Consider the following 41919-nt stretch of genomic DNA (forward strand, 5'->3'; position numbering starts at 1 on the left):
GAGGGTGTGGGAGAGTAGGACACCGCCGGACAATCTTTAGTTGAGGCCGACCCTTCGGGGTCGGCCTCAACTGTTTTCACGCCCCGAACACGCCAAGCCACACCGTCAAACAGTGGGCCTCAGGTATGAGGTGCCGGGCGTGGGTGTCGGCGTTTATCCGGGGGCTGACACATTGCGGTATCCAACCGGTCGGATACCGCTACCTGCGTCAGCCCCGGGTCTGGATGGCGTCGCGGAGTTGGCGGAACAGGCCGGCCGACTCGTCGACCGGACGATTGGCGAACATGCCCATCGCCACACTGCCGTGGTCCGCCCACCCGCAGATCGCGAAGTCCCCACCGTCGCCACTGGTGCGACCGCACTTCATCACGCCGCCGTACTTTCCGGCGGGCACCTCACGGACGTCGGTGACCCGGCCGGTCTCGTCGGCCATCAGCCGGAAGAGGCTGTCCAGGTCACGTTCCGGCTGCCAGAGCAGGGTGGTGCCGCCGAAGAACAGCACCGCCCGCTTCTCGTCGGCCGGGTCGCGGTAGACCGTACCGATGCTGCGGTCCAGGTCGATGTCGGCGGCGAATCCGCTGCGCAGGTAGTCGGCGGTGCTGCGGGCCCGGTCCGAGTCGTCGCGGGTCAGACCCGCCACCTGGTCGGGGGTGCCGAGACGGGCATCCTTCTCCTGGGCGATCCGCCAGCCGGCGGTGCCCAACGCGGCGGCACCGGCCAGGCCGACGACCAGGGCGACGGTCAGCGCGATCCGCCGGCGGCGGGACACCCGGCCCAGCTCCCGGGGGCTCTGCTCCGGGTCGTGGTTGCTCAACCGGATCGGCTCGTCGGTCAGCTCGACCGGTTCGGGACCCTCGATGAGCTGACGCTCGGTGAGATGTGCGTCGGACATGTTCGCCACCGTACGCGAATGACCGGTGGCGCACGTCGGGTCCGCCGAAGCGCTCCGTAGACTTTCGCAGGTGACCGAGAGACTGGATGCCCGACGCCCCGACGCCCCGACCCTTGCCGGCCAGTACCAGCCCGGCGAGGTAGAGCAGCGACGGTACGAGCAGTGGGTAGCCGCCGGCCACTTCCGGGCGTCGGCGCAGAGCGACAAGCCCCCCTTCACCATCGTCATCCCGCCACCGAACGTCACCGGTGTGCTGCACATGGGCCACGCCCTGGACCACACCGTCCAGGATTCCCTGGTGCGTCGCAAGCGGATGCAGGGGTACGAGGCGCTCTGGCTGCCCGGCATGGACCACGCCGGCATCGCCACCCAGAACGTGGTGGAGCGGCAACTCGCCGGCCAGGGGCTGTCCCGGCACGACCTGGGCCGGGAACAGTTCGTCGAGCGGGTCTGGCAGTGGAAGGCCGAGTCCGGGGGGGCGATCCTCGGCCAGATGCGCCGGCTCGGCGACTCGGTCGACTGGGACCGTGAGCGTTTCACCATGGACGAGGGCCTGTCCCGGGCCGTGCAGACCATGTTCAAGAAGCTCTACGACGACGGGCTGATCTACCGGGCCAACCGGATCATCAACTGGTGCCCGCGCTGCCTGACCGCGCTGTCCGACATCGAGGTGGAGCACACCGACGACGAGGGTGAGCTGGTCTCGATCCGGTACAGCGACGAGGTGGTGGTCGCCACCACCCGGGCCGAGACGATGCTCGGCGACACCGCCGTGGCCGTGCACCCCGACGACGAGCGCTACCGGCACCTGATCGGCACCACGGTGGAGGTGCCGTTGACCGGCCGGCACATCCCGATCGTCGCCGACGAGCACGTCGACCCGGCGTTCGGCACCGGCATGGTCAAGGTGACCCCGGCGCACGACCCCAACGACTTCGAGATCGGCCAGCGGCACGACCTGCCCGCCCTGACGATCATGGACGAGCGGGGCGTCATCACCGCCCCCGGCCCGTTCCAGGGCCTGGACCGGTACGAGGCCCGCCCGGCGATCGTCGCCGCGCTGCGCGAGCAGGGCCGGGTCGTGGCCGAGAAGCGGCCGTACGTGCACGCGGTGGGACACTGCTCCCGGTGTCGTACCACCGTCGAGCCCCGGCTGTCGTTGCAGTGGTTCGTCAACACCGCCCCGCTGGCCAAGGCGGCCGGCGACGCGGTACGCGACGGGCGGGTGAAGATCGAGCCGGCCGAGCTGGCCAAGCGCTACTTCGCCTGGGTCGACAACATGCACGACTGGTGCATCTCCCGGCAGCTCTGGTGGGGCCACCGCATCCCGGTCTGGTACGGCCCGGCCGGCGAGATCGTCTGCGTCGGCCCCGACGACACGCCCCCCACTGGCGAGGGCTGGCGGCAGGACGAGGACGTCCTGGACACCTGGTTCTCCAGCGGCCTGTGGCCGTTCTCCACCCTCGGCTGGCCGGAGCACACCCCGGACCTGGCGAAGTTCTACCCGACGAACGTGCTGGTCACCGGCTACGACATCCTCTTCTTCTGGGTCGCCCGGATGATGATGTTCGGCCTGTACGCGATGGACGGCCGGCAGCCGTTCGACACGGTCGCCCTGCACGGCATGGTCCGCGACCAGCACGGCAAGAAGATGTCGAAGTCGTTCGGCAACGTGGTCGACCCGCTGGACTGGGTCGACCGGTACGGCGCCGACGCGACCCGCTTCACCCTGGCCCGGGGGGCGAACCCCGGCGGGGACGTGCCGGTCAGCGAGGAGTGGTGCCAGGGCTCCCGCAACTTCTGCAACAAGCTGTGGAACGCCACCCGGTTCGCGCTGCTCAACGGGGCGCACACCAGCGGTCCGCTGCCGGCCGTCGATCAGCTCTCCACCGTCGACCGGTGGATCCTGTCCCGGCTGGCGCACGTCACCGCCGAGGTCGACGAGCAGTTCGAGGCGTACGAGTTCGCGAAGGTGTGCGACCTGCTCTACCACTTCGCCTGGGACGACGTCTGCGACTGGTACGTGGAGCTGGGCAAGCCGGTGCTCGCCGAGGGTGGGCCGGCCGCCGACACCACCCGCCGGGTGCTCGGGCACGTGCTGGACCAGCTGCTGCGGCTGCTGCACCCGGTGATCCCGTTCGTCACCGAGGAGTTGTGGACGGCGCTGACCGGGGGCGAGACGGTCATGACGGCGGCCTGGCCGACCGCCGACCGTACGCTGATGGACGACGCCGCGGAGCGCGAGGTCGGCACCGTCCAGCGGGTGGTGACCGAGATCCGGCGGTTCCGGTCCGACCAGGGGCTGCGGCCGACCCAGCGGGTGGCCGCCCGGCTGGACGGGCTCGGCGGGGCGGGGATCGCCGCGCACGAGCCGCTGATCCGTTCGCTGGCCCGGCTGGACGCCCCGGCCGACGACTTCCAGGCCAGCGCCACCCTCGCCATGCCCGGTGAGGTCAGCGTGGCGCTGGACACCCGGGGGTCGATCGACGTGGCCGCCGAGCGGGCCCGGCTCACCAAGGACCGTGCGGCGGCCGAGAAGGAGGTCGCGCAGGCCCGCGCGAAGCTCGACAACCCGGCGTTCGTCGGGAAGGCCCCCGAGCCGGTGGTCGCGAAGATCCGCGACCGGTTGGCGGTGGCCGAGGCCGACCTGATCCGCATCGACGCCGCTCTGGAGGCGCTTTCCTCGTGACCGACCGCACCGATCAGACCAGCCGGCCCGGGGCCGGGCGCGGCGAGTTCGCCGCCGTCGACGCCGAGCTGGCCGCGCGCGGGTTCACCCGGATGCATTTCGAGCTGGACCGCATCGAGATGCTGCTCGACCTGCTGGGCAGCCCGCAGCGGGCGTACCCGTCGATCCACCTCACCGGGACCAACGGCAAGACGTCCACGGCCCGGATGATCGACTCGTTGCTGCGGGCCTTCGGCCTGCACACCGGCCGCTACACCAGCCCGCACCTGGAGACGGTCCGGGAACGGATCAGCCTGGACGGGGAACCGGTCGACGAGGAGCGCTTCGTCGCCACGTACCGCGAGGTGAAGCCGCTGGCCGACCTGGTCGACCAGCGGTCGGCCGAGCCGCTCACCTACTTCGACCTGACCACCGCGTTGGCCTTCGCCACGTTCGCCGACGCGCCGGTCGACGTGGCGGTGGTGGAGGTGGGGCTGGGCGGCGCCGAGGACGCCACCAACGTGCTCCAGGCCGGGGTGGCGGTGCTCACCCCGATCGGGCTCGACCACACCGAGTGGCTGGGCGACACGCTGGAGGACATCGCCCTGCACAAGGCGGGCATCATCCACTCCGCCGCGACGGTCATCGCCGCCGCGCAGGAGGAGGAGGCGGCCCGGCCCATCCTGGAACGGTGCGCCGAGGTCGGTGCCACGGTCGCCCGGGAGGGCGCGGAGTTCGGGGTGCTGCGCCGGGCGGTCGCCGTCGGCGGCCAGGTGCTGACCATCCAGGGCCTCGGCGGGGTGTACGACGAGGTGTTCCTCCCGCTGCACGGGGCGCACCAGGCGCAGAACGCGGCGGTGGCGCTGGCCGCCGTCGAGGCGTTCCTCGGGGCCGGGGCGAAGCGGCAGCTGGACATCGAGGCCGTCCGGGAGGGTTTCGCCGCCACCAGCTCCCCGGGCCGACTGGAGAAGGTGCGCAACGCCCCGACGGTGCTGCTGGACGGGGCGCACAACCCGCACGGGATGGCCGCCACGGTCACCGCGCTGCAGGAGGAGTTCGCGTTCAGCAAGCTGGTCGGGGTGCTCGCCGTGCTCGGTGACAAGGATGCCGCCGGGCTGCTGGAGCTGCTGGAACCGGTGCTCGACTCGCTCGTCGTGACCCGCAACAGCTCGCCCCGGGCGATGCCCGCCGAGGAGTTGGCCGAGCTGGCCACGGAGGTCTTCGGCCCGGACCGGGTGCAGGTGGCCGACGAGATGCCGGACGCCATCGAGGCGGCCGTCGCCGAGGCCGAGTACGACGTCCCCGGCGAGTTGTCCGGGGTGGGGGTGCTGGTCACCGGTTCGGTGGTGACGGTGGCCGACGCCCGACGGCTGCTCAAGCGATGACCGGGCCGACCCCGGACCGCCCGGGTCCGGTCAGCCCCGCCGACCGCCCGGACCCGACCCACGCCGGCCCGTCCGGGAGCGCCGGACCGTCGAAGGACGCCGGACCGGCCGGGAGCGCCGGGCCAGCGCAGGAGGCCGGATCGGCGGGGGCGACCGGGCGGCGTTCCGGGCTGCGCAACCCCGAGGCGGCGGTACGGGGCCTCGGGGCCGGGACGCTCGGCCTGGAGGCGTTGGTCCTGCTGCTGGCGATCCAGCCGATCCGGGTGGTCGGCGGGCACTTCGGTGGGGCGGCGATCGCGGCCACCGTGGCGCTGGCCGTCGCGGCGGTGCTGCTGGCCGGCCTGATGCGCCGCCGGTGGGCCTGGTCGGCGGGCACCGTGCTCCAGGGGCTGCTGCTGCTGGCCGGCCTGCTGCACTGGTCGCTGTTCGGGCTCGGGGTCATCTTCGCCCTGGTGTGGGCGTACGCGTTGCACGTGCGCCGGGTCATCCTCGGCTGACCGGGGTCAGGCGTCGGCGCGTTCCCGCCACTGGGTCAGCGCGATGCCGTGCCCGTCGGGGTCGCGGAACGCCGCTGCCCACACCTCCACCCGGGAGCCACGGTTGACCACCCGGGGGGCGTAGGTGAACCGCAGGCCGGAGTCCTTGAGCCGCCGGTAGGCCGCTTCGATGTCGTCGACCTCCAGGTTGACGTGGACCAGCCGACGGCTCATCGGGGCCGCCCCGGTCACCTCACGCAACACCAGGCGGGTCGCCCCGGAGGCGAGGACGGCGTTGCCGGAGCCCCGGTCGAACTCCTCGAACCCGAGCACGTCGCGGTAGAACTCCAACGACCGGGACAGGTCGGTGACCAGCAGGGTCAACCCGACGCCACTGATCGGGGCGGCCAGTTCCTCGGGCTCGGCGGGTGCGGCCGTCGGGTCGTACCCGAAGATCGCCTCGTCGAGTTCCGGGTCGAGCCGCCCCTCGGTGGCGGCGGGGGCGTCCAGCGGCACGTCGACCGGGTCGAGGATCGGCTCGTCGAACCGCTCCTCGGCGGGCGGGCGGGGGGCGGGGGCGGCCGTCGCCGTGGCCCGCCGGGGCAGTGGGCCCGTCGTCGACTGCTCGACCACGGTGCCCTCCAGCACCACCGGGCGGCCGGGCCGCTGGTGCACCACCACCGGCTCCCGCTCGTCGGTGAGCACCTCGACGTCGTCGCGCAGCGGCTCGGCCCGGGCCGGCTCCTGGTGGGGCGACGTCGACCGCGGCGGGTCGTCCGGCGACGCGTCGTCGGGCAGGGGGCCGACGGACGGGGGGTCGCGCAGGTCGTCACGGAACTCGTCGCGGAAGTCGTCGTCGGCCGTACGGCCGGCCCACGGTGGGGCCTCCTGCTGGATCAGCAGGTCGTCGAGCGGCTCGGCCCCGGCGTATTCCGGGGGGAGGTCGGCCATGGTCATGGTCGACTCGGTGTGGGTCGGCACCTCGTCCCAGAGGACCCGGATGTGCCGCTGGTCGTCCAGGGCCACCCGGATCGGCAGGGTCTGCCCCAACGACGGCCACTTCGCCACCGGCACCCGGGGCTCGATGATCTTCTTGGACCGGGGCGGCATACCCGGGGCGTCGATCACCAGCTGGAGTTCGCACCGGCCGAAGGCGTACTGGGTCGGTGGTTCGGAGGCGCTGTGCACGTGGCCGACGCCGACCACCCAGGTGCGTCCGCCCCCGCGCACGGTGCCCAGGGCCACGGCGAGCACCACCAGGGCCACGCCCAGCGCGACGATGGCCCAGCTGGTCATGCCCAGCCCGAACAGGACGACGAAGGTGGCCACGGTGCCGAGCACCGCGGCGATCAGCTTGCGTACCGGCGCGATGGTGCGGTTCCCGCCATTCGCCACAGTGGACCTCCCAGGGGTCAGAGCCAGGCTAGGCCCGACGGCGACCGAGGGAAAGAGCAGCCGCCGCGCCGGTACCGCAACCGGGTCGCTAGGCTGACCGTACCCAGCCGAACCGCCTTGTGCGCACAGGAGGAACCCAGCGTGTCCAGCAGCAGCGCGGATGAGCGCACCCTCGTACTGATCAAGCCCGACGCGGTGCGCCGTGGCCTGGTCGGCGAGATCATCTCCCGCTTCGAGCGCAAGGGCCTGCGGATCGACGCGCTGGAGACCCGGACCCTGGACGGCGGATTCGCCGACCAGCACTACGCCGAGCACGTGGACAAGCCGTTCTACCCGCCGCTGAAGACGTTCATGACCAGCGGTCCGCTGGTGTCGCTGGTGCTCTCCGGTGACCAGGTGATCGAGGTGGTCCGCGCGATGATCGGTAGCACCGACGGTCGCAAGGCCGCCGCCGGCACGATCCGGGGTGACCTGTCGCTGTCCAACCGGGAGAACCTCGTGCACGCCTCGGACTCCACCGACAGCGCCAAGCGCGAGATCGCCCTGTGGTTCCCCACCCTCGGCTGATCCTGCGCTGACGGCGGGTCACCCGTAGGGTTGCCCGGCCACCCCCGGCGGGCAGAACGGGCCGTGGGCCGGGGACGGCAGCTCCGGGTGGGCCCACCGCCCCACCCCCCGCTAGGGCGTGGGGCGGTCGCGGAACGGGCGGCCCCGGCCGAGGGCGTCGGCGTAGCCCCAGCGGCCCCTGATGTCGAGCAGTTCGATCTGGCCCAGCTCCTCCGGCATCGCGGCGTCGACGGCGAGATGGTCCTCGTACGGTTCGAGCCCGAGCAGTGTGCGCAGCAGCAACAGGGGCGCCCCGGCCGAGGGGGCGTACGGGCTGTCGGTGAAGCCGTGCGGGACGGGAACGTGGGTGGTGGCCCGGTCGTAGCCGGTTAGGTAGGCCGGCAGTCGACCCTGGAAGTGCCGGGCGGCGTCGAGCAGCCCGGTGGCGATCCGGGCGGCCTCGGCCCGGAACCCGGCCCGGCGCAGCCCCCAGGCGATCAGCGAGTTCTCCCAGGGCCAGACCGCGCCGGTGTGGTGGCCGAGCGGGTTGTAGTCGGCTGCCGTGCTGGCCAGGGTGCGGATGCCCCAACCGGAGTAGAGCGCCGGGGAGAACAGGTGCGCCACCATCTGCTCGGCTCGGTGGGCCGCGACGATGCCGGTGCAGAGCAGCTGCCCCATGTTGGAGGTGAGCGAGTCCAGCGGGGTGCCGTCGAGTTGCACCGCCACCGCGTAGTGGCCACGCTCGGGTAGCCAGAAGTCCCGGTCGAACCGCTCCCGCAGCCGGGCGGCGTCGCGTTTCCGCTGGTCGGCCCAGCCCGGGTCGCCCCAGAAGCGGCGGGCCATCCGGGCGGCCCGGCGGCGGGCCTCGTAGGCGTACCCCTGGATCTCGCAGATCGCCAGGGGGTAGGTGGGCGGGCGGCCGTCGTGGAAGCAGATCGCGTCGGCGGAGTTGCGCCAGCTCTCGTTCTGCGGACCGGTACGGGTCGGGCGGCGGGTGGACCAGACGTAGCCGCTGCCGGTCGGGTCCGCGTCGGAGTCGAGCCACCCGATGGCGGCCCGGACCTCGAACTCGAACCGGCGGACCAGTTCCGCGTCGCCGGTCCAGCGTTCGTACTCGTCGAGCAGGATGACGAAGGCGGCGGTGGTGTCGACCGCGCTGAAGCTGGCGGCCTCCGGGGTGTCGTTGAACGCGCCGGAGTCGCCGTACCGGCTCTCCTGGACGATCTTGCCGGGTTGTTCGCCCCGGAACGGGTCCTGCCGCACACCCTGGCTCAGCGCCAGGATGCGCAGCGTGTTGACGGCCCGTTCGGGCATGAAGGGCAGCGCCTGGAAGCTGCTGATCAGGCTCTCCCGGCCGAGCAGCGCCATCGACCAGGGCAGCCCGGTGGCGGGCAGCGCGGTCTGGAAGTTCAGCCCCGGGTAGTGCAGCGCGGCGAGGTCCCGGATGCCGTACTCGTACGCCTGCTGCAACGGCTTGTGGTCGGCGCGCAGCCGGGGCACCCCGGCGGTGCGGGCGGCGATGTCCCGGCCCCGCTGGTGTTCGCTGCGGCCGACCGAGCTGGTCAGTCGTTCCCGCAGGTCGCGGCGGTGCAGGTCGCGCAGGAGGGCCAGCACCCGTAGCCGGGTGGACCAGGTGCCGTGCGGCGCGACGGTGATCGTCCAGGTCAGGCCGTGGTCGTCGAGCTCGGCCGGCGTGCTGGAGGTGATCACGGTCTCCCGGTGCAGGCTGCCCCGCCGGTAGTGCAGCCGCAGCGCGTCGTCGGCGATGGTCGCCGTCACCGGCCGGGCCCGGCGGAAGCCGTCGCGGACCTCCAGCACCTCGGTGAAGTCCGCGCCCGCGTCGAGCCGGACGACGTACCGCACCGGTTCCGGTGCGTAGTTGAACAGCACGATCTCCTCTTCGAACTCCGGGCCCACCCAGCGGTGGCGCAGCACGGAGGTGGTGGCGTTGACGTAGTGGGTGGGTTCCCCGGGGACCAGCCCGAACTTGGCCTCGTAGGTGGCGACGTCGTCGACGGAGAGCACCGAGAGGGTCTCCGCGTTGACCGTCAGCCGCCAGGTCGACAGGAACCGGGTGTCGAAGGAGAACAACCCGAGCGGGGTGTTCGGGGCGCTGAGCACGTCACCGTTGCGGGCGCTGATCATGAAGATGTTGCCGGCGAAGACGCTGCTGACCTCGTGCAGCCCGATGAGGCTGGGGGTGGTGTGCCGGACCAGTTCGGCGGCCGGCCCCGTGCCGGTGCTGTCGGCGTCGACCGGCAGCAGCCGCCGGAAGGTGAACAGCAGCGCCAGGTCGCCGGCGACCGAGACGTCACCGCGCAGCAGCATCGCCACCAGGTTGTCCCGGCCGGCCAGCAACCGGGTGAACGCCTCCGGCCGGACCTCCACCGTGCAGTCGGGGTCGTCCCCGTGCCGGGTCACCCGGGTGTGCCCGTCGTCGAGCCGGACGAACCAGGCGGCGGTCCCGCCGTCCTCGGCGACGATCTCGAAGCGGAGCAGCCCGGTGGGGGCGGCGGGCAACCGTCCCCGGCCGTTCGCGGCCAGGTCGGCGAAGAACTCCTCGATCCGCCCGTCCACCGCCCGCTCCCGTCCCACGCCGGCACACCGGCGAAAAGGTCCAGGTGTGCCAAAAGGAACAATACGCCGCGTCGGATGCGGCCGGGCGCGCTTAAGTGGAAGAACGCCACTAGCTGCGCAAACTCCGGGGAGGACTCGATGACGGACAGGCAGACGGCCGCCGGGATGCGGTACCGGACGTACGGGCACGGCGGGCGCGGCACCTTCCTGCTGGTGCACGGCTGGTGCTGCGACCACGACTTCATGACGCCCCTGGCCCGGCACCTGGCCGACCGGCAGGCCCGGGTGATCGCCGTCGACATGCCCGGCCACGGGGCCAGTCCACCCCCGACCGACGGTTACGGTGTCCCCGAGCTGGCCGGCCACCTGCGGGCCTTCGCCCGAGCGTTGGACCTGCGCCGGGTCTTCGTGATCGGGCACAGCCTGGGCGGCGTCTGGTCGCTGGTGGCCGCCGCCGGTGACCGGGACCGGTTCACCGGGCTGGGGCTGCTCGACTCGGCGGTGGCCGGGCCACCCGGGGCCGCCGCCGCGATCGCCCAGGTGGCGGCCTCGCTGCGGGACGACACCTCCGGCGCGGTCCGGGAGTCGATCGTCAGGTCGTACTTCCCGCCGTACTCCGACCCGCGTCTGGTGGAGCGGGTGGTGGCGGCCACGGCCCGACCCTCGACCGAGGTCGCGTACGCGCCGATCGCCGGACTGGCCGACTGGATCGCCACCGACGGGGACGTGGCCGCCCTGCACCGGTGGGACCGCCCGCTGCTCTTCGTGGGCAGCAACGCCCCGTTCGCCGACTACGCCCGGCTGGCCCAGCTCGCGCCGCAGGCGTTCATCGGGCAGACGGTGGGCTCCGGACACTTCGTCCAGCTCCAGGTGCCGGCCCAGGTCGACGCGATGCTCGACCGCTACCTGGAGGTCACCGGCTGAGCACGGCCCGGGCCGGCGGGGTGGCGGTCGCGCCCGCCCCGCCGACCGCCCGCGCGGTGGGGCCGGCCCGGGCGGGTGGCCGGCCCGGACGGTTGGCCGGCCCGGACGGTTGGCCGGCCCGGACGGTTGGCCGGCCCGGGCTCAGAGGGTGTCGAGCGAGGCGCGACGACGGGACTCCGCCTCGAACACCCGCAGCAGCCCGGCCGCCAGCACGGCGTAGCCGACCCCGACGGCCAGCTCCGCACCGATCGCCGGCAGGACGTCGACCAGCGGGACGCCGCCGGCCAGCCGTCGGGCCGCGTCGGCGGCATGGGTGATCGGCAGCACCGCACCGACCGCGCGGATGCCCGCCGGCAGGTCCTCGGCCGGCACGTTCACCCCGGTGAACAGCAGCAGCAACGCCACCGCCACGTTGGAGATCAGGAAGACGTCCCGGAAACGCAAGCCCAACGCCCCCAGGGTCAGCCCGAAGAAACCACACGCCAGCGAGGCCGTCGCCAGGGCCAGCAGCAGACCGGGCAGGGCGGTGGGCGGGATCCGCAGGCCGAGCAGGAGCGCGGCCACGGTGAGCGTGCTCGCCGCGATCAGCAGGCCGTTGCCGGCGTACGGCAGCACCCGGCCGAGGAAGATGGCGGTGCGGCTGCGCGGGGAGAGCAGCACGTGCCCGAGGGTGCCGAAGCGCCGCTCGTTGGCCACCGCCATGGTGCCGCCGAAGACACAGGCCAGTGCGGCGGTGAGCACCGCGTTGCCGACGATGTAGAACCGGTCGTCGGCGACCCCGAACTCACGCCCCAGGTAGGCGAAGAAGAAGAGCTGGAACAGCGGGCCCACCAGCAGGGTGCCCACGAAGATCGACGGGGTGGTCCAGTTGAACAGGGCCCGGTAGGCGATCACCCCACCGACGCCGACGAGCCGGAACAGCGCGCTCACCGGGGACCTCCGTCGGCCGGTCGGGACGGGACTGGCACCGGTGCCTCCTCAGGACAGGGCCAGGGTCGCGGTGACCCGGGCCCGGCGCTCGACATACGTCATCAACACCCAGCCGGCGGCCAGGCAGGCCAGGCTGATCGCCAGGCAGACGGCCAGCGCCGGCCAGACCGGCCCGCCGGACGCGGCCTCGTGCACGGCGCGGGCGCCCCAGGTGGTCGGGAGCACCGCGGCGACCGGCCCGGTCCAGCCGGGCAGCGCGGTGACCGGCACGAGCATCCCGGAGACCAGCCAGATCGGGTACTCCAGCGTGTTGGCCAGCGCGTTGGCGTGCCGCAGCAGCACGAAGCTGGACGCCAGCAGCAGCCCGAACATGCCCAGCCCGGCTATGCAACCGGCCACCGCCACCGGGAAGGCCACCGGGTGGGCGAAGTCGAGCGGGATGCCGTAGAGCAACCGGCCCCAGGCCAGCGTGGCGAGCATCGCGTACGTGCCGGTGATGCCGGTGGCCAGGGTGACCGGCAGCAGCACCAGCGCGGGCGACCGGGGCGCCAGCATGATCATTTCCAGGGTGCCCTGCCAGCGCTGGTTCTGGACCGCCCCGCCGGAGCCGAACAGCACCGTCGACCAGACCCCCATCAGCCCCGCGCCGACCGCCGCCTCCAGCAGCCGGTCCGGCTCACCGCCGGCCCGGAACAGGTAGACCGCCAGGGTCGCCTGCACCACCGGGACGAACAACGCGATGGCGATCTCGAACGGGGAACGGCTGAGCTGCTTGACGTGCAGCAGCGCACCGACCGCGATCATCCGCGGGGTGCTCACGCCGGCACCGGCCCGGCCACCGGCGTCGGCTCCGCCGCCCGGTTGACGATCGCCACGTACGCGTCCTCCAGGGTGGGCTGCCGGGCGGTCACCCGGCCCAGCCGCACCCCGTCCAGCTCCCGCAGCACGTCGGCCTGCACGTCCACCCCCGCGTCGGACTGCACCCCGAGGACCTGCGCCGCCCCGTGCACCGCCAGGCTCACCTCGCGTACGCCCGGCCGGGCCCGGATGGCGGCCAACTGCCCGTCGGTCACCCCGTACGCCTGCACCTCCAGCACCCGCCGGCCGTCGGCGTGGTGGCGCAGCTCGGCGGGGGTGCCCAGGGCCTGGATCCGGCCGCCCGCGATCACCGCGATCCGACCGCACAACTCGTCGGCCTCGGCCATGTAGTGCGTGGTCAGCAGCACGGTGGTGCCGGTGGCGGCCAGGTCGGCGACGGTCTGCCGCAGCTCCCGGGCGGCCACTGGGTCGACCCCGATCGACGGCTCGTCGAGGAACAGCACCCGGGGCCGGTGCAGCAGCCCCCGGGCGATGTGCAGCCGCTGGCGCATCCCCCGGGAGTAGCCCTCGACCCGGTCGTCCTCCCGGCCGGTCAACCGGACCAGCTCGAACAGTTCGGCGATCCGACGCTTCTGCTCCCGGCCCGGTACGCCGTACAGCTCGGCGAAGTAGCGCAGGTTGTCCCGGGCGGAGAGCCGGTCGTAGAGCCCCCGGTCGCCACCGAAGACGTACCCGATGCGGCGGCGCACCTCCCGGGTCTGCCGGACCACGTCGAAGCCGCAGATCCTCCCCTCGCCGCCGGTCGGGATGAGCAGGGTGTTGAGCAGCTTGATGGTGGTGGTCTTGCCGGCGCCGTTCGGGCCGAGCAGGCCGAACAGTTCACCGTGGCCCACCGTGAGGTCGACCCCGGCGACGGCGTGCACCTCCCGACGCTGCGGTCGTAGCCATCCGGTCCGGCTGCGGTAGCTGCGGTGCAGCCCCACCGCCTCGATCGCGTGCTCACCCATGGCCGCGAATCTATGGGTCGGGCCGGCGACCCGCACACCCATTACTCGGCGGCGGCGACCCGGACAGGTCGAGTATCCTTACCGGCACAGGCGACGACCCGGCCATCACCGGTGAGCCTCCGGAAGAAAGGGCCCGACGGGCCCGACTAGAACCGGACGGGGCGGCCCGTCACAGCCGGCCAACGAGCGGGCGGTCGATCCTGACCGTCAAGCGGGGTGGTACCGCGGGCCCGGCCCGGGGCGTCGACCACGGCGTACCTGACCAGGCTCGTCCTCGCAGACCACGACTGAGTGAGCTGCCAGAGGAGAGCGACCCCCGATGGGCTATCCGCTGCACGACCCGACCGCCGCCGGCGTCCCGGCGAGCCCGGACCTGCCCGCGGTCGAACGCCGCGTCCTGGAGCACTGGACCGCCGACCACACCTTCGAGGCGTCGGTGACGGCCCGGCCGGCCGGCGACGACGGCAAGAACGAGTACGTCTTCTACGACGGCCCACCGTTCGCCAACGGCCTGCCGCACTACGGCCACCTGTTCACCGGGTACGTCAAGGACGTGGTGCCGCGCTACCAGACGATGCGCGGCCGGCACGTCGAGCGGCGCTTCGGCTGGGACTGCCACGGCCTGCCCGCCGAGGTGGTGGCCGAGAAGCAGCTCGGCATCACCAGCAAGGCGGAGATCCTCGACCTCGGGGTGGCCCGGTTCAACGACGCGTGCCGCTCCTCGGTGCTGGAGTTCACCCAGGACTGGGAGCGGTACATCAACCGGCAGGCCCGCTGGGTCGACTTCACCAACGACTACAAGACCCTCGACCTGGACTACATGGAAAGCGTCATGTGGGCCTTCCGGACCCTGCACGACAAGGGCCTGATCTACGAGGGCTTCCGGGTGCTGGCGTACTGCTGGCGGTGCGAGACGCCGCTGTCGAACACCGAGACCCGGATGGACGACGTCTACCGGGACCGGCACGACCCGACGCTGACCGTGTGGTTCGGGCTGACCCCTGACGAGCGGGCCCCGGAGCTGGTGCGCGGGCCGGTGAAGCTGGGCGTCTGGACCACCACCCCGTGGACCCTGCCGTCGAACCTCGCGCTGGCCGTCGGCCCCGACATCCGGTACGCGGTGCTCGACCGCGACGGGGAACGGTTCGTGGTCGGGGAGTCCCGGCTCGGGGCGTACGCCAAGGAGCTGGAGGGGTACGAGCAGGTCGGCTGGGTGACCGGCAAGGCTCTGGTCGGACGGCGCTACACCCCGCTCTACGACTTCCTCGTCGAGCAGGCCGGGGAGCACGCCTACCAGGTGCTCGGGGCGGAGTTCGTCACCACCGAGGACGGCACCGGGATCGTGCACCTCGCCCCGGCGTTCGGCGAGGACGACCAGAACGTCTGCAACGCCGCCGGCATCCCCACCGTCGTCACCGTCGACGACCACACCCGGTTCACCGCGCTGGTCCCGCCCTACCAGGGCGAGCAGGTCTTCGACGTCAACAAGCCGGTGATCCGGGAGCTGAAGGAGCGGGGGGTGGTGCTGCGGCAGGACACCTACACCCACTCGTACCCGCACTGCTGGCGCTGCGACACCCCGCTGGTCTACAAGGCGGTGTCGTCGTGGTTCGTCGCGGTGACGCAGTTCCGGGACCGGATGGTGGAGCTGAACCAGCAGATCAACTGGACGCCCGGCCACATCAAGGACGGCTCGTTCGGCAAGTGGCTGGCCAACGCCCGGGACTGGTCGATCAGCCGCAACCGGTTCTGGGGCTCGCCGATCCCGGTGTGGAAGTCCGACGACCCGACCTACCCCCGGGTCGACGTCTACGGTTCGCTGGCCGACATCGAACGGGACTTCGGGGTACGCCTGACCGACCTGCACCGGCCGGCCGTCGACGACCTGACCCGGCCCAACCCGGACGACCCGACGGGCCGCTCGACGATGCGTCGGGTGCCGGAGGTGCTGGACTGCTGGTTCGAGTCCGGCTCGATGCCGTTCGCCCAGGTGCACTACCCGTTCGAGAACGCGGACTGGTTCGAGCACCACTACCCGGGCGACTTCATCGTCGAGTACATCGGGCAGACCCGGGGCTGGTTCTACACCATGCACGTGCTGGCCACCGCGCTGTTCGACCGGCCGGCGTTCCGCAACTGCCTCAGCCACGGCATCCTGCTCGGCTCCGACGGGCGCAAGATGTCCAAGAGCCTGCGCAACTACCCGGACGTCTACCACGTCTTCGACGCGTACGGCTCGGACGCGATGCGCTGGATGCTGATGTCCTCGCCGGTGCTACGCGGCGGCGACATGGCGGTCACCGAACCGGCGATCCGCGACGCCGTCCGGCAGGTGCTGCTGCCGCTGTGGAACGTCTGGTACTTCTTCTCGCTCTACGCCAACGCCGCCGGGCACACCGCCCGGCGTCGGACCGACTCGACGCACCTGCTCGACCGGTACGTGCTGGCCAAGACCCGGGAACTGGTCGAGACGACCGGCGCGCAGATGGACGCGTACGACATCTCCGGGGCGTGCGGCACCGTCCGGTCCTACCTCGACGCGCTGACCAACTGGTATGTGCGGCGATCCCGGGACCGGTTCTGGTCGGGTGACGCCGACGCGTTCGACACCCTGTGGACGGTGCTGGAGACGCTCTGCCGGGTGGTGGCGCCGCTGGCCCCGCTGACCGCCGAGGAGATCTGGCGCGGGCTGACCGGCGAGCGGTCGGTGCACCTGACCGACTGGCCGTCGGCGCAGGACCTACCCGCCGACCACGACCTGGTCGCGGCGATGGACGCCACCCGGGACGTCTGCTCGGCGGCGCTGTCGCTGCGCAAGGCCAAGGGGCTGCGGGTCCGGCTGCCGCTGCCGAAGCTGACCGTGGCCTCCCCGGTCGCCGACCAGCTCCGGCCGTTCGCCGACCTGGTCGCCGACGAGGTCAACGTCAAGGAGGTGGCGTTCTCGGCGGAGGTCGCCAGCTACTGCCAGCAGGTGCTGACGGTGGTGCCCCGGGCGCTCGGCCCCCGCGTCGGCAAGCAGGTGCAGCAGGTGATCAGGGCGGTCAAGGCGGGGGAGTGGGAGCTGCACGACGGCGCCCCCGTCGCCGCCGGGGTCACCCTCGCCGAGGGTGAGTACGAGCTGCGCCTGGTCGCCGCCGACGCCGAGCACTCCGCGCCGCTGCCCGGTGGTGAGGGCGTGGTGGTGCTCGACACCGAGGTCACCCCGGAGTTGGCCGCCGAGGGGCTGGCCCGGGACGTGGTCCGGGTGGTGCAGCAGGCCCGCCGGGACGCCGACCTGGACATCTCCGACCGGATCGTGGTGTCGGTGTCGGCCTCCGAGCAGGTGCGGGCGGCGGTGTCGGCGTACACCGGGTTCGTGGCCCGGGAGGTGCTCGCCGACACGGTGGACTTCGCCGACGGCCTGGCCGGTTTCACCGGTGAGGTCGGCGACGGCGAGCGGGTGACGGTGACCGTCCGCCCGGTGTGAGGTCGTCGGTGGGTCCCGGCCCGACGGGCCGGGACCCACCCGACCACCCGCGCCATCCAGCAGGCGGACGCGCGTGCACCCGTTGGGTCGCGGGGGCGTCCGTCCGCTACCGTGACACCGCCTGTTCACCGTACGACCGCCGGAGGACCCGTGCCGCTGCTCTACACCATCGGCAAGCTCACCGTGGGACCCGCGATGCGGCTGGCCTTCCGCCCGGCCGTCGAGGGACTGGAGCACATTCCGGCGAGCGGTGGCGCGATCTTCGCGGGCAACCACCTCTCCGTCGCCGACGAGCTGCTGCTCGGCACCGTAGTCCCCCGGCACCTCGCCTTCTGGGCCAAGTCGGAGTACTTCACCGGCACCGGCCCGAAGGGCGCGCTGTCCAAGTTCGTGCTCACCGGCCTGGGGGCCATCCCGGTCGAGCGGGCCGGTGGCCGGGCCGCACTGTCCGCGTTCGACGCGGCCATCCCCGCGCTGCGCGGCGGTGACCTGGTCGCCGTCTATCCCGAGGGGACCCGGTCGCCCGACGGCCGGCTCTACCGGGGACGGACCGGCACCGCCCGGCTGGCCGTGGCGGCCGGGGTGCCGGTGATCCCGGTCGGGGTGACCGGCACCGACAAGGTCCAGCCGATCGGCACCCGCATCCCCCGCCCCGGCAAGGCGAAGATCGTCATCCGGTTCGGCAAGCCGCTGGACTTCACCGGCCGCGCCGACGACCGCACCTCGCTGCGGGAGATGACCGACGAGCTGATGGCCGAGATCCAGAAACTCACCGGTCAGGAGTACGTCCCCCGCTACGCCCCCCGCCGGGCCGAGCCCACCCCGGGCGAGACCCCGGCCTGACCGCCCCCGGTCTGCAAGGGTTCTGCGCACCCGACCCGAGCTGACCTCGCCGGGCCGGCGCGTGCTCAGCCCTGCTTGGGGGTGACGATCTGGGCGCGCATGGTGGCGAGCAGCCGGGCGCTGTCGTCCACCGAGAGCCGGGTGAAGACCCCGGTGGCGCTGCTGCCGTAGTCCACCGACGTGCAGACCACCACGGCGGTGCCGCTGGAGGAACCGGTCGCGCAGCGCTCGTACCGGCCCCGGACGCCGCTGTCCACCGGTTGGGGCGTGCCCAGCGTGAACGTGTCGGTCAGCCGCACCATCGTGTCGTCCGCCTCGGACTCCGGCCGGAACCGGAAACCGGTGTCGCCGAAGACGGTCACCCGCTTGCCGTCGGAGGTGCTGTACACCCCGGCGTAGACGTCCTCGGCCAGCAGGTTCGCCTTGCGTACCTCGGTCTTGAGCTTCTCGACCTCGCGGCCCGAATCCTCACGCAGGGTCAGGTCGGCCACCTGGGTCGGCAGGGCGGCGTCGGCCGGGTACTGCTGCCAGGCCGGCCTACCGAACCAGGCGGGGCAGCCACAGCAGCAGGCCAGGCTGAGCAGCAGCACCCAGGGCCAGCGCCGACGCTTGCGACGGACGTACCCCTTGGGAGGTCGGCCCGGGTTCGGCGGTGGGGCGGCCGGTTCCGGGCGGACCCGCCGCTGCTTCGGCGGCCGGGGTGGCGCGGGCGGCGGCGCAGGTGGCAGCGCCGGGCGGGCCGGCGGCGGGGACGCCGGCCGCGCGGCCGGCACCGGCGCGACCGGGTACGGCCGGGTCGGTGAGGGTGCGGCGGGGCCGGCCGACGACACCGACGGGTACGCCGGCGCCGGGGAGTTCGGCGGGGTCGGGGTGGGGGTGTGCTGGTGGGGCGGGGGCGGGGTCGGGGTGTGCTGGTGGGGCGGGGTCGGGTCGGCGGCCGGTGGGTAGGGGCGGGTCGGCGGCGACGGCGGGTAGGGCAGCGCGGCCAGCTCCGGGTGGTGCAGGTCCCAGCCGCCGGTGTCCACGCCCGCCCACGGGTCCACCGGGGCGCGGTGTTCGGGCAGCTCCGGCGGAAGGGGCGGCGGAGGCGGCGGCACCGGGGCGAACTCCACCGACTCACCCCAGCTGCGGCGGCGGGGCGGCGGCGCGGGTACGGCGGCGGAACCGCTCCAGCGGGGAGCCGCGGGCTGCTCCAGCGTCTGGTCGGGCCGCTGTTCGAGCCGGGTGGCGTCGGGCCGGTGCTCCACCCGGGTGGCGTCGGGGCGGGGAATGCCGGGGTGCTGCTCCACCCGGGTCGGGTCGGGTCGACCGGGCGGCGGCTCGGGTGTCGGCGGCTCGGGTGCCGTGCTCCGGGCCGGAACGGTGGCCGACCCGCGCGCCGGGGTGGTGGGGCCGGGTGCGACCCCCCGTGCCGGGCTTGCCGGCTCCACCGCCGTGCCGGGCACCGGCGGGCTGAACTGTCCGGCCGGGCCTGTCGGCTCCGGCGGGCTGGCCTGGTCGGTCGGGTCCGGCGCGGTGGCCGGCTCGTCCGGCTCGGGCGGGGTGGCCTGGCTGGCTGGCTCCGCCTGGTCGGTCGGCTCCGGCGGGGTGGCCGCGTCGGTCGGGTCCGGCGCGGTGGCCGGCTCGGCCGGGTCCGGCGCGGTGGCCGGCTCGGCCGGGTCTGGCGGGGTGGCCGGCTCGTCTGGGCCTGTCGGCGCGGCCGGGGTGGCCTGGCTGGCTGGCTCCGCCTGGTTGGTCGGCTCCGGCGGGGTGGAGTCGGCGGGCGGGGAAGACTCGCCGGCCGGGTGCGTGGGGTCGCCCTGCGTGACCTCAGCGGGCTCCTCGGCCGGCGCTGCGGTGTCGGCAGGGTCGCTGTCAGGCGGTACGGGGAGGTCGGCTGGCCCGGCGGAGACCACCGGATCCTGCTGCCGACCCGGGACCGGGTCGCCCCCCTCGGCCAGCCGGTCTGTTCCCGGCTGCGGCTGCGGCATCGCGGCAATCTCCTCTCGCACCGGTTGCGAGGTTAGTACCGGGGCGCCACCTCGACCAATCGGCGGTGCCGCGACCGTCCGCCCCGCGTCCGGGAATCCCCGGCCATGCCACCGGCCGTCCGTCCGCCCGCCGGGCACCGGACACCTGCGGGCCGTCGGGGCGGTGGGGGAGACCGGGGCGGTGGGGGAGACCGGCGGTGCGGCGTGCCGTCCGTGGGTGGACGCGTACCCTTGGGCTCCATGAGTGCTCCGTCCACGACCCCGCGCCCCGCCGCGGCCACGCCCGACGACGCGGCGGTCGCGTCGCCGCACCACGACACCACGCTGTCGGTGTGGCCCCGGCTGGAGGCGCTGCTGCCCCAGGTGACCAAGCCCATCCAGTACGTCGGTGGCGAGCTGGGCGCGGTGGTCAAGGACTGGGACGCGGCGACCGTCCGGTGGGCGCTGATGTATCCCGACGCGTACGAGGTGGGCCTGCCCAACCAGGGTGTGCAGATCCTCTACGAGGTGCTCAACGAGCTGCCCGACGTGCTGGCCGAGCGGACGTACGCGGTGTGGCCCGACCTGGAGGCGCTGATGCGCACCCACGGCGTGCCGCAGTTCACCGTCGACGCGCACCGCTCGGTGCGCCGCTTCGACGTGTTCGGGGTCTCGTTCTCCACCGAGCTGGGCTACACCAACCTGCTCACCGCGATCGACCTGGCCGGCATCCCGATGCTGGCGGCCGACCGCACCGGGGCCGACCCGGTGATCGTGGCCGGTGGGCACGCCGCGTTCAACCCGGAGCCGATCGCCGACTTCATCGACGCCGCCGTGCTCGGCGACGGCGAGGAGGCGGTCCTGGAGATCACCACGATCGTCCGGGAGTGGAAGGCGGAGGGTTCCCCGGGTGGCCGCGACGAGCTGCTGCTGCGGCTGGCCCGCACCGAGAGCGTCTACGTGCCGCGCTTCTACGACGTGGACTACCTGCCCGACGGTCGGATCCAGCGGGTGGTGCCCAACCGCCCGGACGTGCCGTTCCGGGTGCACAAGCGCACGACGATGGACCTGGACGCCTGGCCGTACCCGAAGAAGCCGCTCGTGCCGCTGGCCGAGACGGTGCACGAGCGGTACGCGGTGGAGATCTTCCGGGGCTGCACCCGGGGTTGCCGGTTCTGCCAGGCCGGCATGATCACCCGCCCGGTGCGGGAGCGGTCGATCACCACCGTGGGGCAGATGGTCCAGCAGGGGCTGGAGTTCTCCGGCTTCCACGAGGTGGGGCTGCTGTCGCTGTCGTCGGCCGACCACTCCGAGATCGGCGACATGTGCTCCGGCCTGGCCGAGCAGTACGCCGGCACCAACGTGTCGCTGTCCCTGCCGTCGACCCGGGTGGACGCGTTCAACATCGACCTGGCACAGGAGCTGTCCCGCAACGGCCGGCGGACCGGGCTGACCTTCGCCCCGGAGGGCGGGTCGGAGCGGATCCGCAAGGTCATCAACAAGATGGTGTCGAAGGACGACCTGATCCGCACGGTGGTCACCGCGTACACCAATGGTTGGCGGCAGGTGAAGCTCTACTTCATGTGCGGCCTGCCCACCGAGACCGACGCCGACGTCCTCGAGATCGCCGACATGGCGCACGAGGTGATCCGGGCCGGGCGGGCGGCCACCGGCTCCAAGGACATCCGCTGCACCGTCTCGATCGGCGGGTTCGTGCCCAAGCCGCACACCCCGTTCCAGTGGGCGTCGATGGAGCGGCCCGAGGTCATCGACGGCCGGCTCAAGCTGCTCAAGCAGGCCATCAACGCGGACCGGTCGCTCGGCCGGGCCATCGGTTTCCGCTACCACGACGGCGAGCCGTCGCTGATCGAGGGCCTGCTCAGCCGGGGTGACCGCCGGGTCGGTGCGGTGATCCACGAGGTGTGGCGCAACGGTGGCCGGTTCGACGGCTGGAGCGAGCACTTCTCGTACCGGCGTTGGGTGGACGCCGCCGCCGCGGTGCTCCCGGGCTTCGGCGTGGACCTGGACTGGTACACCACCCGGCAGCGCGACGAGCTGGAGGTGCTGCCCTGGGACCACCTCGACTCGGGCCTGGACAAGGACTGGCTGTGGCAGGACTGGCAGGACTCGCTGGGCGAGTACGAGCAGGACGACTGCCGGTGGACCCCGTGCTTCGACTGCGGCGTCTGCCCGTCGATGGACACCGAGATCCAGATCGGGCCCACCGGCCGTAAGCTCCTGCCGCTCACCCCGGTCACCGCGCTGAAGGTGCCCACCGGCGCCCAGCAGTGACCGCCGACGGGGCGGGGCCGGCGCGCTGTGGCGGGCCGCCCGTCCCGTTCCGACGATCGTGAAGCTATCGTCACCGGCAGTTCGCGCCCCGGGTCGACCCGGGGCGCGGCACCACCGGCCGGCGTCAGACCGAGGAGTACGACGATCAGCAGGAAACCACAGCCGGAGGGCGGGCAGGCGCCGGTCGTCCAGCGTGTCCGGATCCGGTACGCCAAGCGCGGGCCGTTGCGGTTCACCTCCCACCGGGACTTCGCCCGTGCCTTCGAGCGGGCCCTGCGCCGTGCCGCCGTGCCGGTGGCCTTCTCCCAGGGCTTCACCCCGCATCCGAAGATCTCCTACGCCAGCGCCGCCCCCACCGGCGTCGCCAGCGAGGCGGAGTACCTGGAGGTCGGCCTCCAGGCGACGGTCGACCCGGAGCAGCTGCGGCTGGCCCTCGACGCGGCGCTCTCACCGGGCCTCGACGTGCTGGAGGTGGTCGTCGCCGCCGGGGGGAGCCTGGCCGAGCGGATCGAGGCGTCGCACTGGCGCATCGAGCTGCCCGACGTCGACCCGGACGTGGCACGACGGGCGGTGGCCGCCTTCGTGGCCGCCGACGAGGTGCAGGTCGAGCGGATGACCAAGCAGGGCCGACGGACGTTCGACGCCCGTGGCGCGGTGACCCACATCGATGTGCTGCCGCCGGGGGAGACGCCTTCCGGGGCAGCGGACTCGTCATGTGCGATACTCGAACTGGTCGTACGGCAGGTCACCCCGTCCGTACGACCCGATGACGTCCTTTCCGGCCTCCGCGTGGTGGCCGCCCTGGAGCCGCCGGTCTCCCCGAGGGTGATCCGGCTGGCGCAGGGCGTGTTGACCGCGCAGGGTGCGATCGTGGATCCGTTGGACGCGGATCGCGACGGGGCAGCCATCGGAGAACACTGACCGTCGGTCAGCGTTCTGGCAGGCAGACTTCGGCGGTCGCGCACGTCGCGTGCCCGGCGGAAACACTTTTGCGGCGATCCTGCGTGGCAGCGCTCACCCGCGCCCGGGGCCGCCAGAACTGGAGAACGTCCATGCTCGAGAACGAGCCCGAGGGCGGCGAACGGACCGGTTCCCAGCCGGCCGGCGACACCGCCGACAGCACCGTCGACGGCGGCACGGGAGCCGCCGCCACGCCACCGGAGGGCGCTGCGGCGTCGCCGGACGGCGCGGCGGCCCCCCCGACCCGGCGGCGGACCACCCGACGGCGGGTCGCGCCGCTGAGCCAGCCGGAGTTGACCGGGGGAGCGCCCGCCGAGGCGTCCGCCACCGCCGCCTCGGCCACCGACGAGTCACAGCAGGCCGAGGTGATCGTCCCGGTCGCCGGTGAGTTGGACTCCGCGCCGAAGACCACCCGACGTCGCCGCAAGGCCACCCCGGCCAAGGCGGCCGAGGAGCCGGTGGTCGCCGACGGGGTGGAGGAGGGCAGCGCGGAACTCGTCCCGCCGGTGAAGGTGACCCGTACCCGGCGGAAGAAGGCCGTCGCCCCGGCGGCGACCGAGCCACCCGCCGAGACCCCGGCCGCGCCGCTGCCGGCCGCCGAGGCCCCTGCTGCTCCGGCGGCGGTGGCTCCGGTTTCCGCAGCTCAGGAGCCGGCCGTCGCGGCGGAGGAGCCCGCCGTGGAGGCGGCTGCCCCGACCGAGCCGACCGTCGCCGACGAGGCCGAGGAGCCCCTGGTCGGGGAGCCCGTCGCGGAGGAGCCCGCAGCCGACCGGCCCGCCTCCGGGTCGACGCCACCGGCCGCGGCCGGTAACCGGACCGGGGAGGTGCCGCCCGGGGTTGCCGTGCCGGCCGTCGACGAGGCGGTGGAGCCGGCCGAGCCGCAGCCGCGGACCCGTCGGCGACGGGCCGCGATCGCCGCGCCGACGGTCCTGTTCATGGCCCCGCAGCCGGAGGAGCTGCCCACCTTCCGGGTGGTCGAGCCCGGCCCGGTCGCCGAGACACCGGTCGAGGAGCCCGCCGAGGAGCCCGTCGAGACCGGGCGGCGGCGTCGCCGTGGCCGCCGGGAGACCGAGCTGGTCGAGGCCGTCGAGCCGGTCGAGCCCGTCGTGGAGGAGCCCACCGGCGAGGCCGAGGAGGGCGCCGAGGACGACGGTGACGACGAGGACGACGACGAGTCGGCCGCCGCGCGCCGCCGACGCCGCCGGGGTCGGCGGGGTCGGGGCCGGGGCAAGGGCGGCGCGGACGACGCCGACGAGGACGACACCGAGGAGCCGGCCCAGGCCGAGGCCGAGGGGGACGACACCGAGGACGAGGGCGACGGGGACGGGCTGACCCGTCGTCGGCGTCGGCGTCGCCGTCGGGGTGCCGGGGACGTCGAGGGTGGCGCCGACGACGGCGTACCCACGGTGGTCAAGATCCGGGAGCCCCGCAAGGCCGTCGACGAGGTGCAGGGCGTCTCCGGCTCGACCCGGCTGGAGGCCAAGCGCCAGCGTCGCCGGGACGGCCGGGAGCAGCGCCGGACCCGGCCGCCGATCCTGAGCGAGTCGGAGTTCCTGGCCCGCCGGGAGGCGGTCGACCGGGTGATGGCGGTCCGCCAGCGCGGCGACCGGACCCAGATCGTGGTCCTGGAGGACGGCGTCCTGGTCGAGCACTACGTCACCCGTAACTCGTCGGGCACCATGGCCGGCAACGTCTACCTGGGCAAGGTGCAGAACGTCCTGCCCAGCATGGAGGCGGCCTTCGTCGACGTCGGGCGGGGCCGCAACGCCGTCCTGTACGCCGGTGAGGTCAACTGGGACAGCAGCGGCCTGGAGGGGCGTTCGCGCTCGATCGAGCAGGCGCTGCGCTCCGGCGACTCGGTGCTGGTCCAGGTCACCAAGGACCCGATCGGCCACAAGGGTGCCCGGCTGACCAGCCACGTCGCGCTCTCCGGCCGGCACCTGGTCTACGTGCCCAACGGCAACGCCTCCGGGATCAGCCGCAAGCTGCCCGACAACGAGCGCAAGCGGCTGCGCGACGTGCTCAAGAAGCTGGTCCCCGACGGCGCGGGCGTGATCGTCCGGACCGCCGCCGAGGGGGCCAGCGAGGACGAGTTGGCCCGGGACGTCAAGCGGTTGCAGGCCCAGTGGGAGGACATCCAGGCCAAGGCGACCGGTGGCGGCGCTCCGGTGCTGCTCTACGAGGAGCCCGACCTGGTCATCCGGGTGGTCCGGGACCTGTTCAACGAGGACTTCCGCGAGCTGGTCATCGAGGGTGAGCAGTCGTACGGCATGGTCGAGTCGTACCTGTCGCACGTCTCGCCGGACCTGGTCGACCGGGTGCGCCGGTACGTCGGCACCGCCGACGTGTTCACCGAGTACCGCATCGACGAGCAGATCATCAAGGGGCTGGACCGCAAGGTCTTCCTGCCCTCCGGTGGTTCGCTGGTGATCGACCGTACCGAGGCGATGACCGTCATCGACGTCAACACCGGCAAGTACACCGGCTCCGGGGGCAACCTGGAGGAGACGGTCACCCGCAACAACCTGGAGGCGGCCGAGGAGATCGTCCGCCAGCTGCGGCTGCGCGACATCGGCGGCATCGTGGTGATCGACTTCATCGACATGGTGTTGGAGTCCAACCGGGAGCTGGTGCTGCGCCGGCTCACCGAGTGCCTGGGCCGGGACCGCACCAAGCACCAGGTGACCGAGATCACCTCGCTCGGCCTGGTGCAGATGACCCGTAAGCGGATCGGTGCCGGCCTGCTGGAGGCGTTCAGCGAGCCCTGCGAGTGCTGCAAGGGCCGGGGCCTGGTGATCCACACCGAGCCGGTGCCGGAGAAGCCGCGTGCCGTCAACGGCGGCGCGGGCGACCGGGTCAAGGCCGTCGCCTCGGCGGTCACCGCCCCGGCGGCCGAGCCGCCGGTCAGCGCGTCGTCGCGGCGGCGGGCCCGCAAGGCGGCCACGGCGGAGCGGACCGTGGTCGAGACCACCGACGCCACCGACGTCGAGGTCGCCGCCCCGGCGGTCGACGCCGGCTACGACGACACCATGGGCTACGACCTGTCCCGGTACGAGACGCAGACCCCGGCCGTGGCCGACGCCCAGACGGGCGAGTCGGCCCGGCTCGCGGGGGCGGACGACCCGGACGCGCTCGGCGAGGCCGACGGCGACGACGACGGCGGGGAGGCCGGCACGGGCCGGCGTCGTTCCCGCCGGGGCGGTGCCCGTCGCCGTACCCGACCGTGACGGGCTGACCCGCGCCTGGCAGCACCGGACCCCTTCCCCGGCACACCGCCGGTGGGAGGGGTCCTGCCGTGCCGGTGGCCGACGATACGATCGGGCACCCCGGCTAGGAGATGACATGCGCCGCCTGCCCGCCGCCATCGTGGTGGCCACCGTCCTGCTGACCGGCGTCGGGTGCTCCGGCGACCGGGCCGACCCGCCGACCACCTCCGGCCGGCCGTCCGGTGCCGTGACCCCCGCCACCGTGGTCCCGTCCGCCGTGGTGAGCGGTTCCCCGGCGGGTGGCAACGGGCCGCAGGTGTGCGCCGACGCGGAGGCCGCGTCGACCACTGCGGTGCGCACCTACGTCGAGGAACTGGGCAAGATGATCGCGGCGGTCGGCGCGAACGACAGCACGGCGGCGGACACCGCCCGCAAACGGGCGGAGACGGCGCTGACCACGTGGCGGACCGTGTTGCGACAGCAGTCCGGCCGGGCCACCGACCCCCAGTTGAAGGCCCTGCTCGCCGACCTGGCCACTGAGATCGGCCGGCTCGGCACCGACGTCGACTCGATCGACGAGACCGAGCTGGACCGGCTCCAGCAGCGGCTGGACCAGCTCTGCTCCCGCTGACGGCGGTCGGTGGCGATGTGGTCGGTCGACCCGCCCGGCTGCCGGGAGGGCCGCTCGACAGGGGGGGTCGGTTTGGGGCGCGGGTGGATGATGGCGTACTCTTTCCTGCGGCGCACTTTGGTGTGCCGAGTTCCCGCGTGCCCGCGCTGCCGGTGTCACAGCTACCCGGCGAGTTGCCATGGGAACGACCGCCAGCAGCCTCAACGACAGGGAGTCCGCCTCCGATGTACGCGATCGTCAAGACCGGCGGCAAGCAGTACAAGGTCGCCGAGGGCGACGTGATCGAGGTCGAGAAGCTCACCGGTGCCCCCGGTGACGCGGTGAAGCTCACCGCGGTGCTCCTCGTCGACGGTGACGACCTGGTGACCGACGCGGCGAAGCTTGCCAAGGTCGCGGTGTCCGGCGAGATCGCCGCGCACACCAAGGGCCCGAAGATCCGGATCCACAAGTTCAAGAACAAGACCGGCTACCACAAGCGCCAGGGTCACCGCCAGCCGCTGACCCAGGTCAAGGTGACCGGCATCTCCAGCGGGAAGTAGGTCGTCGGACAATGGCTCACAAAAAGGGTGCGTCCAGCTCGCGTAACGGTCGTGACTCCGCGGCCCAGCGACTCGGCGTGAAGCGCTTCGGTGGTCAGGTCGTCAGCGCGGGTGAGATCCTCATCCGTCAGCGTGGCACCAAGTTCCACCCCGGTGACCTGGTCGGCCGTGGTGGCGACGACACGCTCTTCGCGCTGTCCGCCGGCTCGGTCCTGTTCGGCACCAAGCGGGGTCGCAAGACCGTCAGCATCGTGCCGCAGTAGCTCGAAGGCGAAGCGGGCCGCGGACCTCGGGTCCCGGCCCGCTTCGCCGTTTCAGGTGGGGGATGCTCCCACCGCCGGGTGCCCGTCGCCGTCGCGCCGGGGCCCGGGGGGTGTTTTCAGGTGCGGGGCCGGACCCCGCTGGAAGGATTGGCGTCGTGACGACGTTCGTTGACCGGGTCGTCCTGCACATGCAGGCCGGCGACGGCGGGCACGGCTGTGTCTCCATCCACCGGGAGAAGTTCAAGCCCTTCGGCGGCCCGGACGGGGGCGACGGCGGGCACGGCGGCAGTGTCTCGCTGGTGGTCGACCCGCAGGTGACCACGCTGTTGGACTTCCACTTCCGCCCGCACATGAAGGCCGAGAACGGCAAGGGCGGCGCGGGTTCGAACCGGGACGGCGCCAAGGGCCACGACCTGCTGATCAAGGTGCCGAACGGCACGGTCGTGCAGACCCTCGACGGTACGGTGCTGGCCGACCTGGTCGGTGTGGGCACCACCTTCGAGGCGGCGCGCGGTGGGCGCGGCGGGCGGGGCAACGCCTCGCTGGCCAACGCCCGGCGCAAGGCGCCCGGCTTCGCCGAACTGGGCGAGCCCGGTGACCGGCTCGACGTGGTGCTCGAACTCAAGAGCGTCGCCGACGTCGGCCTGGTCGGTTTCCCGTCGGCGGGCAAGTCGTCGCTGATCTCGGTGATCTCCGCCGCCAAACCGAAGATCGCCGACTACCCGTTCACCACCCTGGTGCCCAACCTGGGCGTGGTCCGGGTGGACAACCACACCTTCACCGTCGCCGACGTGCCGGGTCTGATCCCGGGTGCGGCCACCGGCAAGGGGCTGGGCCTGGAGTTCCTGCGCCACGTCGAGCGGTGCGCCGTGCTGGTGCACGTGGTCGACACGGCGACCCTGGAGCCGGGCCGGGACCCGCTGGCCGACATCGACACCATCGAGGCGGAGCTGGCCGAGTACGGCGGGCTGGCCGACCGGCCCCGGCTGGTGGCGCTCAACAAGGTCGACGTGCCCGACGGGCAGGACCTCGCCGACATCGTCCGCCCCGACCTCGAGGCGCGTGGGTTCCAGGTGTTCGACGTCTCCGCGGCCACCCGGGAGGGGCTCAAGGAGCTGACGTACGCGATGGCGGAGCTGGTCGACCAGGCCCGCCGTGCCGCGCCGCCGGCCGAGCCGACCCGGGTCGTGATCCGCCCCAAGGCGGTCGACGACGCCGGCTTCACCATCGAGGCGGCGGCCGACGGGTCGTTCACCGTCCGGGGGGTCCGACCCGAGCGCTGGGTACGCCAGACGAACTTCGACAACGACGAGGCGGTCGGCTTCCTCGCCGACCGGCTGGCCCGGCTGGGGGTGGAGGAGAAGCTGGCCAGGGCCGGCGCGAGCCCCGGTGACCTGGTCCGGATCGGCGAGCGGGAGTTCGACTGGCAGCCGACCCTGTATGCCGGCGTCGACTTCGTCCCCGGCAACCGGGGCACCGACGTGCGGCTGGAGGAGAAGTCGTCGCGCCCTGCGGCGGCCGAGCGGCTGGCCGCCCGCAAGGCCCGCCGGCAGCGCCCCGAGGACGAGCTGGTCTCGGCCCCGCACGACCTGCCGGACGACGACGAGGAGTAGCCCCGTACCGGTCGGGCCCGGGTCGTTTTCCGGAAACCTCCGCGAAACGGACCCGGCCTAGCGTGGGGTGATGCTGATCGAGTCCCGTCCCGCCACCGACCCGGAGGTCGACGCGCTGGTCGCCGCCCAGCAGCGGGAGCTGCGCGAGGCCGACGGCGGGCTGGACGGGCAGGTCACGGTGGTGCACGACGGCATCCGCTACCTGGTGGTGGTGGACGGCGGCCGGGTGGTGGCCTGTGGTGGTGTCCAGTCCCTCGACGCCGACACCGGCGAGTTGAAGCGGATGTACGTCCGCCCGGGTTACCGGGGGCGGGGGATCGCCCGGCAGTTGCTCAGTGCGCTGGAGGAGTTGGCGTTCCAGCAGGGCCACTCGGTGCTCTGCCTGGAGACGGGCAGTTACCTGCCGGCTGCGATCGGCCTCTACACCTCCTGCGGTTACCGGCCGATCCCGGTCTACGGCGAGTACGTCGACAACCCGTACAGCGTGTGCTTCGCCAAGCGGCTGCCGGTGGCGGCCTGAGCGCGAGGGTCAGCCCCGGTCGGGTGGGACGTCCAGCCGACCGCCCGTGCCGGCGTCGTTGGACAGCAGCAGCCCGACGGCGAGCATGCCGAGGCCGAGCATGAGGTGCAGCCAGCTGTCCGCGTCGTTGAACGGCACGATGTTGGCCGGGGTGTCCCGGGTGACGGCGAAACCGTAGAGCCAGAGCGCCAGGTAGAGCACCCCGCCGACGGTGAGGTAGATCCGGGCCCCGCCGAGCCGGCGGGCCAGCACCAGGCCGACCAGGCCGAAGACGAGGTGCAGCAGGTTGTGCAGCACCGACACCTGGAACACCCCGAACAGTTCCGCGCCGGAGTGGTGGCCGGCGAAGGCCAGCTCCCCGTAGCCGGTGGTGACGCCGGGGACGAAGCCGAGGATGCCGAGCAGCAGGAAGACGGCCGCGACGATGGTGGCGACCAGCTGGACCCGGGGCTTCGGGGCGGCCGGGGCGGGCCGTCGCGTGGCGTGGGCCATCGCTGTCACCTCCAGGGGCCGACGGTCGGACGATCTCCATATTCTGGGCGGTGGGGCGGCCCTGGGCGGGGGAAACGACGAAAGGACCCCGACCACCTGCTGCGGCACCCGCCCGGTGGCGGGCCGGCCGGCTCCGGCGGCCGGACCCCATGGCCGGCCGGTCGGACCCGGTCAGCGGCCCGGGGTGGCCGGGTGAGTCCCGGTCAGCGGCCCGGGTGGTGGGTCAGGCCCGGTCAGCGGCCCCGGGTGGCGGGATCGGCGCGGATCCACCGGGTCAGGTCGCTGGGCTCCACCGGGGTCAGTTGGCGGCGCAGCGCCCGTACCGAGTGGGCCGGCAGCCGGACCCCGCCGCGACCCACCCCACGGGCCAGCGCGAGCCAGCCGCAGACCCCGCGTTCGAGCAGCCAGAACGGCGCGGCCAGCGCGGTGGTCGGGGGGAACACCGCCGATCCGCCGGCCCGCCGTCGGCCGGCCTCCGCCACCGCCACCGCAGTGGCCGCCGCTCCGGCCAGCAGACCCGGCCGGCGGGCCAGCACCGCGGCCAGCGCCCCGGGCAGCACCGCCAGCGCGACCAGCAGCCGCGCCGGCCGGGCCAGGTCGTCGTACGCCTGGCGGACCCGCTGCCTGCGGAAGTGCGCCACACCGGGCGGCAACCGTCGTACGTAGAGCCAGGCGGGGCTGGCCTCGGTCCCGCCGTACGCCCGGACGGTGCGGACCAGTTCCAGGTTCTCGAAGAGCACGTCCGGGTCGTAGCCGCCCATCGCCCGGAAGGTGCTGCGCCGCACCGCCAGGGTGCCCGGCCGGTCCGCGCCGAACGCCCGGTTGAGCAGGGTCCGACCGGTGTCCCACCAGGCGTGCCAGGGCAGCGGGTGGAAGTAGTGCTGCGGGCGGACCAGGTCGGCGGTGTCCAGCAACCGGTGCACCGCCCGCAGCCCCGCCTCGTCGTACCGGACGTCGTCGTCGGCGATCACCACGTGTTCGTGCCGCGCCGCCGCCACCCCGGTCAGCACCGCACGCACCGTGGCGTTGACGCCGTGCACCGTCGGATCGGGTGGCAGGTGGCGCAGCAGGCCGTGCCAGCGGGCGGCGTGCCGGGAGAAGACCTCCGGCGGTGAGCTGTCGACCACGGTCACGTCGACCAGCCGGCCCAGCGTGTGCAGGTAGCCGGTCAGCTCGTCCGGGCCGTCGTCGTCACCGTGGCACAGCGGCAGGACGTACTCGACGGGGAGCCGGGGTGGGCCGCCCGGCGTGGCGGTGCGGCGGGACCCGACCGGGACCGGCCGCGCGGCGGGGGCGCTCATCCGCCCGCCGCCCAGCGGCCCTGGAAGGTGCCGGTACGGCGGTGCCGGCCGGTGCGGCGGGCCCGGCGGGTGACGGTGGCGGGCAAGGGTCCTCCCGGTGACGGCGGTCCCCGGGCATCCCCCGCCCGCGCCGGGACAAACCGCGTGGCTCCCCGGTACGCCTCGGTTCACCCGCCGGTGTCCGGCGATCCCGCGCCCGGGCGGCTCAGTCGGCGCGCTGGACGCCGGTGAGCACGAAGCCGCTGGGGGGCAGGGTCGGGACCCGGGACAGGTCCAGGGCCAGGTCCTGTGGTGGCACCTGGTAGTCCATCGCCCCGGCCAGCAGACCGACCGCCTGTTTCATCAGCTCGATGGTGATCCACTCCCCGGCGCAGCGGTGGCCGCCCAGGTGGCTGCCTCCGCCCTGCGGCACGAAACCGTACGGGTCGTCGCGCCAGCCGGCGAACCGCTCCGGGCGGAACTGCTCCGGTTCGGGCCAGAGCCGGGGGTGGTGGTTGGTGCCGTACAGGTCGAGCAGCACCCGGCGGTCCTGGGGAAAGTGGTGTCCCTGCCACTCGAAGGAGTGCCGCACCCGGGCGAAGGCGACCGGGAAGAACGGGTAGTAGCGGCGTACCTCCTGGACGAACCACTCGGTCGGCTCGTCGCCGGTGCGGACCCGGTCCCGCCAGGCCGGGTGGTCGTGCAGGGCCAGGGCGGCGAAGACCACGTACCGGTCGACGGCCACGGTGGGGCGCAGCACGTTGATCAGTTCCACCGCGGCGACCCGGCGGGGCAGCAGCCGCCCCTGGGCGTCGCGGTGTTCGGCGATGACCGCCAGCGCGCTTCCCGCCGGCGCGGCCAGGGTGCCGATGCGTACCCGCTCCACCACGTCGGCGATCCAGCGTTCGGCGCGCAGGCGTCCGCGCAGCCCACGCCAGTGCCGGAGACCCAGCGCGGCCGGCCCGTCGATCATGGCCTGCATCTGGGCGTTGCGCCGGGCGACCTCGCTCTCCGGCAGCGGTACGCCCGCCCAGGCGCAGACGGCCCGCAGGAGCAGTGGGCCGATCTCGTCGCGCAGCACCACCGGGCCGGGTCCACCCCAGCTCGCCAGTCGGGTGCGCCACTGTTCGGCGAAGAGTTGGCCGAGCCGCGCGACGCCCGACGGGGTCATGATCGACATGAACATGGCCTTGCGGTCGGTGTGGGCCGCGCCGTCGAGGCCCTGCACCCCGCCCTGCCCGGTCAGCGTCCGCTGGCCCCGCTTGGGTGCCGCCCCGGCCCGCCGGAACCGCTCGGTGTCGTAGAACAGCTCCGCCGCGTCCCGCCCGCGTAGGAAGATCGTCGGTTCCAGCAGCAGCCGCGCGGTGAAGATGTCGGTGTCGTAGCGCTCGCACCGGGTGCTGATGAACCGGTAGCCCTCGCGGAAGAACGCCAGGGTGCTCTCCGGGCTGCGGTCGGCCGGGGTGGTGGCCATCGGGCTCTCCTGACGCGGTGACGGTGGGCGGACCCGGCTGGTCGGCCTTGGGTGTTCTACCCGGGTTTGGGGCATTGAATCCCCCGGCCGGCCCGACACCGCGGCGGGCCGGGTCGGCTGTGGGCCAGCAGCCGGGCGACCGCTGGCCCCTCCCGCGACGCCGGAAACCTGGTTGGCTCAGCGACAGGGCCACCACGGGTGGCCGGGCCGACGACGGGGGAGGACCGGATGCGGGAAAACACACCGCCGTACTGGCGGGAGCGGCGGCTGGTCGACCTGCCCGGTGGGCCCGGTGGGGTCCGCCCACCGGATCAGCCGCTGATCCGGCGTCCCCGTCGGCAACCCCGACACTTCGCCGTGCACCTGGGTTTCGTCGCCGACGGGCCGGAGCAGGCCCGGGAGCTGGCGGTGGCGTACGCGCAGGCACTGAGCCTGCTCCGCCCGGAGCTGGTGCTGGCCTCGGCCGCCCTGTCACCGGCCGGCTCCTGGCGGGCCGCGCAGCGGCTCTTCTGTCACGTCGTCGGCCCGGACGGCGAGCGTTGCGTCGACGTCGCCGGCCACCCGGGGTTCCATTACGCACCCGGTCCGGGCGGGCTCGGCTGGGGCGAGGGGGACGGGTGAGTCGGGGGCCCGACACCGGTCGACCGGCCGGCCGCCCGATGGCCAGCCGGACGCCCGCCGGGCCGGTGCCCCCGGGGATAGGGTGTCTCGCCACCTACCGCCCGGGGGTCGGTGTCCGGCGCTCAGTCGAGGTCGAACTCGCCGTCCTGCGCGCCTGCGACGAACGCGTCCCACTCGGCCTGGGTGAAGACCAGGACCGGGCCGTCCGGCTCGGCCGAGTTGCGCATCCCGATCAGGTCGTCCACGAAGGCCACCTCGACCGCGCTGTCGGAGGTGTCTCCCTCGGCTCGCTGCCAGACCGCCCGGGACAGGTCGAAGTCGCCCTTGGGGTGCTGACCCATTGTTGATCCTCCATTGCCGCGCGTATCGGGAAGCCCGGCCGGCTCCCCGTCGGGCAGGATAAGCGGATGCCGAGCCTGACCCGTGTAGAGGCGACCGCGCGTCGCGCACTGATCGATGTCGAGTCCTATCAGGTGGACCTCGATCTGACCGGTAGCGAGGAGCGCTTCCGGTCGACGACCACCATCCGGTTCCGGGCAACCGCCGGTGCCGAGACCTTCGTCGAGGTCAAGCCCGCGACCCTGGAGACGGTCCGGCTCAACGACCGGGAGCTGGACCCGGGAGCGCTCACCGACGGCCGGTTCCCCCTCAGCGGACTGGCGGCGGAGAACACCCTCACGGTCACCGCCGAGATGGCCTACTCCAACACCGGTGAGGGGATGCACCGGTTCGTCGACCCGGCCGACGGGGCGACGTACCTCTATGCGATGTCGTTCCTGGACGAGGCGCCGCGCATCTTCGCCGCCTTCGACCAGCCCGACCTCAAGGCCCCGGTGACCCTCGCGGTGACCGCCCCGCCAGAGTGGACGGTGGCCGCCAACGGCCCGCTCGCCGCCAACCCGGCCCCGGGCCGCTGGGAGTTCGCCCCCACCGCGCCGCTGGCCAGCTACTTCGTCACGCTGATCGCCGGCCCCTGGCACGTCCGGCGGGACGACCACGACGGCATCCCGCTCGGCGTCTACTGCCGGCAGTCGTTGGCCACCCACCTCGACGCCGACCTCGACGAGATCCTCACCGTCACCAAGCAGTGCCTGGACCGCTTCCACCAGCTCTTCGCCGAGCCCTACCCGTTCGTCAAGTACGACCAGGCGTTCGTGCCGGAGTTCAACGCCGGGGCGATGGAGAACCCGGGCCTGGTCACCATCCGCGACGACGACGTCTTCCGCTCGGCGGTCACCGACAGCGAGCGGGAGCAGCGGGCCACCACCATCGCCCACGAGATGGCCCACATGTGGTTCGGTGACCTGGTCACCATGCGCTGGTGGGACGACCTGTGGCTCAACGAGTCCTTCGCCGAGTACCTGGGCAACCGGGTCACCGCCGAGGCGACCCGGTTCGACCGGGCCTGGACGACCTTCGCGATCCGCCGCAAGGCCTGGGGGTACGCCGCCGACCAGCGCCCGTCCACCCATCCGGTCGCTCCGGACGAGGTCGCCGACGCCGCCCAGGGCCTGCTCAACTTCGACGGCATCTCGTACGCCAAGGGCGCCAGCGTGCTCCGCCAGCTCGTCGCCTGGCTCGGCGACGACGCCTTCCTGGCCGGGCTCAACCGGCACTTCGCCGCCCACCGCTTCGGCAACGCCACCCTGGCCGACCTGCTCGCCAACCTCAGCGCCGCCAGCGGGCGGGACCTCACCGACTGGGCCGACCGGTGGCTGCGTCAACCGCAGGTCAACACGCTGCGGACGGAGACCTCGGTGGACGCCGACGGCCGGTGGTCCTCGGTGGCGGTGGTGCAGACCGCGCCGCAGGAGTACCCGGTGCTGCGCCCGCACCGGATCGCCGTCGGCCGGTACACCCCCGACGGCGCGGCCGAACGGATCGAGGTCGACCTCGACCCGGCCGCCGACCGGGGGCGCACCGAGCTTCCCGAGCTGACCGGTCGGGTCGCCGAGGGCCTGCTCCTGCCCAACGACGGTGACCTCACCTTCGCCAAGATCCGGCTCGACCCGGCGTCGGCGGACGCGGTCGGCACCGTGCTGCCCACGCTCACCGACCCGCTGGCCCGCGCCCTGCTCTGGGAGGAGTCGTTGGACGCGGCGACCGACGGCGAGCGGCCGGTGTCGGCGGTGGTGTCGTTGCTGACGGTGGCCCTGCCCGCCGAGACCGAGGTGGCCGTCGCCGAGAGCGTGCTCGCCCGCAGTCGCAACCTGGTCGACCGCTACCTCGACCCGCTCGCCCGCGACGCCGCCCTGCTGCGGACGGCCGAGGCCTGCGCCGCGCTGCTCGACACCGCCCCGGCCGGCGGTTCGCTGCAACTGGCCGCCGCCCGGGGGCTGCTCTCCACCACCGCCGACGCGGACCTGCTGGCCGGGTGGCTGGCGGGCCGGGAGGTGCCGGCCGGGCTGGCCGTCGACGCCGAGCTGCGCTGGGCGCTGCTGCACCGGCTGGTGGTGCTGGGTGCGGCCGGTGAGCCCGAGATCGCCGCCGAGGCGTCGGCCGACCGCAGCGCCACCGGTGCCGAGCGGGCGGCCCGGTGCCGGGCGGCCCGGCCCGAGGTGGCCGCGAAGGACGCCGCCTGGGAGATCATCACCCGGGACACCAGCTGCTCCAACCGGCTCGTCGAGGCGGCGGCCGAAGGGTTCTGGCAACCCGAGCAGGCCGAGCTGACCGGCACGTACGTCGACCGGTACTTCACCGAGATGCCGGCGGCGGCGCGACGGCGTACCGCCTGGGTGGCCGAACGGGTCGCCCGGCTGGCCTTCCCCCGGTACGCCGTGGCCCAGCCCACCCTGGACTCGGCCGCGGCCCTGCTCAGCCGGGACGACCTCACCCCCGGGCTGCGCCGCAGCGTCGTCGACGCCGCCGACGACCTGCGTCGGGCGCTGGTCGCCCGGACGGCGGTCGCCGCTGCCGCCGCCTGACGGGGCCGGTGGGGATGCCCGGCATCCCCACCGGCCGCTCAGGCGGGGTGGGCCGGGCCTACGATCATCGGGTGGAGGACGACATCCGGCGGATCGGCATCATGGGCGGCACCTTCGACCCGATCCATCACGGCCACCTCGTGGCGGCTAGCGAGGTGGCGGACCGGTTCGGCCTGGACGAGGTGGTCTTCGTGCCGACCGGCCAGCCGTGGCAGAAGGCGGACACCCCGGTCAGCCCGGCCGAGGACCGTTACCTGATGACGGTCATCGCCACCGCCTCCAACCCGCGTTTCCAGGTCAGTCGGGTCGACATCGACCGTGGTGGCCCCACCTACACCGTCGACACCCTGCGTGACCTGCACCACGAGTACGGCCCGAAGGCGCAGCTGCACTTCATCACCGGCGCGGACGCGCTGGAGCGGATCCTGTCCTGGAAAGACCTGGACGAGATCTTCGCGTTGGCCCACTTCATCGGCGTCACCCGGCCCGGGTTCGCGTTGACCGACGAGCACCTGCCCGCCGACACGGTCAGCCTGGTGCAGGTGCCCGCGATGGCGATCTCGTCGACCGACTGCCGCGACCGGGTCGGTCGGGGGGAACCGGTCTGGTATCTGGTGCCCGACGGTGTGGTGCAGTACATCGCGAAACGACGGCTCTACCAGCAGTGATTCCGCCCGGTAACCGCCAGTTCATCCCGGTAACCGGCCAGAACTGACAAGTCGTCTCCGCGTCGGGTGTGAGACGCTTGACGGGTCGCACGGTTGATCGAAGGAGAACGGTGACAGTTTCCGAACGCGCTCACGAGCTGGCGATGGCCGCCGCCCAGGCTGCGGCCGACAAAAAGGCGCAGGACATCGTCATCATCGACGTGGGTGACCAGCTCGCCATCACCGACGCGTTCCTGGTGGCCTCGGCGCCCAACGAGCGCCAGGTGATGGCCATCGTCGACGCCATCGAGGAGCGGTTGCTGGAGCTGCCCGAGAAGGCCAAGCCGCTCCGCCGCGAGGGCGAGCGCGGTGGCCGCTGGGTGCTGCTCGACTACGTCGACATGGTGGTCCACGTCCAGCACACCGAGGAGCGCGAGTTCTACGCCCTCGACCGGCTCTGGAAGGACTGCCCGCAGCTCCCGTTCGTCGACCGCGACCTGGTCGACGCCGACGCCACGGGTGCCGCCGCCGAATGACCCGCCTGATCATCTGGCGGCACGGCAACACCGACTGGAATGCTGCCGGCCGGGTCCAGGGGCAGACCGACGTACCCCTCAACGACCTCGGCCGGGAGCAGGCCCGTAGCGCCGCGCCGCTGCTCGCGGCGCTGCGCCCGGACGTCGTCGTCGCCTCCGACCTGTGCCGCGCCGCCGACACCGCCGCCGCGCTCGCCCAGCTCACCGGCCATCCGGTCCGCCCCGACGCGAGGCTGCGGGAACGCCACTTCGGCCACTGGCAGGGCCTCGCCCTGACCGACGCGGCCGAACGGTTCCCCACCGAGTACGCCCGCTGGCGGGCCGGCGACCCGGACCCGGGCGCGGGCATCGAACCCCTCGACGACCTCGGCAAGCGCGTCGGTACGGCGCTGCTGGCCGCCGTCGAGCTGGCCGACGGTGGCACGGTCGTGGTCGCCACCCACGGCGGCGCGGCCCGGCAGGGCGTCGGTCACCTGCTCGGCTGGGACCATGACGTGCTGCGCAGCGTCGGCGCACTGGCCAACTGCCACTGGACCGAGCTGCGTCGCAACGACGTCCGGGGCTGGCACCTGCGCGCCCACAACGTCGGCCCGCCGGCCCGGCCGGCGTCGTCCGAGCCGGTCTGAGCCGGCCGGCGCGGGCGACCCGCCCCGGCATCGGCTAGCGTGCCGGTCATGTCCGTCGCGGTCGTCACCGACTCCACCGCCTACCTGCCCCCCGAGCCGGTGCGGGCGCACCGGTTGACCGTGGTGCCGTTGACCGTCGTGCTCAACGGAGCGGAGGGGCTGGAGGGGGTGGAGACCTTCCCCGCCGACGCCACCCGGGCACTCGGCGGCCGGCGGGTCTCGGTGAGCACGTCCCGACCGTCGCCGGCCCAGTTCGTCACGACGTACCGGCGGTTGCTGGCCGACGGTGCGGACGGGGTGGTGTCGGTGCACCTGTCGGCGGAGCTGTCCGGCACGGTGGCGGCGGCCCGGCTCGCCGCCGCCGAGGTCGGTGACCGCGTCGAGGTCGTCGACAGCCGGTCCGCCGGGATGGGGCTCGGCTTCCCGGTGCTCGCCGCCGCCACGGCCGCCGAGACCGGTGCCGACCTGGCCGGGGTACGCGCCGCAGCGCTGGCCGCCGTCGACCGGACGACCATCTTCTTCTATGTCGACACGCTGGAGTTCCTGCGCCGGGGCGGCCGGATCAACGCGGCCGAGGCCCTGCTCGGCACCGCCCTGTCAGTCAAACCGATCATGCACATGCCCGACGGCGCGATCGTGGTACGCGACAAGGTGCGTACCGCCAGCCGGGGAGTGGCCCGCCTGATCGACCTGGCCGTCGAGGCAGCCGGCGACGCCGACGTGGACCTCGGGGTGCACCACCTCGCCGCCCCGCAACGCGCCCAGCAGTTGGTCGAGGCGCTCACCGCCCGACTCGGCGACCGCCTGCACGACACCTACGCCTCCGAGGCGGGTGCGGTGGTCGCCGCCCACGCCGGACCGGGACTGGCCAGTGTCGTGGTCCACCGCCGGCCGGCCTGACGCGGGGTGGGTGAGCGGCACCGATGGCCGGCACCCGCCCGTACCGCGCGCGGAGCGGGTCGTTTCGTGCCGGCGTCAGGCGCGCTTGGCGAACCCGACGAACGACCGCCAGGTCGTCGGATCGAAGGCCAGCACCGGGCCGGACGGGTCCTTGCTGTCGCGCACGGCCACGACACCGGGCAGGTTGTCCGCCACCTCGACGCAGTCGCCGCCGCCGGTCCCGCTGCGGGTGGACTTCTTCCAGTTGGCGCTACTGAGGTCCATTATGCCTCTCAACTTCCTTTACCAGGTCGATGGACTGCTGGCGGGGGAGCGCTTCGTTGCGAATGCTCTCCCACCTTGCTAGAAGCGTAGCCAGATCATCCTGCCCATCGATGACAGCCCCGCCAAGCTGGTTCTCCAGATGACCCACCCATCCACCGTCAGCCCCCATGGCCAACGCTAGCGGCCCGGATAACCCAACGTGTAAGCCGGCACTCGTCGGGATGATCAGAATGTGCACATGCGGCAGTTCGGCCACCTTTGACAGGTGCGCGAGCTGTTCCCTGGTGACCGGGTCGTGGTGGCGTAGGGCGGCCTCGTCGATGACCGCGACAACCTGCGGCGGGTTCTCCCTGGTGAGAATCACCTGACGCTCCAGGCGGTTCTGCGCCTGACGTTCGACCTCATCCTCCGACCGCAGGTCGTCGAAGCGAAACACCCGCCGGGCATAGGCCGAGGTCTGGAGCAGGCCAGGGACGAGGGTCGGGTTGTAGTACCTGAGTTGTTGAGCGTTGCGTTCGGCCTCCAGCCACGGCATGAACCAGGACGCCTGTCCGTCCCGCTCGGCCATCGTCAACAGGGCCAGGAGTAGGCCCCCCGTCTTGAGGACGTCGTCGGCACGCCCGAGGAACTGCCGATCAAGGGGGCGCTGACCCAGCTCGATCGCCGACACCATCGACGCCGAGTAGTGGACTATCTTGCCGAATTCTTCCTGGCTGAACCCTGCGCTGGCGCGCATCCGACGGAGTTGGGCCCGGATGAGTTCCGCCGTGCTTTCCTCCACAGTTCCTCCACAATCTTGCCGTGAATTCCGACCGCTATCCCTACCCGCCACCTCGGTTGCGCATCTGCGCCGAGGAAGCCGTCTATGGCTTCCGAGAGTAGTGGTGTCCTCACCAGACTGTCATTCAGGTGGGTCGGCTCCGACAGGACAGCGTTGGGGCCGGCTTCGCGGTGGGGCCGCTCCCGTCCAGGGGGGACGGGAGCGGCCCCCTTCCAGTCTCACGGGAGGTCGAGATGATCCGCACGATCAGGCGGTGGAGGGCCAGGAGGCGCGCGAACGGGGGCCGCCGGTGACCGGCGAGCCCGACCTCGACGGTGTCGTCACCTTCGAGGTGCACCTGGGCTGCCACCCGACGTGGATCTGCGAAGCGTGCGCCGAGCCCTGGCCGTGCTCCACCTTCCGGGCGATCCCGACCGACGACGTCACGGACCGCCTGCTGCCGGTCATGTCCTTCATGCTGCGTACCGCGATCAGGGACCGGCGGGAGCAGGCGCAGGGGCCGGAGCCGCACGAGATCGCCCGGCGGTTCCTGTGGTTCCTGGGCCTGACCGACGACGAGGCGCGGGCCAGCGCCGCGACGGTGCGGTGATGCCGGTGGTCCGTCCGCCCGTACCGCACGTCGCCATGCGCCCGCTGTGGCGCTGCCGCAACTGCGGCAGGGAGTGGCCGTGCCAGCCGGCCAAGCTCGCGCTCCTCGTCGAGTACCGGGGGAACCGGACCGCCCTGCTCGTCTACCTCGGCACCCTGATGCAGGAGGCGGCGAGCCAACTCACCCAGCTCAACCCCGACCGGCACGCGGACCTGGCGGACCGCTTCGTCGCCTGGGCGCGGGCCCGAGGATGAGGGCCGGTGTACGTACGGGCCGACCAGTCCTGCCTGCCCGTGCCATAGCAGATCCCGGCCATGGTCAGGTGGTTGTCCACAGCCCCGGTCGTCGTCCACAGCCGACCTCCGTCGGGCTGAGCGGGTGCCGTCCGTCGGCCTAACCTCGCGCCGTGTCGGAGGATGAGGAAACCATGGTGCGGCGACGGCTGTACCGGCTGACCGACGGGGTGTCGACGGTGCGGGCGGCGGGGCCGCCGGAGCCGCCACCCCGCGCGTACCGTCCGGCGGTCGGGCTTCGCGTACCGTCCGGCGACGGCGCGGGTGGGGTGCCGGCCGGGCGGCCCGGCCCAGCCGGCGGCTCCAGCTCCCGCCGGGCCGCCTCACCGGAGGTCGGTGGTCTCCCCGTCGGCGGTTCACCCGGGGTGGGCGCGCGCGTCGTCGACCTTCCCGCCGCCGACCGGTCGCGTCAGGCAGACCTGGACGATCCGGCCCCGGGTGGTGGGGCGTCCCGCCGCGAGACACTCGACCCCGACCGGCTGCCCCGCCGCGAGGCACTCGACCCCGACCGGCTGCCCCGCCGCGAGGCACTCGACCCCGACCGGCTGCCCCGCCGCGAGGCACTCGACCCCGACCGGCTGCCCCGCCGCG

Annotated in this window: 36 protein-coding genes and 1 pseudogene; 24 read left to right on the plus strand and 13 right to left on the minus strand. The window is 73.2% G+C overall.

What is annotated here, in order from left to right; translation table 11 throughout:
* Positions 1–208: 208 nt before the first annotated feature.
* A complete protein-coding gene (locus AB0B63_RS27835; protein WP_357023979.1) occupies positions 209–892 on the minus strand; it encodes a hypothetical protein in 684 nt (227 codons plus the stop codon).
* 70 nt (positions 893–962) lie between these two features.
* Between AB0B63_RS27835 and AB0B63_RS27840 the strand changes: the two genes are divergently transcribed.
* The 3 genes from AB0B63_RS27840 (at position 963) to AB0B63_RS27850 (ending at position 5442) form a co-directional block, all read left to right on the plus strand.
* Positions 963–3581 (plus strand): valine--tRNA ligase, encoded by a 2619-nt coding sequence (locus AB0B63_RS27840; protein ID WP_357023982.1) that lies wholly within the window; start codon positions 963–965, stop codon positions 3579–3581.
* A gap of 92 nt (positions 3582–3673) precedes the next feature.
* Complete coding sequence (locus tag AB0B63_RS27845) at positions 3674–4945, plus strand: folylpolyglutamate synthase/dihydrofolate synthase family protein (RefSeq protein WP_357024102.1); 1272 nt, start codon at positions 3674–3676, stop codon at positions 4943–4945.
* A complete protein-coding gene (locus tag AB0B63_RS27850; RefSeq protein ID WP_357023985.1) occupies positions 4942–5442 on the plus strand; it encodes a DUF4233 domain-containing protein in 501 nt (166 codons plus the stop codon). Before AB0B63_RS27845 ends, AB0B63_RS27850 begins: the two co-directional genes overlap by 4 nt.
* 6 nt (positions 5443–5448) lie before the next feature.
* On the opposite strand, the gene AB0B63_RS27855 is transcribed toward AB0B63_RS27850, so the two are convergent.
* Complete coding sequence (locus AB0B63_RS27855) at positions 5449–6816, minus strand: VOC family protein (RefSeq protein ID WP_357023988.1); 1368 nt, start codon at positions 6814–6816, stop codon at positions 5449–5451.
* Between the two features lie 141 nt (positions 6817–6957).
* On the opposite strand from AB0B63_RS27855, the gene ndk reads away from it, so the two are divergent.
* Positions 6958–7383 (plus strand): nucleoside-diphosphate kinase, encoded by a 426-nt coding sequence (gene ndk / locus AB0B63_RS27860; RefSeq protein ID WP_208570945.1) that lies wholly within the window; start codon positions 6958–6960, stop codon positions 7381–7383.
* A gap of 111 nt (positions 7384–7494) precedes the next feature.
* On the opposite strand, the gene AB0B63_RS27865 is transcribed toward ndk, so the two are convergent.
* The gene (locus AB0B63_RS27865) at positions 7495–9957 is read right to left on the minus strand and encodes a glycogen debranching N-terminal domain-containing protein (protein WP_357023992.1); all 2463 of its coding nucleotides are present in this window, start codon (positions 9955–9957) and stop codon (positions 7495–7497) included.
* Between the two features lie 120 nt (positions 9958–10077).
* Between AB0B63_RS27865 and AB0B63_RS27870 the strand changes: the two genes are divergently transcribed.
* Positions 10078–10863, plus strand: a complete 786-nt coding sequence (locus AB0B63_RS27870) for an alpha/beta fold hydrolase (protein ID WP_357023995.1) — start codon at positions 10078–10080, stop codon at positions 10861–10863.
* A gap of 141 nt (positions 10864–11004) precedes the next feature.
* On the opposite strand, the gene AB0B63_RS27875 is transcribed toward AB0B63_RS27870, so the two are convergent.
* The 3 genes from AB0B63_RS27875 to AB0B63_RS27885 are packed head-to-tail and all read right to left on the minus strand — an operon-like array spanning position 11005 to position 13619.
* Entirely contained in the window at positions 11005–11793 is a 789-nt protein-coding gene (locus AB0B63_RS27875) for an ABC transporter permease (RefSeq protein WP_357023999.1), read from the minus strand.
* A gap of 48 nt (positions 11794–11841) precedes the next feature.
* Positions 11842–12612: an ABC transporter permease gene (locus AB0B63_RS27880; RefSeq protein WP_357024003.1), complete on the minus strand. Its 771-nt coding sequence runs from the start codon at positions 12610–12612 to the stop codon at positions 11842–11844.
* Positions 12609–13619, minus strand: a complete 1011-nt coding sequence (locus AB0B63_RS27885; RefSeq protein WP_357024006.1) for an ABC transporter ATP-binding protein — start codon at positions 13617–13619, stop codon at positions 12609–12611. The genes AB0B63_RS27880 and AB0B63_RS27885 overlap by 4 nt, the downstream gene beginning before the upstream one ends.
* A 319-nt stretch (positions 13620–13938) precedes the next feature.
* On the opposite strand from AB0B63_RS27885, the gene ileS reads away from it, so the two are divergent.
* Both ileS and AB0B63_RS27895 read left to right on the plus strand, forming a co-directional pair.
* Entirely contained in the window at positions 13939–17085 is a 3147-nt protein-coding gene (ileS, locus tag AB0B63_RS27890; RefSeq protein WP_208570940.1) for an isoleucine--tRNA ligase, read from the plus strand.
* A gap of 150 nt (positions 17086–17235) precedes the next feature.
* On the plus strand, positions 17236–17928 hold the full coding sequence (locus AB0B63_RS27895) for a lysophospholipid acyltransferase family protein (protein WP_208570939.1): 693 nt from the start codon (positions 17236–17238) through the stop codon (positions 17926–17928).
* Positions 17929–17993: 65 nt separating this feature from the next.
* On the opposite strand, the gene AB0B63_RS27900 is transcribed toward AB0B63_RS27895, so the two are convergent.
* The gene (locus AB0B63_RS27900; RefSeq protein WP_357024011.1) at positions 17994–19919 is read right to left on the minus strand and encodes a hypothetical protein; all 1926 of its coding nucleotides are present in this window, start codon (positions 19917–19919) and stop codon (positions 17994–17996) included.
* Between the two features lie 219 nt (positions 19920–20138).
* Here AB0B63_RS27900 and AB0B63_RS27905 point away from each other — a divergent pair, with 219 nt between their 5' ends.
* The 8 genes from AB0B63_RS27905 to AB0B63_RS27940 all read left to right on the plus strand — a co-directional run bounded on the left by AB0B63_RS27905 (position 20139) and on the right by AB0B63_RS27940 (position 29901).
* On the plus strand, positions 20139–22169 hold the full coding sequence (locus AB0B63_RS27905) for a TIGR03960 family B12-binding radical SAM protein (protein ID WP_208570142.1): 2031 nt from the start codon (positions 20139–20141) through the stop codon (positions 22167–22169).
* 201 nt (positions 22170–22370) lie between these two features.
* Positions 22371–23090: a TIGR03936 family radical SAM-associated protein gene (locus AB0B63_RS27910; RefSeq protein ID WP_357024105.1), complete on the plus strand. Its 720-nt coding sequence runs from the start codon at positions 22371–22373 to the stop codon at positions 23088–23090.
* A gap of 131 nt (positions 23091–23221) precedes the next feature.
* Positions 23222–26356 carry an Rne/Rng family ribonuclease gene (locus AB0B63_RS27915; RefSeq protein ID WP_357024014.1) on the plus strand — a complete coding sequence of 1045 codons (3135 nt, stop codon included), beginning with the start codon at positions 23222–23224 and terminating at the stop codon, positions 26354–26356.
* 115 nt (positions 26357–26471) lie between these two features.
* On the plus strand, positions 26472–26966 hold the full coding sequence (locus tag AB0B63_RS27920; RefSeq protein WP_208570140.1) for a hypothetical protein: 495 nt from the start codon (positions 26472–26474) through the stop codon (positions 26964–26966).
* A 224-nt stretch (positions 26967–27190) separates the two neighbouring features.
* On the plus strand, positions 27191–27505 hold the full coding sequence (gene rplU / locus AB0B63_RS27925; RefSeq protein WP_067312477.1) for a 50S ribosomal protein L21: 315 nt from the start codon (positions 27191–27193) through the stop codon (positions 27503–27505).
* A gap of 11 nt (positions 27506–27516) precedes the next feature.
* A complete protein-coding gene (gene rpmA / locus AB0B63_RS27930) occupies positions 27517–27768 on the plus strand; it encodes a 50S ribosomal protein L27 (RefSeq protein ID WP_208570139.1) in 252 nt (83 codons plus the stop codon).
* A 155-nt stretch (positions 27769–27923) separates the two neighbouring features.
* Entirely contained in the window at positions 27924–29381 is a 1458-nt protein-coding gene (gene obgE, locus AB0B63_RS27935) for a GTPase ObgE (RefSeq protein ID WP_357024020.1), read from the plus strand.
* A 70-nt stretch (positions 29382–29451) separates the two neighbouring features.
* Positions 29452–29901, plus strand: coding sequence for a GNAT family N-acetyltransferase (locus AB0B63_RS27940; protein ID WP_208570137.1), 450 nt, complete (start codon positions 29452–29454; stop codon positions 29899–29901).
* A gap of 9 nt (positions 29902–29910) precedes the next feature.
* Here the strand turns inward: AB0B63_RS27940 and AB0B63_RS27945 are convergent, their stop codons facing one another.
* From AB0B63_RS27945 to AB0B63_RS27955, 3 genes are all read right to left on the minus strand, one after another.
* Positions 29911–30393 carry a DUF4383 domain-containing protein gene (locus AB0B63_RS27945; protein ID WP_208570136.1) on the minus strand — a complete coding sequence of 161 codons (483 nt, stop codon included), beginning with the start codon at positions 30391–30393 and terminating at the stop codon, positions 29911–29913.
* Between the two features lie 233 nt (positions 30394–30626).
* A complete protein-coding gene (locus tag AB0B63_RS27950; protein ID WP_357024025.1) occupies positions 30627–31694 on the minus strand; it encodes a glycosyltransferase family 2 protein in 1068 nt (355 codons plus the stop codon).
* Between the two features lie 205 nt (positions 31695–31899).
* Positions 31900–33147, minus strand: a complete 1248-nt coding sequence (locus AB0B63_RS27955; protein WP_357024028.1) for a cytochrome P450 — start codon at positions 33145–33147, stop codon at positions 31900–31902.
* Positions 33148–33375: 228 nt separating this feature from the next.
* On the opposite strand from AB0B63_RS27955, the gene AB0B63_RS27960 reads away from it, so the two are divergent.
* Entirely contained in the window at positions 33376–33768 is a 393-nt protein-coding gene (locus AB0B63_RS27960; protein ID WP_357024031.1) for a hypothetical protein, read from the plus strand.
* A gap of 122 nt (positions 33769–33890) precedes the next feature.
* Here AB0B63_RS27960 and AB0B63_RS27965 read toward each other — a convergent pair whose 3' ends face one another.
* Complete coding sequence (locus AB0B63_RS27965) at positions 33891–34109, minus strand: DUF397 domain-containing protein (protein ID WP_067312494.1); 219 nt, start codon at positions 34107–34109, stop codon at positions 33891–33893.
* A gap of 66 nt (positions 34110–34175) precedes the next feature.
* Between AB0B63_RS27965 and pepN the strand changes: the two genes are divergently transcribed.
* The 5 genes from pepN (at position 34176) to AB0B63_RS27990 (ending at position 39401) form a co-directional block, all read left to right on the plus strand.
* Entirely contained in the window at positions 34176–36692 is a 2517-nt protein-coding gene (pepN, locus tag AB0B63_RS27970) for an aminopeptidase N (protein WP_357024035.1), read from the plus strand.
* Positions 36693–36763: 71 nt separating this feature from the next.
* Positions 36764–37360 (plus strand): nicotinate-nucleotide adenylyltransferase, encoded by a 597-nt coding sequence (gene nadD, locus AB0B63_RS27975; RefSeq protein ID WP_208570132.1) that lies wholly within the window; start codon positions 36764–36766, stop codon positions 37358–37360.
* Between the two features lie 110 nt (positions 37361–37470).
* The gene (gene rsfS, locus AB0B63_RS27980; RefSeq protein WP_208570131.1) at positions 37471–37875 is read left to right on the plus strand and encodes a ribosome silencing factor; all 405 of its coding nucleotides are present in this window, start codon (positions 37471–37473) and stop codon (positions 37873–37875) included.
* Complete coding sequence (locus tag AB0B63_RS27985) at positions 37872–38501, plus strand: histidine phosphatase family protein (protein WP_208570130.1); 630 nt, start codon at positions 37872–37874, stop codon at positions 38499–38501. Before rsfS ends, AB0B63_RS27985 begins: the two co-directional genes overlap by 4 nt.
* Positions 38502–38549: 48 nt before the next feature.
* Positions 38550–39401 (plus strand): DegV family protein, encoded by an 852-nt coding sequence (locus tag AB0B63_RS27990; protein ID WP_357024040.1) that lies wholly within the window; start codon positions 38550–38552, stop codon positions 39399–39401.
* 75 nt (positions 39402–39476) lie between these two features.
* Here AB0B63_RS27990 and AB0B63_RS27995 read toward each other — a convergent pair whose 3' ends face one another.
* Both AB0B63_RS27995 and AB0B63_RS28000 read right to left on the minus strand, forming a co-directional pair.
* Positions 39477–39665, minus strand: a complete 189-nt coding sequence (locus tag AB0B63_RS27995) for a DUF397 domain-containing protein (RefSeq protein WP_357024043.1) — start codon at positions 39663–39665, stop codon at positions 39477–39479.
* Complete coding sequence (locus AB0B63_RS28000) at positions 39652–40446, minus strand: helix-turn-helix transcriptional regulator (protein ID WP_357024046.1); 795 nt, start codon at positions 40444–40446, stop codon at positions 39652–39654. Before AB0B63_RS28000 ends, AB0B63_RS27995 begins: the two co-directional genes overlap by 14 nt.
* Before the next feature lie 253 nt (positions 40447–40699).
* On the opposite strand from AB0B63_RS28000, the gene AB0B63_RS28005 reads away from it, so the two are divergent.
* From AB0B63_RS28005 to AB0B63_RS28015, 3 genes and pseudogenes are all read left to right on the plus strand, one after another.
* Positions 40700–41035, plus strand: a complete 336-nt coding sequence (locus AB0B63_RS28005; protein WP_357024049.1) for a hypothetical protein — start codon at positions 40700–40702, stop codon at positions 41033–41035.
* Positions 41035–41289, plus strand: a complete 255-nt coding sequence (locus AB0B63_RS28010) for a flavin reductase (RefSeq protein WP_357024052.1) — start codon at positions 41035–41037, stop codon at positions 41287–41289. The genes AB0B63_RS28005 and AB0B63_RS28010 overlap by 1 nt, the downstream gene beginning before the upstream one ends.
* A gap of 152 nt (positions 41290–41441) precedes the next feature.
* Positions 41442–41919, plus strand: a pseudogene (locus AB0B63_RS28015) (hypothetical protein); the annotation flags it as partial.

Source organism: Micromonospora sp. NPDC049081 (genome assembly GCF_040648835.1).
Taxonomy (GTDB): Bacteria; Actinomycetota; Actinomycetes; order Mycobacteriales; family Micromonosporaceae; genus Micromonospora; species Micromonospora antibiotica.

What these genes read in the sequence shown, in the direction of transcription:
- AB0B63_RS27965 (WP_067312494.1), bottom strand. Translation starts at nt 34,109, where the DNA reads ATGGGTCAGCACCCCAAGGGCGACTTCGACCTGTCCCGGGCGGTCTGG.
- AB0B63_RS27885 (WP_357024006.1), bottom strand. Translation starts at nt 13,619, where the DNA reads ATGGGTGAGCACGCGATCGAGGCGGTGGGGCTGCACCGCAGCTACCGC.
- AB0B63_RS27915 (WP_357024014.1), top strand. Translation starts at nt 23,222, where the DNA reads ATGCTCGAGAACGAGCCCGAGGGCGGCGAACGGACCGGTTCCCAGCCG.
- AB0B63_RS27920 (WP_208570140.1), top strand. Translation starts at nt 26,472, where the DNA reads ATGCGCCGCCTGCCCGCCGCCATCGTGGTGGCCACCGTCCTGCTGACC.
- rpmA (WP_208570139.1), top strand. Translation starts at nt 27,517, where the DNA reads ATGGCTCACAAAAAGGGTGCGTCCAGCTCGCGTAACGGTCGTGACTCC.
- AB0B63_RS27995 (WP_357024043.1), bottom strand. Translation starts at nt 39,665, where the DNA reads ATGGACCTCAGTAGCGCCAACTGGAAGAAGTCCACCCGCAGCGGGACC.
- AB0B63_RS27950 (WP_357024025.1), bottom strand. Translation starts at nt 31,694, where the DNA reads ATGAGCGCCCCCGCCGCGCGGCCGGTCCCGGTCGGGTCCCGCCGCACC.
- AB0B63_RS27845 (WP_357024102.1), top strand. Translation starts at nt 3,674, where the DNA reads ATGCATTTCGAGCTGGACCGCATCGAGATGCTGCTCGACCTGCTGGGC.
- AB0B63_RS27850 (WP_357023985.1), top strand. Translation starts at nt 4,942, where the DNA reads ATGACCGGGCCGACCCCGGACCGCCCGGGTCCGGTCAGCCCCGCCGAC.
- AB0B63_RS27990 (WP_357024040.1), top strand. Translation starts at nt 38,550, where the DNA reads ATGTCCGTCGCGGTCGTCACCGACTCCACCGCCTACCTGCCCCCCGAG.
- AB0B63_RS28010 (WP_357024052.1), top strand. Translation starts at nt 41,035, where the DNA reads ATGCCGGTGGTCCGTCCGCCCGTACCGCACGTCGCCATGCGCCCGCTG.
- AB0B63_RS27905 (WP_208570142.1), top strand. Translation starts at nt 20,139, where the DNA reads ATGAGTGCTCCGTCCACGACCCCGCGCCCCGCCGCGGCCACGCCCGAC.
- AB0B63_RS27835 (WP_357023979.1), bottom strand. Translation starts at nt 892, where the DNA reads ATGTCCGACGCACATCTCACCGAGCGTCAGCTCATCGAGGGTCCCGAA.
- ileS (WP_208570940.1), top strand. Translation starts at nt 13,939, where the DNA reads ATGGGCTATCCGCTGCACGACCCGACCGCCGCCGGCGTCCCGGCGAGC.
- AB0B63_RS27940 (WP_208570137.1), top strand. Translation starts at nt 29,452, where the DNA reads ATGCTGATCGAGTCCCGTCCCGCCACCGACCCGGAGGTCGACGCGCTG.
- AB0B63_RS27960 (WP_357024031.1), top strand. Translation starts at nt 33,376, where the DNA reads ATGCGGGAAAACACACCGCCGTACTGGCGGGAGCGGCGGCTGGTCGAC.
- rplU (WP_067312477.1), top strand. Translation starts at nt 27,191, where the DNA reads ATGTACGCGATCGTCAAGACCGGCGGCAAGCAGTACAAGGTCGCCGAG.
- AB0B63_RS27985 (WP_208570130.1), top strand. Translation starts at nt 37,872, where the DNA reads ATGACCCGCCTGATCATCTGGCGGCACGGCAACACCGACTGGAATGCT.
- AB0B63_RS27945 (WP_208570136.1), bottom strand. Translation starts at nt 30,393, where the DNA reads ATGGCCCACGCCACGCGACGGCCCGCCCCGGCCGCCCCGAAGCCCCGG.
- pepN (WP_357024035.1), top strand. Translation starts at nt 34,176, where the DNA reads ATGCCGAGCCTGACCCGTGTAGAGGCGACCGCGCGTCGCGCACTGATC.
- AB0B63_RS27955 (WP_357024028.1), bottom strand. Translation starts at nt 33,147, where the DNA reads ATGGCCACCACCCCGGCCGACCGCAGCCCGGAGAGCACCCTGGCGTTC.
- AB0B63_RS27870 (WP_357023995.1), top strand. Translation starts at nt 10,078, where the DNA reads ATGACGGACAGGCAGACGGCCGCCGGGATGCGGTACCGGACGTACGGG.